General features: G+C 36.6%; 37 protein-coding genes, 5 tRNA genes and 1 other RNA gene (1 of these 43 running past the window's edge). 22 read left to right on the plus strand and 21 right to left on the minus strand.

Annotated features, from left to right (window positions below; genetic code table 11):
• The 3 genes from recJ to xerD all read right to left on the minus strand — a co-directional run.
• Nucleotides 1–1,535: the 5' portion of a single-stranded-DNA-specific exonuclease RecJ gene (gene recJ, locus A9G08_RS01660; protein ID WP_065562025.1), read on the minus strand. The gene continues 196 nt to the left of window position 1, outside the view; 1,535 of the gene's 1,731 nt are visible here — the first part of the coding sequence; it begins with the start codon at nt 1,533–1,535; its stop codon lies beyond the left edge, outside the window.
• Nucleotides 1,536–1,608: 73 nt separating this feature from the next.
• On the minus strand, nt 1,609–2,313 hold the full coding sequence (gene dsbC, locus A9G08_RS01665; RefSeq protein ID WP_065562026.1) for a bifunctional protein-disulfide isomerase/oxidoreductase DsbC: 705 nt from the start codon (nt 2,311–2,313) through the stop codon (nt 1,609–1,611).
• 26 nt (nt 2,314–2,339) lie between these two features.
• Nucleotides 2,340–3,254, minus strand: coding sequence for a site-specific tyrosine recombinase XerD (gene xerD / locus A9G08_RS01670; RefSeq protein WP_065562027.1), 915 nt, complete (start codon nt 3,252–3,254; stop codon nt 2,340–2,342).
• Nucleotides 3,255–3,400: 146 nt separating this feature from the next.
• Here xerD and A9G08_RS01675 point away from each other — a divergent pair, with 146 nt between their 5' ends.
• Together A9G08_RS01675 and grxB are read left to right on the plus strand one after the other, a co-directional pair.
• Nucleotides 3,401–4,027 carry a Pr6Pr family membrane protein gene (locus A9G08_RS01675; protein WP_065562028.1) on the plus strand — a complete coding sequence of 209 codons (627 nt, stop codon included), beginning with the start codon at nt 3,401–3,403 and terminating at the stop codon, nt 4,025–4,027.
• The gene (gene grxB, locus A9G08_RS01680) at nt 4,024–4,674 is read left to right on the plus strand and encodes a glutaredoxin 2 (RefSeq protein WP_065562029.1); all 651 of its coding nucleotides are present in this window, start codon (nt 4,024–4,026) and stop codon (nt 4,672–4,674) included. Before A9G08_RS01675 ends, grxB begins: the two co-directional genes overlap by 4 nt.
• 131 nt (nt 4,675–4,805) lie before the next feature.
• On the opposite strand, the gene A9G08_RS01685 is transcribed toward grxB, so the two are convergent.
• Nucleotides 4,806–5,846: a tagatose 1,6-diphosphate aldolase gene (locus tag A9G08_RS01685; RefSeq protein WP_065562030.1), complete on the minus strand. Its 1,041-nt coding sequence runs from the start codon at nt 5,844–5,846 to the stop codon at nt 4,806–4,808.
• 183 nt (nt 5,847–6,029) lie between these two features.
• Here A9G08_RS01685 and A9G08_RS01690 point away from each other — a divergent pair, with 183 nt between their 5' ends.
• On the plus strand, nt 6,030–7,349 hold the full coding sequence (locus A9G08_RS01690; RefSeq protein WP_218058374.1) for an MFS transporter: 1,320 nt from the start codon (nt 6,030–6,032) through the stop codon (nt 7,347–7,349).
• 62 nt (nt 7,350–7,411) lie between these two features.
• Here A9G08_RS01690 and A9G08_RS01695 read toward each other — a convergent pair whose 3' ends face one another.
• The 6 genes from A9G08_RS01695 to A9G08_RS01720 are packed head-to-tail and all read right to left on the minus strand — an operon-like array spanning nt 7,412 to nt 14,152.
• Nucleotides 7,412–8,215: a pyrroline-5-carboxylate reductase family protein gene (locus A9G08_RS01695; protein WP_065562032.1), complete on the minus strand. Its 804-nt coding sequence runs from the start codon at nt 8,213–8,215 to the stop codon at nt 7,412–7,414.
• 15 nt (nt 8,216–8,230) lie between these two features.
• Nucleotides 8,231–9,082: a VOC family protein gene (locus A9G08_RS01700; RefSeq protein WP_065562033.1), complete on the minus strand. Its 852-nt coding sequence runs from the start codon at nt 9,080–9,082 to the stop codon at nt 8,231–8,233.
• Nucleotides 9,083–9,094: 12 nt separating this feature from the next.
• The gene (locus A9G08_RS01705; RefSeq protein ID WP_065562034.1) at nt 9,095–10,735 is read right to left on the minus strand and encodes an ABC transporter ATP-binding protein; all 1,641 of its coding nucleotides are present in this window, start codon (nt 10,733–10,735) and stop codon (nt 9,095–9,097) included.
• Entirely contained in the window at nt 10,732–11,562 is an 831-nt protein-coding gene (locus tag A9G08_RS01710; RefSeq protein ID WP_065562035.1) for an ABC transporter permease, read from the minus strand. The genes A9G08_RS01705 and A9G08_RS01710 overlap by 4 nt, the downstream gene beginning before the upstream one ends.
• 2 nt (nt 11,563–11,564) lie before the next feature.
• The gene (locus tag A9G08_RS01715) at nt 11,565–12,542 is read right to left on the minus strand and encodes an ABC transporter permease (protein WP_065562036.1); all 978 of its coding nucleotides are present in this window, start codon (nt 12,540–12,542) and stop codon (nt 11,565–11,567) included.
• A gap of 14 nt (nt 12,543–12,556) precedes the next feature.
• Nucleotides 12,557–14,152, minus strand: a complete 1,596-nt coding sequence (locus A9G08_RS01720; protein WP_065562037.1) for an ABC transporter substrate-binding protein — start codon at nt 14,150–14,152, stop codon at nt 12,557–12,559.
• A gap of 330 nt (nt 14,153–14,482) precedes the next feature.
• On the opposite strand from A9G08_RS01720, the gene adhP reads away from it, so the two are divergent.
• Both adhP and A9G08_RS01730 read left to right on the plus strand, forming a co-directional pair.
• The gene (gene adhP, locus A9G08_RS01725) at nt 14,483–15,514 is read left to right on the plus strand and encodes an alcohol dehydrogenase AdhP (RefSeq protein WP_065562038.1); all 1,032 of its coding nucleotides are present in this window, start codon (nt 14,483–14,485) and stop codon (nt 15,512–15,514) included.
• Between the two features lie 182 nt (nt 15,515–15,696).
• Complete coding sequence (locus tag A9G08_RS01730; protein WP_065562039.1) at nt 15,697–17,142, plus strand: APC family permease; 1,446 nt, start codon at nt 15,697–15,699, stop codon at nt 17,140–17,142.
• Nucleotides 17,143–17,202: 60 nt separating this feature from the next.
• Here the strand turns inward: A9G08_RS01730 and rimL are convergent, their stop codons facing one another.
• The 4 genes from rimL to A9G08_RS01750 form a co-directional block, all read right to left on the minus strand.
• The gene (gene rimL, locus A9G08_RS01735) at nt 17,203–17,754 is read right to left on the minus strand and encodes a 50S ribosomal protein L7/L12-serine acetyltransferase (RefSeq protein ID WP_065562040.1); all 552 of its coding nucleotides are present in this window, start codon (nt 17,752–17,754) and stop codon (nt 17,203–17,205) included.
• A 105-nt stretch (nt 17,755–17,859) separates the two neighbouring features.
• The gene (locus tag A9G08_RS01740) at nt 17,860–19,224 is read right to left on the minus strand and encodes a PTS ascorbate transporter subunit IIC (protein WP_065562041.1); all 1,365 of its coding nucleotides are present in this window, start codon (nt 19,222–19,224) and stop codon (nt 17,860–17,862) included.
• Between the two features lie 20 nt (nt 19,225–19,244).
• Nucleotides 19,245–19,517 carry a PTS sugar transporter subunit IIB gene (locus A9G08_RS01745; protein ID WP_065562042.1) on the minus strand — a complete coding sequence of 91 codons (273 nt, stop codon included), beginning with the start codon at nt 19,515–19,517 and terminating at the stop codon, nt 19,245–19,247.
• A 31-nt stretch (nt 19,518–19,548) separates the two neighbouring features.
• A complete protein-coding gene (locus A9G08_RS01750; RefSeq protein ID WP_065562043.1) occupies nt 19,549–19,992 on the minus strand; it encodes a PTS sugar transporter subunit IIA in 444 nt (147 codons plus the stop codon).
• 333 nt (nt 19,993–20,325) lie between these two features.
• On the opposite strand from A9G08_RS01750, the gene A9G08_RS01755 reads away from it, so the two are divergent.
• Nucleotides 20,326–21,354 (plus strand): LacI family DNA-binding transcriptional regulator, encoded by a 1,029-nt coding sequence (locus tag A9G08_RS01755; protein ID WP_065562044.1) that lies wholly within the window; start codon nt 20,326–20,328, stop codon nt 21,352–21,354.
• A gap of 63 nt (nt 21,355–21,417) precedes the next feature.
• Here the strand turns inward: A9G08_RS01755 and A9G08_RS01760 are convergent.
• From A9G08_RS01760 to tgt, 3 genes are all read right to left on the minus strand, one after another.
• A non-coding RNA gene (locus A9G08_RS01760) (RtT sRNA) lies at nt 21,418–21,542 on the minus strand.
• 39 nt (nt 21,543–21,581) lie between these two features.
• Nucleotides 21,582–21,658, minus strand: a tRNA-Pro gene (locus tag A9G08_RS01765).
• A gap of 71 nt (nt 21,659–21,729) precedes the next feature.
• On the minus strand, nt 21,730–22,866 hold the full coding sequence (gene tgt, locus A9G08_RS01770; protein WP_065562045.1) for a tRNA guanosine(34) transglycosylase Tgt: 1,137 nt from the start codon (nt 22,864–22,866) through the stop codon (nt 21,730–21,732).
• 139 nt (nt 22,867–23,005) lie between these two features.
• Here tgt and A9G08_RS01775 point away from each other — a divergent pair, with 139 nt between their 5' ends.
• Nucleotides 23,006–23,668 carry a M48 family metalloprotease gene (locus A9G08_RS01775; RefSeq protein WP_065562046.1) on the plus strand — a complete coding sequence of 221 codons (663 nt, stop codon included), beginning with the start codon at nt 23,006–23,008 and terminating at the stop codon, nt 23,666–23,668.
• A gap of 51 nt (nt 23,669–23,719) precedes the next feature.
• Here the strand turns inward: A9G08_RS01775 and queA are convergent, their stop codons facing one another.
• Nucleotides 23,720–24,745, minus strand: coding sequence for a tRNA preQ1(34) S-adenosylmethionine ribosyltransferase-isomerase QueA (queA, locus tag A9G08_RS01780; RefSeq protein ID WP_065562047.1), 1,026 nt, complete (start codon nt 24,743–24,745; stop codon nt 23,720–23,722).
• Between the two features lie 155 nt (nt 24,746–24,900).
• On the opposite strand from queA, the gene A9G08_RS01785 reads away from it, so the two are divergent.
• The gene (locus A9G08_RS01785; protein WP_065562048.1) at nt 24,901–25,659 is read left to right on the plus strand and encodes a M48 family metalloprotease; all 759 of its coding nucleotides are present in this window, start codon (nt 24,901–24,903) and stop codon (nt 25,657–25,659) included.
• Nucleotides 25,660–25,722: 63 nt separating this feature from the next.
• On the opposite strand, the gene A9G08_RS01790 is transcribed toward A9G08_RS01785, so the two are convergent.
• The gene (locus A9G08_RS01790; protein ID WP_065562049.1) at nt 25,723–26,937 is read right to left on the minus strand and encodes a pyridoxal phosphate-dependent aminotransferase; all 1,215 of its coding nucleotides are present in this window, start codon (nt 26,935–26,937) and stop codon (nt 25,723–25,725) included.
• Between the two features lie 146 nt (nt 26,938–27,083).
• Between A9G08_RS01790 and A9G08_RS01795 the strand changes: the two genes are divergently transcribed.
• The 7 genes from A9G08_RS01795 (at nt 27,084) to A9G08_RS01825 (ending at nt 34,045) form a co-directional block, all read left to right on the plus strand.
• The gene (locus A9G08_RS01795; protein ID WP_065562050.1) at nt 27,084–27,353 is read left to right on the plus strand and encodes an ACT domain-containing protein; all 270 of its coding nucleotides are present in this window, start codon (nt 27,084–27,086) and stop codon (nt 27,351–27,353) included.
• 42 nt (nt 27,354–27,395) lie between these two features.
• Entirely contained in the window at nt 27,396–28,751 is a 1,356-nt protein-coding gene (locus A9G08_RS01800) for a PFL family protein (protein WP_065562051.1), read from the plus strand.
• A 289-nt stretch (nt 28,752–29,040) separates the two neighbouring features.
• Complete coding sequence (locus A9G08_RS01805; protein ID WP_065562052.1) at nt 29,041–29,517, plus strand: PTS sugar transporter subunit IIA; 477 nt, start codon at nt 29,041–29,043, stop codon at nt 29,515–29,517.
• 9 nt (nt 29,518–29,526) lie between these two features.
• A complete protein-coding gene (locus A9G08_RS01810) occupies nt 29,527–29,805 on the plus strand; it encodes a PTS sugar transporter subunit IIB (protein WP_065562053.1) in 279 nt (92 codons plus the stop codon).
• A gap of 10 nt (nt 29,806–29,815) precedes the next feature.
• Nucleotides 29,816–31,204, plus strand: a complete 1,389-nt coding sequence (locus tag A9G08_RS01815; RefSeq protein ID WP_065562054.1) for a PTS galactitol transporter subunit IIC — start codon at nt 29,816–29,818, stop codon at nt 31,202–31,204.
• A gap of 87 nt (nt 31,205–31,291) precedes the next feature.
• Nucleotides 31,292–33,355 carry a BglG family transcription antiterminator gene (locus tag A9G08_RS01820; protein WP_065562055.1) on the plus strand — a complete coding sequence of 688 codons (2,064 nt, stop codon included), beginning with the start codon at nt 31,292–31,294 and terminating at the stop codon, nt 33,353–33,355.
• Nucleotides 33,356–33,382: 27 nt separating this feature from the next.
• Nucleotides 33,383–34,045, plus strand: a complete 663-nt coding sequence (locus tag A9G08_RS01825; protein WP_065562056.1) for a class II aldolase/adducin family protein — start codon at nt 33,383–33,385, stop codon at nt 34,043–34,045.
• A 95-nt stretch (nt 34,046–34,140) separates the two neighbouring features.
• Here A9G08_RS01825 and dhaL read toward each other — a convergent pair whose 3' ends face one another.
• Both dhaL and A9G08_RS01835 read right to left on the minus strand, forming a co-directional pair.
• A complete protein-coding gene (gene dhaL / locus A9G08_RS01830) occupies nt 34,141–34,770 on the minus strand; it encodes a dihydroxyacetone kinase subunit DhaL (protein WP_065562057.1) in 630 nt (209 codons plus the stop codon).
• Nucleotide 34,771: 1 nt separating this feature from the next.
• The gene (locus A9G08_RS01835) at nt 34,772–35,776 is read right to left on the minus strand and encodes a dihydroxyacetone kinase subunit DhaK (protein WP_065562058.1); all 1,005 of its coding nucleotides are present in this window, start codon (nt 35,774–35,776) and stop codon (nt 34,772–34,774) included.
• A gap of 285 nt (nt 35,777–36,061) precedes the next feature.
• Between A9G08_RS01835 and tcdA the strand changes: the two genes are divergently transcribed.
• The 7 genes from tcdA to A9G08_RS01870 all read left to right on the plus strand — a co-directional run.
• A complete protein-coding gene (gene tcdA / locus A9G08_RS01840; RefSeq protein WP_065562059.1) occupies nt 36,062–36,856 on the plus strand; it encodes a tRNA cyclic N6-threonylcarbamoyladenosine(37) synthase TcdA in 795 nt (264 codons plus the stop codon).
• Between the two features lie 263 nt (nt 36,857–37,119).
• The gene (gene adhE, locus A9G08_RS01845) at nt 37,120–39,831 is read left to right on the plus strand and encodes a bifunctional acetaldehyde-CoA/alcohol dehydrogenase (protein WP_065562060.1); all 2,712 of its coding nucleotides are present in this window, start codon (nt 37,120–37,122) and stop codon (nt 39,829–39,831) included.
• Between the two features lie 153 nt (nt 39,832–39,984).
• Nucleotides 39,985–40,060 (plus strand) — tRNA-Thr (locus A9G08_RS01850).
• A gap of 32 nt (nt 40,061–40,092) precedes the next feature.
• Nucleotides 40,093–40,177, plus strand: a tRNA-Tyr gene (locus A9G08_RS01855).
• A 55-nt stretch (nt 40,178–40,232) separates the two neighbouring features.
• Nucleotides 40,233–40,307, plus strand: a tRNA-Gly gene (locus A9G08_RS01860).
• 3 nt (nt 40,308–40,310) lie between these two features.
• A tRNA-Thr gene (locus A9G08_RS01865) sits at nt 40,311–40,386 on the plus strand.
• 182 nt (nt 40,387–40,568) lie between these two features.
• The coding region (locus A9G08_RS01870; protein ID WP_141673901.1) for a GTP-binding protein at nt 40,569–41,164 on the plus strand (596 nt) is incomplete at its 3' end.

Below are 41,164 nucleotides of genomic sequence, written 5' to 3' on the forward strand. Positions count from 1 at the left end.
TCAGCAAATATGCGTTGCTGATGAATAATAAATTCGCCATCAAATGTAGGTTCGATAAATCCTTCACCCCATGGACCAGAGTCTTTTAGTAGTTTTGCAATTGAATAATTAAAATCTTCGTTATTTATCTCGCCATCGGTTTCAATCGTTTGTTCAAGTACCTTCAAATCAAGTTGCTCAGTTATCACTGTTTCTAAAAGATCCCTAAATTTATCTAAATCTTTTTCTTGAATACTTAATCCAGCAGCCATGGCATGACCACCAAAGCTAACCAAAATATTTGGATCTCTTTGATTCAATTCATAGAGTACATTTTGTAAGTGAATACCATCTATTGATCTTCCAGAACCTTTCAATAATCCATCTTCTGTAGAAGCGAAACATATCACAGGGCGATAATATTTGTCTTTCAATCGTGCTGAGACTATACCAATAACACCTTGATGCCACTCAGGATGATGTACCACTATTGAATTAGGGAAAGAAGTTTTATGTATCTGTTCAACTTGGGATAAAGCTTCTTGATACATCGTTTGCTCAATTAATTTTCGATCACTATTAAGCGTATCAAGATCGGCTGCTTGATTGACAGCACTATCATAGTCTTCACATAGCAATAATTCTACGCTCAGAGACATATTATCCATTCGTCCAGCAGCATTTAGTCTTGGGGCTATATAATAAGCAAGATCTGTTGAGGTGAACGTAAGGGGATCTCGTCTGGAAATATTTAATAATGCTTTAATTCCTTCACAACAATAGCCTGCTCGGATACGACTAACACCTTGATGGACTAGTATTCGGTTATTTAGGTCGAGTTTTACCACATCGGCAATAGTGCCAAGGGCAACTAAGTCTAATAAGCTAGCAATATTAAATTCTTCTAAATTATGTGTGGTGAACCAGTTTTCCTTGCGTAATTTTGACCGTAATGCCAACATAAAATAAAAAGCTACACCAACACCTGCTAAATGTTTTGAAGGAAAAGTGCAATTTGGTAAATTAGGATTGATAATTGCATCCGCAGAAGGTAGTTTTTCTGGACATAAGTGGTGATCGGTAATAATGACGGTTAAATTCGACTGTTTTGCAAATTCGACCGCCTCAACAGCAGAAACACCGTTATCAACAGTAATAATAAGATCCGCTTTTTGTAAAATTGCTTTCTTTACGACGTTAATACTTAAGCCATATCCATCATCAAAACGATTTGGAATAATATAATCGACAAATTGACACCCCATTTTTTTTAACGCTTTTACCGTTAATGCGGTACTGGTTGCGCCATCGGTATCAAAGTCTCCAACAATCATTATTCGCTCATTGTTTTTCATTGCAGAATAAAGAATGTCAACAGCTTTATTGGTCCCATCTAGATTGTCGTAGTTACATAGATTACGAGTGGTATAGTCTAGTTCTTGCATAGACGTTATTCCGCGCAATGCATATACTCGCTGCAACAATAACGGAATGTCATTTGATAATTCTGGTAGCGTTTCGGGTAACTTACGATGTATTAATTTATCTGCTTTCATATGATGAATGTTAGCGCGTATGCGCTAACAATTTTTTGTATTCTATAATTTAAAGATTATAAATTATACAGTACTAGTTTTTAGATTTCTTTTTTAAAATTTCGATTAATTTATCAGCCGGAACGTAACCAGAGACAAGTTGTCCATCAGGTAATACTATTGCTGGTGTTCCACTAATACCGAGTTTTTTACCAACGTTAAATTGCTGTGTTACATAAGGGATCATGCTATTAGCAGGTGAAATTTTATTACCTTTATATGCATTTTCAAAAGCGGCTTTGCGATCAACTACACTCCAAATGGATTGCATATTTTTACCTACTTCACTATCTGCTCCTGCTCGTGGAAAAGCAAAATAGTGAACTGAGATGCCTGCATTTAAATATTGCTCAATATTTTCGTGTAATAATTTACAGTAGTGGCATGTGTAATCGGTAAAAACTGAGATAACATATTGTTCATTTGGAGCTTGATAAACAATGGCATCTTTTTCAATTGATTTCATTAATTTTAAGTTATTGCTGTTGGCAATATTTACTGGTTCACTGCCTTCAAGATTATAGATTGGCCCTTGAGTTAAGAATTTACCATCATCAGTGACATAAAAGATACCATCTGGTGTGGTAACACTTTTTAGCCCTTGTATTGGATTATTTTCGATTGTAATTTCTTTGCTAGAAAAACCTAACTTTTCCATTGTTTTTGTAATATCGGCGTTAGAGGCTAATACTGAAGTTGAGATCAATGCTAAACCTAAACTGATTACTAATTTTTTCATTCAATTATCCTTAGTTTATTGAACCGCTATGCGCGAGGATGATGTTTGCTGTGCAACTGTTTTAATCTTTCTGTTGCAACATGTGTATAAATCTGTGTAGTTGATAAACTACTATGCCCAAGTAACATTTGTACAACACGCAAATCGGCACCATGATTAAGTAAATGCGTTGCAAAAGCGTGTCTAAGTACATGAGGCGAAAGGGCTTCTATATTAATGCCCGTTAGTATGGCATAATATTTTATCCTATGCCAGAAAGTCTGTCGTGTCATTTTTTTACCCAATCGACTTGGAAAAAGAACATCAACAGGGCCATTTTTTAAAAGATCGTTGCGCGCATATTTGAAATAGTATTCAAGCCAATAAATAGCCTCTTCTCCCAAAGGAACTAAACGCTCTTTATTTCCTTTACCAACGACTCTAACTACTCCTTGTCTAAGGCTTACATCGCTAATCTCTAGATTCACTAACTCCGAAACGCGTAGCCCTGTTGCATAAAGCACTTCTAACATCGCTTTATCTCGCAATTCTATTGGATCATCAATACTTGGTGATTCAAGAAGAGCATCAACCTGTAATTCTGTTAGATCTTTGGGTAACTTTTTGGGTAATTTGGGCGATGATAATATAGCTGATGGATCATCCGTACGATAATTTTCTTGATATAAATATTGAAAAAAACGTTTAGTCGCACTAAGTAAACGAGCTGAACTACTTGCTTTATAACCATCTTTAACTCGTTGCAATAAAAATTCCTGCAAATTAATTGATTGCGCAGTGATGAAATTAACTTGCTGTGATTGCAGTGATTGGCTTAAAGCAAACAGGTCGAGTTTATAAGATTCGATAGTATTTTCAGAAAGATTTCGTTCCAACCAAATTGAGTCTAAAAATTGTTCAATTAATATTTTATTTTGTGATGATATCTCTTTATCAGACATTAAAAGCCAACTCTTTTTTCGACGATTTTTCCTATTATATACTAACTGCTAATAACTATTCACTTTAGTTTATGTTGGAAGAATCTTTTGTATCTTTTCTTTAGCCTACGATATACTGCACTATCAGTTATTTTTTATAATAAGTTATGCTGAAACGAAATATTAATCTTTTTATTGTGCTATATGCTTTTTTGGTAATAGGTCTTGAAACTTATATTTATTGGCATACACGACTTCGGCCTTGGCAACCAGGAACACCTATCGGGAGAATGGTTTTTTATTACAGTTTTTTTACCGTGTTGTCTAATCTCATGTTGGCATTTAGCTGTTTGTGGTTAGCCTTTAATCCAAACTGTAATCGATATTTATTTAAAGTGATTCGATTAAATGGTTTAATCGGAGTAATTATAACGGCTGTTGTCTATAATCTAATATTAAGAAGTATTCATAAACCACCGAGTACATTATTACAATTTACTAATGAGAGTTTACATGTCGTTTTACCTATTGCTGGCGTATTAAGTTGGTTAATATGGGGTCCATTTCGACGCATTCATTTCAAGGTTATCGTTGGCTCGTTTTTGTCAATGCTAATTTATGGTATTTATATCTTCACAAGAGGTTATTTTACTAATCAATATCCCTATCCTTTTATTAATGTAGTGAAGGTTGGTTACGCTAAAGCGCTTTATTCCTCTGGATTGGTTTTTGTGCTGTTTTTAGTCTTGGCTTTTTTATTATGGGGCATTGATTGTTTTAGGAGACGAATATGAAATTATTTATTTATGAACACTGTCCTTTTTGTGTACGTGCAAGAATGATTTTTGGCTTGAAAAATATTCCGGTTGAACAGCATGTTTTTCTAAGTAATGATGCTAAATCACCAGAAAGCATGATTGGCGAAAAAATGGTACCCATCTTACAAAAAGAAGATGGTAGTTATATGCCAGAAAGTTTGGATATTGTTGCTTATATCGATAGCAATTATGGTGGTAGCCCTATTTTAACAGGACCTAAAAATCCAAAAATTGAAGCATTGATAAAACAACTTCAACAATATGATTATAAGTTAGAGTGTCCGCGTTATATCAAGCTTGGTTTAGCTGAATTTGCTACTCAAGATGCTATTGATAATTTTGTCACAAATAAGAGTAAAAAGATGGGATCGTTTGATGAATGTCTTGCTCAGACTGATTCGTTAATCGCTAAGGTAGCTGATTTATTTACTCAACTTGAATCTTTAATTACTTCACCTAATGCATGTAATGGCTTATTATCTTGGGATGATATTTGTTTGTTCCCAATATTACGCAATTTGACATGTGTTAAAGGACTTAAATTTCCAACTAAAATCAGAGAATATTTAGAATCCATGTCTGAAAAAAGTAAAGTAAATTTATTTTTTGATAAAGCTATCTAATTGGAGATATTTGCAGGAGTATTAAAAAGTAATTAGCTAATTTATTGTTAATTATAAGAGTACAAGTTGGAAGAAAACTTGTACTCTTTTTTGTATTAAATCTTCGTTATAAATTTTAAAAAAATAATCAATTAATTGCTTAATACAGGATCAATAATTTCAATCTTATCTTTGCCACCATACACATCATACCAAGGTGTTGCGTATTGTTTTAAGATTTTGTTAAGGTGTTCAACATTTTCACGACCAGTTGTATCTAGCCAACGTTTTAATCCATCTTTACCGCCGTTAGCATATGCTGCTACGCCTTCAAACCAAGTTGCACGACCGCCTAAAATACCACTGTATTTAGCGCCATGTTCGCCAGCAAAAATAAGCTCTTCATGGAAAGTCTTGGTTGGTACACCCGCACTTAAGTAGATAAATGGGCGTGTAGCAGCGTCACTTGCTTGTTTAAAATATTCAGCCGCTTGTTTTTGGGAATATACCACAGGATTATTGTCGTTAAACCCTTCAACATTTTTAAATAGAACTGGCACTTCTACTTTTAAGATATCGATGTAATAGTGATCTTTAGTAAATTCCTTAATAGTTTTGATCACTTTTTGAGGTTTGATTTTGGCAAATTCAGGGCTTTTATCATCAGTCACCACATTATCATAGACAATTGGTTCGACAAATACCGGAATATCAGCGGCTCTCGCTTCATTGCCTAAACGTTCTAAAAAGGCATGTTTTTTATCTAAGATATCTTGAGGGTCATCCGGATTATAATAAACAAGGACTTTTGCTGCATCCGCACCTTTTTTCAATAAACGTTGCAGTGAATCTTCAGGCAAAATATCAGGTAAACGACCAGGAGTATTGGCATCATAACCAGTTTTTTCATAAGACATGATTAAGCCTGCATTTTTATTTTTAGCAGCCATACCTTTGAAACCAAGTTCTTCATCAAGCAAAATGGCACTAACATATTTGGTTAATTCCTGAGAAACAAGCTCTTTAAATTCATAAACCATGTCAATGTGATAACGCTCTTGACCAACGGCATTTTGCATCATTTTTACCATTGAACCACGCTGATCGATTGCTAATGCTGCAATTACGCCATCTTGGTTAGATAATTGTTGCATACGGTTGAATTTTCCACGAGAAATGCGTTTTGTTGCCATTTTAGAACTCTCCATTTGTTAAGATTTTGTTATTGTAGGTATTTGTATGACTAACTATTAATCATTTAGTGCTAGTTTTGATTTTTGTTCACTTTTAGATATTTTCTTTTAAATAACAGTTAGTTCTTGTATAGTAGTACAATTTACTAGACTGGTTGTAAACAAATATTTACAAGGATGATTATGTCAAATTCTGCAATTTCCCAAAATGTGAGAACATTAAATAATCAGGATTATAAAACCTTAGCGCTTTCAGCGTTAGGTGGCGCATTAGAGTTTTATGATTTTATTATTTTTGTTTTTTTCTCAATAACGATTAGCCATTTATTTTTTCCGATTAATATGCCTACATGGTTAAGTCAAGTTCAGACTTTTGGCATTTTTGCTGCCGGCTATTTGATTCGCCCTTTTGGTGGTATTGTGATGGCTCATTTTGGTGATATATTTGGCCGCAAAAGAATGTTTACACTTAGCATCCTATTAATGGCTTTACCAACATTATTTATTGGCTGTCTACCAACTTATGCCAATATCGGTATTTTTGCGCCATTATTACTGTTAATGATGCGATTATGCCAAGGACTTGCCGTTGGTGGTGAAGTTCCTGGAGCATGGACATTTGTTGCCGAACATGTTCCTAAAAATAAAATAGGTCTAGCGTGTGGTATTTTAACTAGTGGATTAAGTTTAGGTATCCTGCTTGGTTCACTGGTATCGACAATAATGAGTAAAAGTATCTCGGTAGAACAAATGAATGAGTGGGGATGGCGAATTCCATTTATTATCGGCGGTATTTTCGGTTTAATCGCTATGTATCTACGTCGTTGGCTAAAAGAAACGCCGATTTTTCTTGAAATTCAAAAGCGTAAAAATCAAGAATTATCAAGAAAGTTGCCAGTAATTACTGTGATTACCCAATATTTACCCCAAACAATTTTATCGATGCTACTTACTTGGGTGTTGTCAGCGGGTATTATGGTGATAATGTTAATGACGCCAATTTTGTTACAAAAGCAATTTGGTTATTCAGCAATTGAAGCTTTGCAAGGGAATATATTGGCTATCATCGGACTGATTATCAGTTGTACGTTTTACGGTATGATGATGGATAAGTTTTCGATGGGCAAAGTGCTTGTTGTTGGTTGTATCGTGGCTGCTATCATGATTGCTATATTTTATCTATCACTAGATAATCCGAATCTTCTATTTATCACTTATTCATTAGCAGGTTTTAGTGTTGGAATTGTCGGTTCTTTTGCTTATTTTATGGTTAAAGTGTTTCCAACTCAGGTGCGTTATAGCGGTGTGTCGTTCTCATTTAATATGGCTTATGCCATAGCTGGTGGCTTAACGCCATTACTAATCTCATTTTTTAGTGATTTTGTGAGTAAAATGGCGCCCGCTATTTATGTTGTTGGATTATTTGTGTTAGGTGCATTGATTGGGCTATTTTTATTAATCAATAATAATAGCCAAAAATATATAGCAAAAGATATCTCTTAACATTTAATAGATAATAAAAAAAAGTTGAGGAGCGGGGTTTTTAAGTTCCTCAACAGTTATATTTAGCTTATTTTACTGCTTTTTCCCAGCTCAATAGTTCGAATGACTCCAGCTTTCACGCTTCGTTGTAACCCTGCTGCAAAATCACTATTATTTAGTTCATACAAACTATGTATTCCAACTCCGGCTGGCGAGTTATTAATATCAAGCAATTGTCTTGGATGTTTTTGACTTAATTGAAGCATTGAGGCTGCGCCGTGTAAATTTTCGATCGCAATACGTTTGGCCATATCTCGGGGCAATCCAACTAAAACTCCAGCATCAACTAACGATTCATAAAAATAATAAATATAATTCGGTCCTGCAACAGCATAGCCAGTAAAAATATCAAGCAGTGATTCGTCAATATATTCAAGTTTACCAAAACTTTTGAAGAATTGGGTGACGGACTTTTGTTTTGCAACAGCCTGATCATTCTCGTCGGTAGCAATACCTGAATAACCAAAACCTGTATCGGTAAGTGTATTTGGAATCGTTCTAATAACAGGAAGATCAACTTTTAAGGATTGTTTTATTTGGGCAATTGTTACTCCAGCAATGATTGAAATGATAACAGTCTCTTTAACATCCAATTGTTGAACTATCTTACTCCATGCATCTTGAGGTCTAACACCCAATACAATAATATCTGCATTGACGATTTTGTCAGTTGGGGTAACGCCATAAGTTGAATGTAAATAGTCTAAGCGAGATTTAACAATATCGTTCACTAATATATTTTGGGGTTCATATGTTTTATTTTTTATCAAAGCGCTAATAATCGCTTCAGACATATGGCCACTACCTATAAATAAAATTTTACTCATACTCATAGTTCCTATTTATAATTGGCTAAAAATCATAACTACACCATATGTTTCACTGGCAGGTACGATAATCGTATCATTTTGTAAATTGTATTTAATTTTTCCTTTTTCTAGTGCTTGTTGGGTTTGCGCTAATGATTTTGTTGTGAAGCCTAAAGCAACTTTACGATCTTGGTCGTTATTCGCTTTACTTACTGACGAGCCAAAAAGATGCTGTATTGCACTTGGTGTAAGGTAATCAATAAATTTATCTTCAGCTTTTAGACGTACGCCTCCGTCAATTTCGATAATTTTTGCTGAAGGGAAAGTTTTTTCAAGCAATTTAATTGAGGAGCGGGGTTTTTGAGCTTCAATAATGACTTGATTAATATTTATTACACCATTTGGGTGCGTTTGCCACTCTTTACGCCAAACGAGTTCCGGGGTCAGTTGGTCGCAAAAAAAGATCTGTCCATTTGGTGTATAGGAAGGGTCTAATCTGACGGTTTTAAAACGCGCCTCAGGTTTAGTGCCATCATTTAATTCGACAGGTCTAAAAAAGGATTTAGGACCGTCACCCTCAACTTTTATACCTTGGCTAACTAGTTGTTGATAAAGTTTGTTGGCATCTTTGGTTTTGAAAACCAACCCAGTTAGCCCGTCAGCAAAACACCAACTTTTATCTACTTTACCCGCATTTTGAGGTTCAAAACCTAAAAGCTCAAGATATGTGGTCGTAAATATCGCTAAATTGTTACTTGTTCCTAGTGAATGGTGGCCCCTTGGGGTTGTTGTGAATCCCAGTTTTTGATATTGAGAATTTGCTTGATCGAGCTGATCTGATACGGTGATTACAACATGATCAATTTGTGGACTAAGTGTTGTCATTATATTCACTCCTTAAATATGAATAGCGGGAGACATATCAATTAATCGATGTGGATTCCATCCTTTACCAGAAACCGCATCAAGTAGATCTTTGGTATAAGATGCTGTCGGATTTAGAAAGACTTGTGATGCGATACCTTGCTCGACGATGTTTCCTGATTTCATTACAATAATATGATCACAAATTTGTGCAGCAACTCGCAGGTCATGGGTGATAAATAGAACCGTTAAATCCAGCTTTTTTTGTAATTGCGTTAATAGTTCAAGAACTTGTGCCTGAACTGAAACATCAAGCGCCGATACCGGTTCATCAGCAATCAATATTTTCGGCTCTAATGCTAATGCTCGAGCAAGGCCTATTCGTTGCCTTTGTCCTCCTGAAAATTCATGAGGATAACGGTTTAATGCCTCGCTTTCCAATCCCACCATGTTGAATAACGCTTTTGCTCTTTTGATGGCTTCGTGTTTGTTTGTTCCGTGAAGTATTGGTCCAATCGTAACTTGATCGCCGACTTTTCGACGTGGATTTAATGACGCATAGGGATCTTGAAAGACCATCTGAATATGGCGTGAATATTGTTTAAGTTTTTTCCCTTTTAAATTGGCAATATCTACATCTTCAAAGTTGATTTGACCGCTGTCTATTTCTAATAATTTAATAATGCATCTGGCTAACGTTGATTTACCTGAGCCGCTTTCTCCCACAACGCCTAAAGTACTACCTTTATGTAACTTAAAGCTAACATTATTAACCGCATAGGTTATACGTCGGTTTTGCTTAAAAAAGCTATGATTGTGATACGTTTTTGATAGGTTGTTCACTTCAAGAATAATCTCTTTATTAATACGTCGAACATCCCCAGGAGTAAGGGGAGGGACAGCGGCTATTAACGCTTGTGTATAAGGATGTGTTGGTGAATTTAATACGTCACTCGCTAAGCCTTGCTCAACGAGTTGTCCTTTCTGCATAACCGCAATACGAGTTGCAATATCAGCAACTACACCAAAATCATGAGTAATGAATAATACTGCGGTACCTTTGCGTGATTGTAGTTCGCGAATCAATTCTAATATGCATGCTTGAGTTGTGACATCTAAAGCTGTTGTTGGTTCATCAGCAATCAAAATAGCGGGTTCTAATGCTAATGCCATAGCAATCATGGCACGTTGACGCTGGCCACCAGAAAGTTGATGTGGATAAGCTTTAGCAACAGACTGCGGATTGGGCATTTGCACATCCGTTAATAATTGGATAACTTTTTGGTTTATCTCTTGTTTAGTTAACTTAGTGTGGATAGTGAACATTTCACTAATTTGATTAGCGATGGTTTTTAATGGATTTAGCGCAGTCATCGGGTCTTGGAAAACCATACCAATATGCGCACCACGAATTTTACGCATTTGTTCATCATGGTAAGTGAGTAAGTTGTTTCCGTCGAAATCAATCTCACCTTGAGAAGCAATAATACCGTCAGGTAATAATCCCATGATTGCATTGGATAATAAAGATTTACCCGAACCACTTTCACCAACAATACATAGGATTTCGTTAGCATAAAGATCGAGTGACACATCATTAACCGCATATTTTCGATCTGAACCATGAGGCAAATCTAGGGTTAAATTTTTAATTGATAGTCTTTTTTGATTCATCGTTTTTTTAACCTTGGATTGAGTGCATCATTTATTCCTTGTCCAACTAATGATGCAGATAAAACGGTTAGCAATATTGCAATGCCAGGAATAGCTGAAACATACCATTGTTGACGTAATACTAGTCGTCCATTACCGACTAGATTTCCCCATGATGAGATATTGGGATCGGAAAGGCTTAAAAAGGCTAGCGCACTTTCCATTAATATCGCGGTTGATAAAATAACACTGGCATACATAATTACTGGCGGTAATGCGTTTGGTAAAATCTCTTTAAACATGAGTCTAGTTGAGCTCATGCCTATGGTTTTTCCCGCCTGCACAAATTCACGATTGCGTAATGATAAAAATTCTGCTCGAGTTAACCTTGCAACGGGTGGCCAAGAAACAACACCAATTGCAATCACCACAATATTGATTGTTGAACCAAATACCGCAACAGCAACGAGTAATAGTAAAAAGTTAGGTAAAATCTGGAATGCTTCTGTAAGGCGCATCAGTATGTCGTCAACCCATCTTCCGTAGAATCCTGAGATGGCACCAATAACCACACCAATCATAATTGCTATGAATGTTGAGATAAGTCCGATAATCAGTGATACTTTTGCACCATGAAAAAGCTGGGCAGCGATATTTCTTCCTGCCTGATCTGTTCCAAGAATAAATTTAGGATTTGTAAAAGGCCATTGTAAGGGGCGGCCAGCTAAGCGAAGCGGATTGCCAGGAAAAAACCAATCTGCGCTTAATGCAATTATGATAATTAATAACAGTAAAATTGTACCAATTCTAGCAATTGGGCTACGGAAATAGTCTTTTAATATCGCCATCATTAATGTCCTGTAATGCGTGGATCGAGCTTTGCGTAAAGCATATCGACAATAAAATTAATAATGATAACGAGTATTGCTGAAACAAATACTACGCCAAGTAAAGTGTTTAGATCTCTTTGTACTACAGAATCATAGGCAAGTCGTCCTAATCCAGGAATGGCAAAAATGGTTTCAATAACCACCGAACCGCCTAACATGGTGCCAGCTTGTAGACCGATTAGCGTTATCATTGGTAACATGGCGTTACGTAGTATGTGATTAACCAGTATTTGGCGGCGACTTAATCCTTTCGCTTTAGCTGTTTTAACAAAGTCTAAGGTCGATACTTCAAGTAATGAAGCGCGCATAATGCGTAAATAGATTGCCAGATAAACTAAAGCTAGGGTGGTAGTTGGTAAAATTAAATACCATGCAATATCGAGAATTGCATAAATGCCTGTTAGTGATTCTCCGATACTGCCAAATCCGCTAGGTGGTAGCCAATTTAAGTAGATTGAGAAAAAGACAATACCCATCAGCGCTAACCAAAAAGATGGTGTGGAATAAAATATTAATCCCAATATTGAAATTAATGTATCTTGCCAGCGGTTCACTTTTTGAGCAGATAAAATGCCAAGGATTGTTCCGAAGGTAAACGCTAAGAACATTGCACAAACCATCAATAGTAATGTAGCCGGTAAACGTTCTAAGATCATATGGCTAACTGGCTTATTATATATTGCAGATTGTCCCAAATCTAAATGAACTAATCGCCATAAATAGTTGATTAATCTTGAACTTGTTGATTGGTCAAGTTCATATTGATGACGCATTTCATCAATCACACTTGACTCGGCACCACCAATTTGAGCAAGTAAAGCATCCACTGTATCGCCAGGCGCCAATTGTAATAATAAAAATAGCGCAATTAGTATGATAACCAGTGCTGGAATCGTGGTTAATAATCGTCTAAGTGCTAAAGTAAGTATATGCGTCATCATTTCACCTTAACTTAGTGTTCTATCCATACATCAAACCAACTACTTGATGGCCAACGTGCTGTATTATGATGATTGTGTACTTTGTTATTAATCACTGAGATGAATTCACGTTCTGTTGCGAACCAGAGTGGTAGTTCAGTATTCACGACATCAACTAGTTGACCATAAAGTGCTTTACGTTTGACTGGATCTATTTCAGTTGCGGCACTATCGATTAATTGGTCGACAGCATCTGATTTCCAGCCATATTGATTTGTCCAAGGTGCTCCTTCAGGACTGCCAGAACGTAACCAAACAGTTGTCGAAACTGCTGGATCGCCTCTATATTGGTGCCACCCTGTTGCAATATCAAAATCGTGGAGTTTATAAACGGCATTTAAAGCGCCAGCAGTGTCGAGATTAACGATAACCACATTAATGCCGACTTCAGCTAAAGATTGTTGGATAAATGTTGCAAAAAGTGGAACATCTTCACCATTATTAATATGGACTAATTTTAAGGTAAAACGAGTGCCGTCAGCTTTTCGTGGATAACCTGCTTCATCTAATAATTGTTCAGCTTTTTCTCTATCAAAAGGGTAAACAATTTTACTGTCTTTAGGGTAAAAAACGTTTGATGATGGAATAATACCTGTTGCAGGCTTACCAAATCCGTATAAAAAGTCATCGATGAAGAAAGGAATATCGAGTGATTGAACAATTGCTTTGCGAACATTTAGGTTAGCAATGATCGGATTGCGGAAGTTAAATTCTAAAGTATTATTGAAAATATTTGCTTGAGAACCTTTTGTTAAAACCTCGAATTTTGAGTTTTGTTTGAATCGATTAATATCAGCAAGGCTTAATTTTGAGTATGCACTTAAATCAATTTGTCCACTTTCAAGTGCAGCTGATGCTGAAGAGTTATCGTTAATAATGCGCCAGATTATTTTATCTAAATAAGGATATCCTTTTCGCCAATAATCAGCATTGCGTTCAACAATAATATGTTGTCCTCGTTGATATTCAACGAACTTGAATGGTCCAGTCCCTACGGGTGCTGTGTTATAAGGATTATTTAATACATCGGTGCCTTCGTACAAATGTTTGGGAACAACATAGCCAAGATCAACTAAAGCTCTTAATAGTAAATCTAATGGCATTGGACGAGAATAATTGAATACTACTGTATGGTCATCAGGTGTATCAACAGAAGTTAAATTAAGTTGTAATGCAGTTGAGAAATTTAATCTTTTTTTCCAAAATTCTAATGCGTTATATTTTACATCTTGTGATGTAAAGGGTTTACCATCGTGCCATTTGACACCTTCGCGTAATTTGAATGTTATTGTTTTTCCATCCGGTGAGGAAGTCCACGATGTAGCAAGAACAGGAACAATTTGGCCATCTGCATCGAGATCGACTAATGATTCAACTACTTTTCCTGATACTTCATATACCCCCGTTGAAGCGCGTAAAGCAGGGTTGAGAACTCTTTGTTCTCCAGAATAATGGACAACTAGTGTTCCACCTCGTTGTGGTGTTTTTTCATCCGCCATCGAATAACATGGCAACAAAATTGAGAGTAGTCCTATAATAAATGTTTGTTTGATATTAAATAATTTCATGCATGCTCCTTGTTGTCACCATATTTTCGGTATTTATAACTATGAAAATTTTTAGGATTTAACTATAAAAATTTTTAGTAAAGATGAGAAATGCCGATATCGCATATTTATATTACTTTTAGTTATATATTTACTCGCGAGGGTAACCTGTAGAATTTTTATTATCATCATTATTTTTAGATGTTTAGTGTAAATATCGCTAATCGATATAACATTAAAAATAATTCTCATTTTTATTGATATTTGTGAAATAGCGCATATTTTTTTTTAATAAATAGTCTAAAATACAACCAATTTGGTTTTGAATTTTTAAATATTTAGGAGAAAGAAATGAAAGCAGCTGTAATTAGACAAGAGTGCGATGGTCAAGTTGAGATTAAAGATATCCCTGTACGCCCTTTAGAAGCGGGGGAAGCTTTAGTTGAGGTTGAATATTGTGGACTTTGTCATACCGATCTTCATGTTGCAGCTGGAGATTTCGGTAAAAAACCTGGTCGTGTAATTGGTCATGAAGGTGTCGGTATCGTGACTAAAATTGCGCCTGATGTAAAAAGCTTGAAAGTTGGTGATCGTGTCAGTATTGCATGGTTCCATGCAGGTTGTGGTACTTGTGAATATTGTATTTCCGGTAACGAAACATTTTGCCGTAGTGCATTAAATTCTGGTTATACTGTTGATGGCGGTATGGCTGAGCAATGTATTGTTAAAGCTGATTATGCGGTAAAAGTCCCTGATGGATTAGATCCAGCTCAAGCAACAAGTGTAACTTGTGCGGGGGTTACCACTTATAAAGGAATTAAGGTAGCTGATACTAAACCAGGTCAATGGCTCGCAGTATTTGGAATTGGTGGTCTTGGAACGTTGGCTATTGAATATGGTAAGAATGTTTTTAATAACAAAGTTGTTGCTATTAGTAACAGTGATAGCCAGTTAGAATTGTGCAAAAAACTTGGTGCTGATTTAGTTATTAATCCTAAAAAGGTGGAAGATGTTGGTGCCTATATTAAAGAGCATACAGGTGGTGGTGTTCATGGTGCAGTTGTGACTTCAGTTACTAAAACTGCATTTAATCAGGCTATAGGTTCTGTTCGTCCATTAGGTCGTGTTGTTGCATTAGGTCTCCCTTCTGAAACAATGGATTTAAGTATTCCTAAGACAGTTTTAGATGGCATTCAAGTTTTAGGTTCACTAGTTGGTACCCGTGAAGATTTAGCCGAAGCATTTCGTTTTAGTGCTGAAGGTAAAGTTGTGCCAATAGTTGAAAAACGCCCATTTGAAGATATCAATAATATGATTGATGAAATGAAAGCGGGTAAAATTCGTGGTCGCATGGTTATCGATATGAAAATGAAGAAAAAATAATCATTATCATTGAATTGTTAAAAGTCAGCTTTATGCTGACTTTTTTATTCAACAGAATGTTAACTATTTTATAACTTGTATGACTTTTTTTAGATTAAGAATAATCTTTCTTGTGTTTTATAAATAAAACCCTATCATAAGCCAATTTTGCTTGCTTAATTGATAGATTTAAGGGGTTGTTTATGTCTGAGCACAATTTAGAGAATAATTTGCGGAAAGATTTGGGTTTACTTTCTGCACTATCACTAGTTGTTGGAATGGTTTTAGGGGCTGGTGCCTTTATGAAACCGCCAGCGGTACTAGAAGTAGCTGGGGATTATAATTTTGCATTGTTAGCTTGGATAATCGGTGGTGCTTTTTCTATTTGTGGTGGTTTAACACTCTGTGAATTGGGCGTTATGTTCCCGAAAACAGGTGGCATGTTGGTTTATTTAGAAAAGATTTATGGTGCGAAAGTTTCACATCTATATGGTTGGATGATAACCGTTTTATTCGCGCCATCATTAGTAGGCGCATTAGTAGGATATTTTAGCTCAGTTTGTTGTTTATTATTTGATATCAATGATTCTTATCGATTGGCAGTTAGTGCCGGGGTTTTGGGGTTCATTGCATGTATCAATTCAATAGGGGTTAAACAAGCAGGATATCTGCAAACAATCGCTACTTTTTGTAAACTTATTCCAATTTTGTTGTTAGCAATATTTGGATTATGGAAAGGTAATGGTCAAGTTGCATTATTTAGTTCAAGCGGTCAAGGGATTGAAACTACTGCGCCATTTGCAGTAGCAATATTGGCAACCTTGTTTGCTTATGATGGGTGGGCGCAAGTAGCGTCCGTTGCTGGTGAAATTCGTAATCCATCAAGAGTGTTACCCAAAGCCATTATTCTCGGCATTATATTTTTAGTAATAGTTTATGCATGTATTAATATTGCATTATTCAAAATATTTCCTGTAAAAGAAATGGTTACGCTTGGACATGATGCATCTGCGGTGGCTTCACAACGAATGTTTGGACATTTAGGTGGTAATTTAGTTGCAGTTGGCATTATGGTTTCAATTTTAGGCGGTATCAATGGTTATATCATGACGTTATCGCGAACTATGTTTAGTATGGCGGAACGAGGTACGATTATTGGAGCACGTTTTTTAAGTACTATTGATGAAGATAGCCGTTCTCCGGTTAATGCCATTATTGTTTTGGTCATTTTTTCATTTTTGTATTCAATATTACTAGATGCTGATCGGTTATCTGAGATTTCAATGTTTGCGATTTGGGTATTTTATCTACTTACTTTTGTTGGCGTGATTATTGCCAGAAAAAAATATGCTGACGTCGCTAGGCCTTATAAAGTTATCGGTTATCCTATTATTCCCATTGTGGCTATAAGCGGAGCAGCTTATGTTATTTATGGTATGTTGATTTATCAAACTGTAAACGGTATTGCTTCAATCTGTTTGACATTGATAGGCTTACCTTTGTACTACTATTATCACAGAAAAAATCATAATAAAGAGCTTTCACTTGGTGAAATGAAAAGATATCGTGTCAAAACACAATACGTTATTGCTTGTGGAACTTTAATCGTTATAACTGCATTAATTGTGTATGGTTATATCATCAATTGAAATATATTCCTTAATAAATACATTCAATAAACCGACTATTGTCGGTTTATTTTTTTAAACTTAGATATAACTTGAAATCAAGCTATAAATATTTTGATCATAATAGGTGCCATTAAGATATTCTGCTTGTTTAAGTGTTCCTTCATAATCAAAACCACAACGCTGAGCAACTTGGTTGCTTTTTAAATTAGCTACTGAGCATTTTATTACAAAGCGTTTAATAAATTTTTTTTCAGCATAATAATGTGTTAGTGCTTGGACGGCTTGCGTAATAAAGCCTTTTCCTTGTGCTTTGCTATCTAGCCAATAGCCTATATAAGCTGTTTTATTGCTTTTATCAATATGGTTAAAGGAAAGTAATCCAACTGGTATGTTATTATTTAAAATAACATAGGTTTTAGTTTCATCTCGTTGATGTTTATTAAAACAATCTGCTAAAAAGTTAGCCGTATCTGACTCGCATTTGACATAGTTTGGCCATGCCATAAATTGACTGAACAAAACACGATTTGAATCAATAATCTTATATAATGCATTGGCATAATGAGCCGTTGCCGTTTTTAGATAAATATCTTCAGTGACATAAATTCCATTTTGTTGGTTATCATCCATTTTTTATTCCTTTAAAAAACAACTATACAATGACTATTTTTATAAAATTGCCAGACTGATTAGTCTGGCAAAATAGATGGATTTTGATCAATACAATATTATCTATTAATCATTATGGATATCGCTTTTCGGTTTAGCTACATAGTTATACACAACTAATAAAGCGAAGATACCAACAATAATCATCATGATAACATCTTTATTAAACCATTTTGCCATATTACCAAGTAAAATGCCTACACCACAAAAATCGACATCAGAAAACGTTGTATTGGCAAAACCAAGTGATCCTAACACAGGTAATAATACCACAGGTAAGAATGTCACTAATAAACCATTAGCAAATGCGCCAAGCATTGCGCCTCGACGTCCCCCCATTGCATTACCAAATACACCAGCAGTTGCACCACAGAAGAAATGTGGAACCACGCCCGGTAAAATCAGTACGGCGTTAAGTTGACCTAGGACAAATAATCCGACTAATCCACCTAAAAAGCTGAATAAAAAGCCAATTAATACGGCATTAGGGGCATAAGGAAATACGACAGGACAATCTAAAGCTGGTTTGGCATTCGGGACTAATTTTTCTGAAAATCCTGTAAATGCAGGGACAATCTCGGCAAGAATTAAACGTACGCCTTGCAATATGATAAAGACACCCGCTGCAAAAGTAATCGCTTCAATGATGGCATAAACTAAATAATTATCACCATTGCTAAGATTGCTTTCAACATAATTTGAACCGGCAAATACAGCTAAAATAAGGTAGATAATCATCATGGTTAACGAGATTGAAATTGAACTGTCACGTAAGAAGCTTAAGTTTTTTGGCAAATTCATCTCTTCGGTTGAACGAGATCCTTTACCAACTGCCATTCCAAGCCAACCAGCTAAGACATAACCTAGCGTACCAAAGTGACCAAATGCGACATCGTCATTACCAGTAATTTTGCGCATTTGTGGTTGAGCTAAAGCGGGAAAAAACGCCATAATAAGCCCTAAAACTAATGCACCTGTAAAGACCAATTGCCAATCTTTAAACCCTGAGACAGTTAAAATAATACTAATCATACAAGCCATATAAAAAGTATGATGGCCAGTTAGAAAGATGTATTTTAAACGAGTAAATCGGGCAACGATAATATTTGCAATCATGCCAAACGCCATAATTAAAGCAGTTGCTGTGCCATACTCATTTAATGCCATTGAAACAATAGCTTCATTGTTGGGAACAATTCCTTGTAGTTTAAATGCTTGTTCAAACATTAAGCCTAAAGGGGTAATGGCACTGATAAGCACTGTTGCACCACCGCCTAATACCAAAAAGCCTAAAATAGTTTTAATGGTTCCTTTAACCGTATCGGCAAACGATTTACGTTGAGCCAATAATCCTACCATTGCGATTAAACCAACAAGTACCGCTGGAACTTTTAGGATATCAACAATAAATTTTACTATTTCCTGAATCATAGTAACACCTCAAAGTTTGCTTAGTTTTTGGCAAAATGTTCAACGAGTTTCTTTTCCAAATCGTTGATATCAATAATATTATTTAATACTACTAATTTTTCAGTTGGAATTCCTGAGCTGGTAGCGAGATCTTTTGTCATCACGAACAAATCAGCTTGATCAGGTGTTGCTGAAGCTAGATCAGCGTGAGTGACTTCTGCATCAATGTTTAATTTTTTGAGTACTTTTTTGATATTCATTTCAACCATAAAACTACTACCAAGGCCTGAGCCACAAACTGCCATAATTTTCATATTGTTTATCCTTTTACTTATACGTTGGAAATTAATATTGTTTGATAACCGCCAAAATTTCATCACAATTTTGCGCATTGAAAATTTTCTGGATATCGTCAGATTCGCCAAACAGTGCCGCCAATTGAGTTAACATTTCGATATGGCTGGTACTATCGTTAGCGGCTAATAGAGTGATTAAATAGACTGGATCGTTTTCTTCGGAATTAAATTTAACGCCTTGTTTAACCAGTAACATCGATAGGCCTAATTGGTTTACGCCTTGTTCTGGCCTTGCATGAGGCATTGCAATTCCGGGTGCCAAAACATAATAAGGACCTATTGATTTGTGTAGTTCAAAAATAGCCTTAATATAATCTGATGTAATTGTTTTATTCTTTAATAATGGCTCAGCACAAAGTGTTATCGCTTCTTGCCAATCTTCGACTGAATCAACAACATTGACTGTTTCATTAGTTAACCATGTACCTAACATTTTACCTCCATTAAGACCGTTAATCATTTTGATAATCTGTTAGAAAATTATCATATTAAGTAATAATAGAAATCAAAAATTGTCAGAAATGTGATAGCGCTATCAAAGTTAGAAAATTTTTTTTCGATTGTGTGACATAGATAACATTTTTAATGTATTAATTCTAAACTATTCCGCTTTGACATACTAGAATTAGAAAAAAGTCACAATTTAGCTATAAACTGCTTGATGCATTGTAGATGATTATTGAGTAATCTTCTGTTTTTTACTATCTTTACAGCAAAAATTGTATGCGTAAATGAATATATAAATCAAATTCAATCGGGATGAAAGATGCAGGATACTAAAAAACGTCGAAATACAGGGCAGATTACTTTATTTGATGTTGCTAAATATGCTGGCGTGGGAACAATGACGGTCTCTCGGGCTTTACGCACGCCGGAAAGGGTATCAGATAAGCTTCGACATAAAATTCAATTAGCTGTTGAGACATTGGGCTACAAGCCGAATGTCGCCGCCAGTTTATTAGCATCAGCCAGCGCCAATCGAGTGATTGCCGTTATTACCACTCGAATTTATGATTATTCGGTAAGAATATTGCTTGATTCGCTACAGACACAGTTAGCTAAAGAGGGGTATACCACACTTATCATTGAATCTTATCATTACCATAAACAAGAGTCCCAACTGTTAGAGACACTTTATAGCCATAATCTTGAAGCTGTCTTGCTGTTTTATGTTGAAAATGATGAGCTGATAAAAAAAATTGTTCAAAATAAAACAATCACCGTCATGAATATCGGTAAAAAATATGATGAATCAATCGATGTCGATGTTGGCTATGATGATAGTTTAGCGATGTATAAATTAACAGAGCATGTGATTAATAAAGGGTATCGAAATATTGCCTTACTTTGTGCAAATCAGCAATATCATCTATTTCAAAAGCGTTTACATGGTTGGCATAAAGCGATGCTCAATTATCACTTGCCGACTAATCGTATTATTCATGCCGCCAAACCGGCGAACTTTAGTACCGGCGCACAGTTGCTTGCCGATATTTTGCTAAACTGGTCTGAGGTTGATGCGTTAATTTGTACTACCGATGAATTAGCTTGTGGTGTGCTATATGAGTGTCAACGGCGACATATTCGCGTTCCTTATCAATTGGCCGTCAGCGGTTTTGGTGATAATGAGTTTAGTGAAGTTTGCTTTCCGCCGTTAACCACTGTTGCAATACCGTCTAAACAAATTGGCGAATACACAGCGACGTTATTGCTAAATAAATTAAAAAATGGGAAGCCAATTAAATTGGAAAGCACGGAGCTTTTACCGATCATAAAATCACGAGCCAGTTTGTAATAAAAAATAATAAAAGAGATAATAAAAAAGCCTACTCAATGAGCAGGCTTTTTTATTTAAAATTGGTCGGCGAGAGAGGATTACTCGCATTTCATGCTCGCCCTTCGGGCCGTTGCTAAAGCAACGTTGTCTCGCTGCGCTCGGCTCGAACCTCCGTCGGTTCTCATCCTCTCAAAACGCAGAATGAAAAAAAGCCCACTTATACAAGCAGGCTTTTTATATAAAATTGGTCGGCGAGAGAGGATTCGAACCTCCGACCCACTGGTCCCAAACCAGTTGCGCTACCAAGCTGCGCTACTCGCCGTTAGGATGCGCATAATACTGCGCTAACCTCGATGTGTCAATAGTTACCCCTAAAAATTATAATGATAATTTTTATTTTGTGAAAGGAGTGGGGGTTTTGCCAATTCTTTGGTAAAACTCGACGACAAATGCTTCGTAACGTTGATTGGCAACCGCATCACGAATTTCAGCCATTAAGCGTTGATAATAACGTAAATTATGAATGGTATTGAGCCTTGCCCCTAATATTTCGCCACATTTATCTAAATGATGAAGATACGATTTCGTGTAATTTTTACAGGTATAACAATCACACTCAGGATCAAGCGGTGTGGTGTCATCTTTATATTTGGCATTACGTATTTTAATGACCCCATTAGTAACAAATAGATGCCCGTTACGTGCGTTACGAGTTGGCATCACGCAATCAAACATATCAATACCACGACGAACGCCTTCAACTAAATCTTCTGGCTTGCCTACACCCATTAAATAACGTGGTTTATCAGCAGGTAACTGTGGACAGGTGCCCTCTAAGATTCGATGCATATCGGCTTTAGGTTCGCCAACAGCTAATCCACCGACTGCATAGCCGTCAAAACCAATTTCGGTTAATCCTTTAATTGAGATATCACGTAACTCTTGATGTATACCACCTTGTACTATACCAAATAGGGCATTTTTATTGCCCAATTCGTCAAAACGTTGGCGACTACGTTTTGCCCATCGTAAAGACATTTCCATCGATTTTTTGACATAGTCCCACTCGGCAGGAAATGGCGCACATTCATCAAAAATCATCACGATATCAGAACCAAGATCATATTGAATTTCCATTGAAATTTCAGGTGATAAAAAGATTGAATCACCATTGATAGGATTACGGAAATAGACGCCTTCTTCTTTAATTTTTCGAATATCACCAAGACTAAAAACTTGGAATCCTCCAGAGTCGGTTAAAATCGGGCCTGGCCACTGCATAAAATCATGCAAATCACCGTGTTTACGCATAATTTCTTGTCCAGGTCTTAACCATAAATGGAAAGTATTACCCAATAAAATTTGTGCACCTGTTGCAGCGACTTCTTCTGGGGTCATACCTTTGACGGTACCATAAGTGCCAACTGGCATAAATGCGGGTGTTTCAACTGTATATTCAACACCACGACGATCGAACTTCATTCGTCCACGACGAGCTAAGCCGTCAGTATTATCTAGTTCAAATTTCATTTTTTTGTGTTAACCTCTTGCGACCAAATAAACAGTTTGGCGCTAATTATTGATATAATACGTTATCGTATTATTTTTGCGGTGCGTAGTTTATCGTGCTGAACCTAAATAGACAATATCTATAAGGATCTTTGAGCTTTTGAAATATAATATTTTCTTATTTGTCGTAATGTTAGTTGGATGTCAAAATCAAATACAGCCAACTATCATTTCATCTGAACGAATTAAAACATTATCTGACTTTGATATATTAGCTATTAGTCAACAAGCTTGCATTGAAAATGATAAGAAGGCAATTGTTGCACCCGATTATCATTTTCTTAGTAAGAGATTATCTAATCTTACCAATAAGTTACCTAGAAAAATAAATAATATTGAATTAAGTTACAAAGTTTATCTTGATAGTCAACCTAATGCTTGGTCTACAGCTAATGGCTGTATTCGAATAAATAGTGGATTGATGAAATTACTTGAAGATGATGAGTTACAAGCTGTTATTGCTCATGAACAGGCTCACATTGCACTAAAACATGGAATAAGTTTATTTAGACAAGCGCCTTATATTGAGATTACTGATAAATCTAATGAAATAGTGATTATGGTAAAAGAAGAAATTTCCCATCAATATGAGGTTGAAGCAGATAATTATGCTTTTGATTTATTAGTTAAGGAAAAAATAGATCCCAAAGGATTGGTTAATATGCTAACAAAAATGCCAATTCATGCTAAAAATCAACCAACATCGCATCCAACTAATATAAATCGTATTAATAACATCACTAACAAGTTAAAGCATTATTAGCATTTTTATATTTTGCCAATTAAATTTAGGTAAAATTTAATTGGCTATAACTTATTTAGTAATTAGCATGGCATCACCATAACTAAAAAAGTGATATTTTTCGTTTACTGCATGTTGATAAGCTCGCATAGTATTTTCATAGCCAGCAAATGCAGAAACTAACATTATTAAAGTGGATTCAGGTAAATGAAAATTAGTAATAAGTGCATCAATTACTTTAAAATCAAAACCTGGATAAATAAATATCTGAGTATCATCAAAAAAAGGTGCAATTTTGCCAGATTGTTTTGCTGCACTTTCCAACGCTCTGACTGATGTTGTACCGACAGCAATGACCTTATTTCCTCGGGCTTTGCATTCTAAAACTGCTTTCACAACTGATTCTGGTACTTCTGCATATTCAGCATGCATGATATGCGTTTCTATATTTTCAACTCTTACTGGTTGAAATGTGCCTGCACCGACATGCAGCGTTACAAATTCCATTTCGACACCTTTGTTTTTAAGCTTTTCTAATAAAGGTTCATCGAAATGAAGACCTGCTGTTGGCGCAGCAACTGCACCAGGTACTTTACTATAAACAGTTTGGTATACCTCACGATCTTGATCCTCATCAGGTCGATCTATGTAAGGTGGTAAAGGGATGTGTCCAATTTCATTTAAAATTTTAAGTACATCATCCGGAAACTGTAATTCGAATAAAGTATCATGGCGAGCAAGCATGGTAACGCTAATATTATTTTCCTCACCTAAAATGAGTTCAGCACCTGCTTTAGGTGATTTAGATGCTTTTATATGTGCAAGAGCTCGATTATCTTCTAATAAACGCTCAATCAATATTTCAATTTTTCCACCAGATGCTTTTTTTCCATATATTCGAGCCGGAATCACTTTTGTGTTATTAAAAATAAGTAAATCTCCTTGATTGATGTAATCAGTGATATCAGTAAATACTTTATCTTCAATATGACCTGTACGGCTGTTAAGTGATAATAATCGGCATGAACTTCTTGTTTCTGATGGGTATTTTGCAATCAGTTCTTTTGGTAGTGTAAAATCAAAATCTGACAGTTGCATATTTGTGTTCCTCAAAAAATGAGGCACTAGTCTAAAGTGCTAATAATGACTAAGCAAGTAATTATTTGTTGATTATTATTAAATTTGCGTTAAAATTCAAAAAATCTAGCTTTAAGTTAGAAAAAAGTAAAATTTGTTAATATAAGGAAAAGAATATGAAAAAACATCAAAAAACTTTGCTTGTTGCACTACCTTTAGTTGCAGCTATGTCGTTAGCTGGTTGTAAAAACATGAGTACTAACGATTTAACTAGTCTTGGCATGAAAGGTTTGAAAGCGGCAACACTCAGTGATAATGATGTGAAAGCATTAAGCCAAAAATCATGTGCACAAATGGATGCTCAATCAAAAATTGCTCCAGCTAAAAGTGCTTACGCTAAACGTTTAAATAAAATTGCCAAAGCTCTTGGTAATAATATAAACGGTACACCAGTTAACTATAAAGTATATATTACTAAAGATGTTAACGCATGGGCAATGGCTAACGGCTGTGTACGTGTTTACAGCGGTCTAATGGATATGATGAATGACAACGAAATCGAAGGTGTTTTAGGTCATGAATTAGGCCACGTAGCTTTAGGTCACAGTAAAAAAGCAATTCAAGTTGCTTATGCTACAGAAATTGCTCGTGATGCAGCAGCAGCATCAGGTAATGCAGCAGTTGCTAAATTATCTAAATCAAGTATTGGTAAATTAGCAGAAAAAGTGATCAATGCTCAATTCTCACAAGCTCAAGAACAAGATGCGGATAACTTCTCATTTGATTATTTAATCAAAAGAAAAATTAATCCAGCTGGTCTTGCAACAGCATTTGATAAATTAGGTGGCGGTGAATCATCAATTTTAAGTAGCCATCCATCTTCATCTAAACGTGCACAAAATATCCGTAATAAATTAGCTGAATTAAAAAGATAATTAATTCACATTACTGGTTAAATAAAAAGCGCCAATTTTGGCGCTTTTTTTATTTGTATCTAATTATTGCTTATAACTAGATAGAAAGTTACCAAAGCGGTTAATGGCATCTTCAAGATCACCGGTATGTGGCAGTGCAACAATTCTTACATGATCGGGTTTGTGCCAATTAAAGCCGCTGCCTTGCACTAACAATACTTTTTCTTGTAATAAAAAGTCTAATACTAACTTTTGGTCATTGTGAATATTAAACTTTTGTTGATCCAGCTTTGGAAACAGGTATAAAGCGCCTTGTGGTCTGGTGCATGAAACGCCCGGAATCTCATTTAACAACCGCCAAGCTAACATACATTGATCATATAAACGGCCACCGGGCACAATAAATTCATTTATGCTTTGATATCCGCCTAATGCACCTTGAATAGCATGTTGTAATGGCACATTAGCGCATAAACGCATCGAGGCGAGCATATTTAACCCTTCAATATAGCCTTTTACATGCTGTTTAGGCCCACAAAGCGCCATCCAACCTTGTCTAAAGCCAGCGACACGATAAGTTTTTGATAAGCCGCTCATGGTAACAACAAATAGGTCAGGAGCAAGGGCGGCAATCGAATGATGAACGGCATCATCGTATAAAATCTTATCGTAAATCTCGTCGGCAAAAATAAGCAAATTATGTTGGCGAGCAATTTCGGCAATCTCAAGTAACACTTCTTTGCTATACACGGCGCCAGTTGGGTTATTAGGATTAATGATCACAATCCCTTTGGTTTTTGGCGTGATTTTTCGTTTTATATCCTCTAAATCCGGTGACCAGTTGGCCTCTTCGTCACATACATAGTGAACGGCATTGCCACCGGATAAACTAATTGCCGCTGTCCATAATGGGTAATCAGGCATAGGCACTAAAACTTCATCTCCGCTATTAAGCAGTGCTTGCATCGATTGCACAATCAGTTCAGAAACACCATTGCCGATATAGATATCTTCAATATCTAAATTGGTAATTCCTCTGGCTTGATAGTGTTGCATAATGGCTTTACGAGCTGAGTAAAGCCCCTTTGAATCGCAATAGCCTTGCGAAGAAGGTAGATTACGAATGACATCAACCAATAGTTCATCAGGGGCGGCAAAACCAAAAGGGGCGGGGTTTCCAATATTGAGTTTAAGGATAGTTTGACCTTCTTCTTCAAGTCGTTTTGCATGATCTAAGATAGGTCCACGGATGTCGTAACAGACATGATCCAATTTATTGGATTTTTGGAAATTTATCATAACTTCGCCCTTTCAATTTATGCTAATAATATTTTTATTTTTGTTGAAAAAAACAATCTACTCCTATTTCGATAATTTTTGAAGATGTTATTATAATCAACTCAATAAATATCTTTTAATTGTGTGAATTTTGTGCGGAGTATGTGATGAAAACGATCTTAACTGTCATTGGAAAAGACCAAACAGGAATAATTGCGGGAATTAGTCAAAAGCTGTTTGAATTAGATATCAATATCTTAGATGTGAGCCAAACGATTATGGATGAATATTTTACCATGATTATGTTGCTTGATTTATCCAAAATAAAAGTCTCGTTTGATGAAGTTAAAACTTCGTTAACGCAAACAGGCGACAGACTCAAGGTAAAAGTAAATATTCAGCGAGAAGAGATTTTCGATGCTATGCATCGTTTGTAATTTCAATTCTAATTCTACATTTCTTACTTAAGGATAGGACTAATGGAAACAAAACAGATCCTCGAAACAATTAAAATGATTGAGGAAGAAAAACTTGATATCCGCACAATAACCATGGGTATTTCTCTCCTTGATTGTATCGATAGTAATGGTGAGAAAGCGCGTCAAAAAATTTATGACAAAATAACCACATTGGCTAAAGATCTTGTCAAAGTTGGGGATCAAATTACTTCCGAATTTGGTATTCCTATTATCAATAAACGTATCTCAGTGACGCCGATGTCATTAATTGCCGGTGCCAGCGATGACAAAGATTATGTTACCTTTGCTAAAACCCTTGATAGCGCAGCTAAAGCGGTTGGCGTTAATTTTATTGGTGGATTTTCTGCCTTGGTACAAAAAGGCTACCATAAAGGTGATGAGATTTTAATTAAATCCATTCCGCAAGCACTGGCGCAAACTGAGCGTGTGTGTGCATCGGTCAATGTTGGCTCAACCCAAACCGGTATCAATATGGATGCGGTTAAGCAAATGGGGCAAATTATCAAACAAGCGGCAGAGTTAACTGCTGATAATAGCAGTATGGCATGTGCAAAATTAGTGGTATTTGCCAATGCAGTTGAAGACAATCCTTTTATGGCCGGTGCGTTTCATGGTGTTGGCGAAGCCGATTGTGTGATTAATGTTGGCGTTAGTGGCCCAGGCGTTGTTAAACGTGCGCTTGAGAAAGTAAAAGGTCAACCTTTTGATGTGGTTGCCGAAACGATTAAAAAAACTGCATTTAAAATTACCCGTATGGGGCAATTAGTTGGAAAAGAAGCATCAGAGCGCTTAGGTGTGAAATTTGGTATCGTAGATTTATCGCTCGCACCGACGCCGGCAATTGGTGATTCGGTTGCGCATATTTTAGAAGAAATGGGACTGGAAGTTGTCGGCACACATGGCACAACGGCAGCTTTGGCAATGTTAAATGATGCCGTTAAAAAAGGTGGCGTAATGGCGTGTGGTCATGTTGGTGGTTTAAGTGGCGCCTTTATACCCGTCTCCGAAGATGCTGGCATGATTGATGCGGTTAATTGCGGGGCACTTAATTTGGAAAAACTCGAAGCCATGACCTGTGTGTGTTCAGTTGGTCTTGATATGATAGCCATACCGGGTGATACCTCCGCTGAAACGATTTCTGCTATTATTGCCGATGAAGCGGCAATCGGTGTCATTAACCATAAAACCACTGCGGTGCGGATTATTCCGGCTGCGGGATTAAAAGTGGGTGATAATATTGAGTTTGGTGGATTACTCGGTCATGCTCCTGTGATGCCGGTGAGTAAATTCAGTTCATTTGATTTCATTCATCGTGGCGGACGAATTCCGGCACCAATTCACTCTTTCAAAAATTAAATAACCTTCAATACTTATTGTGATTCTGTCTATTAAATTGCTAATAGCAGAATCACAATTGCCTAACTATCTAACTTGGTATAACTATTCTCAGATATTTTCCGCATTTTTTAGCGATAACTTTTATCCCTATGATGTGCAATTTTATGGATATTTTTTGGTATCAAATCCAATAGTCTGCGCTGTTTTAATTTCCTAAAATCAATGACATCAAATAATTACTGTATGAGTTAGTCATCAAAATCAGCCCGATTTAAAAATGACTAACGACATAATGATGGAGGATGAAATGGAAAATGAATCTAATAACCAGCTGTTTTGTAATGATCTGATTGTGCTAGATAGAGACTTCCAAAATTCAAATCAATTTTTTGATTTTACTTTTTCAATTCTACAACGTGGTGGTTATGTTAATCCAACATTCTTAGAAGCAATTAAACACCGAGAGTCTTTATTTCCGACAGCTTTACCGACCAAACCTTATGTGGTGGCAATGCCACATACCGATATCGAACATGTTATTAGACCATTCATTTTCTTTACTCGAGTGAAAGGAACAATCCCTTGGTGTGAAATGGCAAATAATGATCATGTTTTAGATGCTAATTTTATCTTTCTATTGGGATTTAACCAAAAAGATGGACATATTGATTTATTACAAAAATTGATGTCCTGCTTGGTAAATTCATGTTTTTTAGAGGCGCTATATCAGGCAAAAACAGAACATGAAGTTTTTAACTTATTGACGTCAAATATCCAATTATAAGGAGGCATTATGAAAAAGGTTATTGTTGCATGTGGCAGTGGAGTGGCTACATCACAAACAGTTGCAAGTAAGGTGACACGCTTATTAAAAGAGAAAAATCTGAATGATATTAAAGTAGAAGTTGTCGATCTTAAGTCGGTTGATTCTCACATTAAAAACAGTGCGGCATATATCGCCATTACCAAAATTGAGAAAACATATCCTATCCCGGTTATTAATGGCATTGCTTTTTTAACCGGAATGAATATGGATGCAGAACTGCAAAAAATTATCGATGCCTGCAAATAGGAGTGTAATTATGGACTTTCTTGGAACAGTTATAAATTATATTTTGAATTTAGGTGCGCCGGTATTTGTGCCAATTATTATGCTCATTGCGGGCTTAATTGTCCGGATGAAATTTCGAGACGGGGCATCGGCCGCTATTACGCTAGGTGTTGCCTTTGTCGGAATGAGTATGCTAATTGGTTTTATGGTTGGCGCAATAGGCGCTGCTGCGCAAACCATGATGGAGCGAACCGGTATTGAGCTTAGTATTGTTGACGGTGGTTGGACAACAATGGCAAATGTTTCGTGGGCTTGGCCCTATGCTTTTTTAATGTTTCCACTGCAAGTAGGCGTCAATATCTTAATGCTGGTATTGAAAAAGACCGATACGTTTAATGCTGATTTATGGAATGTATGGGGTAAAATTTTTACTGCCTTTATTGTTGTTGCCGTAGCAACGCCACTTGTGGGCGGAGTAATTGCGCTGATATTGGCTTTTGCTGTTGCAACGTTGCAAATTATTTTAGAGCTCAATTCCGGTGATATTAATCAGCATCGAATCGAAAAGTTAACCGGTATTCCCGGCGTAACTTGTACTCACCGAATGCTATTTTTTAGTGCCATTTATTATCCTTTTGATCTTCTATTACGCAAGATCCCCGCTTTGAATAAGCCAATGGATGCAGCGACCTTGCGTTCTAAACTAGGGGTATTTGCTGAAAATCACGTAATCGGATTTCTATTAGGTGTCATTTTCGGGATTATTGCTGGTTATGATGTGGCGGCCATTTTAATGCTAGGAGTACAAGCGGCGACTGCTTTGATGCTGTTTCCGATGATCTCAAAATTATTTATGCAGGCGCTTTCCCCGATTTCCGAAGCGATCAGCGATTATATGAATAAACGCTTTGCAGGTCGTAAACTGTTTGTGGGTCTTGATTGGCCATTTATGGGGGGAGCAAGTGAAATCTGGTTTACGTTAATTGTCGCCATTCCTATCACCTTAATTTGGGCAGTAATTTTACCTGGTAATAAAATCTTACCATTTGCCGGCATTATTAATATCGCACTGGTTGTACCAGCTTATATTTTAACCAAAGGCAATACATTAAGAATGGTGATTTTAGCTATCATCGGAGTGCCATTTTTTCTGTTTGTCGGAACGCAATTTGCGCCAATTATTACCGATTTAGGCTTAGCCACTAAGGCGATTGATATTCCAAACAACCAACTTATATCTAACAGCTCTATTGATGCACCTGTCTTTACTTATGCATTTTCATTTATTTGGCAATGTTTACAAGGCTATTTTGTTCCATTGATATTGGCTATTTATTGGTGCACTGGCTATTTCTTTTATGCACGTGAACTGAAAAAAGAGGCACAACAAGATAGTGTTGATCTGAAAATAGATGAGTAAAACTGGACTATTTGTAAACAGGTAATTAGTACAAACTGATGGTAATGCTCGTTATCATCAGATAACGAGCAAGAGGCTAATAATTATATGGTTGTTGATAAAAGAATTCATGCTGTTTTAAATGCATTAATTCAAAATCCAAGTGTCAGTGGCGTAGAGCTGCAAAATAAATTTGGGTTAACCCGTAAACAGCTTAGTTATACCTTAAAAAAGATTAATGATTTTCTTGAATCATCAAATCTTGAATTAATTAAACGATTTAAAACCGGAAAATTTAGCATTCCTAAAGTCGTGATTGAAACCTTTAGAGACGAACCCGTCTCGCTTTCTATTGGTCGATATATCTATTCAGAAGATGAAAGAGTGCATCTACTGCTATTTTTTTTATTAACCAGAACTGAGCGCTTGTCATTAATTCATCTCTCCTCAGCGCTGACCGTTAGCCAAAATACGGTGATTAATGACATTAAAAAAGTGCAAACCCTGCTCGATCAATACCATATGCAGGTAACTTATGATCGTGAAAATGGTTATCGCATTGTTGGCACAGAAATTAATAAGCGCTATTTATTATTAAAGTTAATTCATCGCATCATTAATATGCCAATAGCCGATAAAATTTTTCGGCACAATAAGATTATTACTCAAGGCCGATTAGAACAAGTCGGACAAGTGTTTAGTGAAATTGAACGAAAATTAAAAATTGTTTTTACCGATGAACAACTGCAAGAATTAACCTATTTTATTGGTTTTATGCTACACCGAATTGAAACCAACAAAAAAATAGAGTTATTGCCGGAAAACTATACCGATGTAGCAAACAGTCGTGATTTTCAATTAATGAAAAAATTAATTGAACGCTTTGGCATTACCGATCTGAATGAGCAGATTTTTTTGACGGTATTGGTACAAAGTTCCAATATCCAAACATTATCAGACAAATATTTTCATCTCGATGCCGTGTTATTAGAGAGTGCAGTTGAAGTTATCGATAATTTTGAACAGATCAGCTGTATTACCTTTCAGGACAAAAGTGAATTAATTGAACGTATTTATCAACACTGGAAACCGGCCTATTATCGCATCCGTTACCATATCACCAACATCAACAGTGTTTACGATATTGTTTTGCAAGAGTTCGGTCATTTACATGAAATGGTACGTAAAGCCATAGCGCCGTTTGAAAAGATACTGCATTGTAATATGCCGGATGAGGAAGTGGCGTTTATTACCGTTTTATTAGGCGGCTGGTTAACACGAGAAGGGCTAATTAACCAAATTAAAACAAAGAAAATTGCCATAGTTGTTTGTGAAAATAGCGCCACAGTCTCTACTTACTTATATTTGACTTTACAGGTATTGCTTCCGGAACTTCACTTTTCTGATGCCATGTCTAAACGAGAGTTTGAAAAGTATAAACACTATTATGACATTGTTTTTTCAACCTCACATTTATCCACCGATAAACTGCTCTTTATTGTTAACCCTTCGTTGAATAATTTGCATAAAAACGCATTGCGTAACCAAGTTATTGGCACATTACAAGGGATTGACCCAAGCATTATCCAAGTTGAAGAACTGATGTTAATTGTTGAAAAGTTCACCCATATAAAAGACAGAAAGGCGCTACAAAAAGAGCTTACCGCCTACCTGTATAATGATGAACTCAATGACAATCCGCTACGAATCAACCAACAAGAGATCCCTTCGCTGGCGGATTTAATGCAAAAAGAGCATATCTACCTTGCCCAAACAGCCGATATTTCATGGCAACAGGCACTGGAATTAGCGGCTAAACCACTATTAAACGGACAATTTATTGAACGTTATTATCTGGAACGAATGATCAATAAAATCCAATTTGAACAGCCCTACATTATGCTGGTTGAAGGGTTAATTATTGCGCATGCCGGTATTGATGATGGTGTCAATCAAGTTGCCATGTCGCTACTTAGGTTACCCGACAAAATCGATATTGGTGGCTATATGCAAGCCGATTTAATTGTAGTGCTAGCGACCAACAATCCACAAAAACATCTTAAAGCATTGGCGCAATTAAATGAGTTATTAGAACTTCATGACGGTTCAACCCATTTACGCCAAGCCAAAAATAATCAAGAAATTTGGGAATTATTTGCCCGCTATCAATGAATATTTTGCCTAAAAAGGAGTGTTAAAATGTTAGAGATTCAAAAACAATATGTTGTCGATATGGCTAAGAAATCCAGTGAATGGGGACTTTGTAAACATAAAGCAGGTAATTCAAGTGTTCGGGACAAACAGACCGGCTATGTGCTAGTTACCCCAACAACCATTGATAAACAGCTATTAACCGCACGTGATATTGTGGTTATGGATCTAGATGCTAATGTGATTGAAGCGCAATCCGGATTAAGACCGACTAGTGAATGTTTGATGCATTTGGAAATTTATAAGGCTCGTCCGGATGTGTTTGCCGTTTCACACACCCACTCAATTTTTGCAACGGCATTTGCGGTATTAGCAAAGCCCATTCCGGCAGTTGTTTATGAGTGTGCTATTTTGAATTTAAAAGACGGCGTGATTCCGGTTGCGCCATATGGTCGCCCTGGTACGCCGGAACTGTCAACTAGTGTCATTGAGCCAATTAAGCGAGCCGATGCCATTTTAATGGAAAAACATGGCGCCATTGCGGTGGATAAAGATCCTTATGAAGCGGTATTAAAAGCGGCCTACATTGAAGAAATGGCAGAGATTTATTATCACGCATTGTTGATTAATGGTGGTAAAGATCCGGGTGGATTCCCACCGCAGGAGTTACAAAGTTGGGCATATCCTTCCCAGATAAAATTTAAACAATAGGGTAGCTGGATAATGAAAGTCAGGAAAAGTCACGACTAAATGTCAGAAACAAATAAGTTAATAAATCCGCCAACACTGTTAGCGGATTTATTTTTTTAAGACATCTGAATATATTCATTCATATATTTTAAAATATAAGCCATTGAAACAGCGCCCGGATCCATATGACCAATAGCACGTTCAGCTAAGTTTTTAGCTCGACCAAATACCGCTATCATCTGTTTGGTTTGCTCTGCGCCTTCCATTGCTGATTGGGCAATTTTAGGTAACGCCTCTTTCAAGGGTAATTGGCATAATTCATTTGCGCTGGTTGCCGCAGCTGCTAAAGCATCAACCATGGTCTTATCACCCGGTTTAGCATTGCCTCGCTGATAGACGGCTTGCCAACCTTGATTAAGTAGTGTTGCTAATGTGCTGGTGTTAAATTCTTCCTCACCAATAATACTTTTACCGCCAGCTCTAAATAAAGTGCCAAATATTGCGCCGGAAGCGCCGCCCATACTGGTCATTAATTTTGTACCAACTTGATTGAAAAAATCACCAATATCATTTGGCTTAAACTGATCATCTTGTAACAGTATTATTAATGTCGCAAATCCTCGCTTCATACCAATACCATGATCGCCGTCGCCAACAATTTGATCTAAAGCGGTTAATGTTGGCTCACTTTCTACCATTTTTTCGGCGACAAATAACATCATTTTACGTAGTTGTAACAAGTTCATTCTATTTTCTCCATCCTAAGGTTTGGCAGGGTAGGTCATAAAGGTGTTGTAACTGCTGATCTAATTTCATTAAGGTGATCGAAAAGCCGGACATTTCCAGTGAGGTACAAAAATGACCAATAGCAATATCATGGCTAATCATGCCTCGAGAATCGAGTTCAATACCGACTTTTCTGGCAATAATTAAAAGTTCGGTGTTACTCATTGCGCCTAGATTATTAATCAGTACGCACACCCGATCGGTACGCACAAAAGGCAGATCGTCACACAACCTATCTATCATCTCTTTAACCACATCGTCGGTGGATGTCATTGTTTGACGGCGTAATCCGGCTTCACCATGAATACCGATTCCAATTTCAATTTCGTTATCTGCCAGTTCAAAGTTAAAGTTATTCGACTGAGGCAAAGCGCAACCATCAAGCGCTACACCAATAGTGCGTATGTTGTTATTGGCTTTTGCTACCACTTGATAAAGCTGGTCAAGATCATATTTTTCCAATTGCGCCGCCGCGCCAGCTATTTTATAAAGAAACATAATACCGGCAACGCCCCGACGATCTGAGATTTTAGAAAGCGGAGCCGAAGCAATATCATCGGTTGCGCGAATAGTTTTGGTGGTAATATTTTCTTCGGCTAAAATTTCGGCAGCAATATCAAAATTCATCCCGTCTCCGGAATAGTTACCATATAAAAATAGTGCGCCATGACCTTGATGTGTGGCTTTGGTCACTTCAATTATTTGATCAGGTGAGGGCGAGGTAAACACTTCGCCCAGTGCACAGCCGTCAATGCTACCTTCACCGATAAAGCCGGCAAAAGTTGGCTCGTGACCACTTCCGCCGCCGGAAATAACCACAACTTGATCATCTGTGATGTGATTGCCATAAACTGCAAAGTAGTTTGGAATTGCAGTGAGTTTGCCATTATATCCATATACTAAGCCTTGCATCACTTCTTGCCTGACATTGTTAGGATCGTTGAGTAATTTTTTAGGTTTGCGCATTTGCTTTTCCTCTTTATTAAGCATAATTAACCAGCTATATTTTAGGAAAAACAAATAATTGAAACGAATACAATTAATGACAAATAATATCCCACTGGTTGCGCATCATCGGGATATACATTTAAAGTGCCTTGCAAAGCATATATTGCAACTTGAGTCCTTGAAAACGAATTTATCGACATTATTTATATATAAATTAGTTAGCAAAGCAAATTATCTTTATTATTGGTAAACAAGTTTTTGGAGTGTTGGGTGTTTAACGATAAGCACCTTCGATAATCAATTATGAAATCAGAATCCTACTTTCAACGTTTTAGCGGTATTGCAAGGCTCTATGGTGAAGCAGCATTAACGCAATTTTCACAAGCTCATATTTGTGTCATTGGTATTGGTGGTGTTGGGTCATGGGTGGCCGAATCCCTTGCGCGTAGTGGTATTGGGCAAATTACCTTAATTGATATGGATGATGTGTGTATCACCAATACTAATCGACAAATTCATGCGTTAAATATCAATATTGGTAAAGCTAAAACTGCTGTTATGGCTGAACGAATTTTACAGATCAATCCTCAATGCATCGTCAATGTCATCGATGATTTTATCAGTCCGGATAATGTTGCAAACTATTTAGGGTCGAAACAAAACCCTCGCTTCAACTTTATTATTGATGCCATTGACAGCGTGCGTGATAAAGCTGCGCTTTTAGCGCACTGCAAGCGAAATAAATTAAAAGTTATCACCATTGGTGGCGCAGGCGGCCAAAAAGATCCGACCAAAATTAAAATTGCTGATTTAGCCAAAACCGTTCAAGACCCGTTAGCGGCTAAATTGCGTGAGCGCTTAAAAAATGATTATAAACTCAATAAAGATAGCAAAGGTAAGTATGCCATTGCGTGCGTCTTTTCGACTGAGCAGTTAACTTATCCAGCACAAAATGGTCAGGTTTGTTCCACTAAAAGCCAAGCAGAAGGTAGTAAGAAAATGGATTGTCAGTCCGGATTTGGCGCTATTACTACCGTGACAGCGACTTTTGGTTTTGTGGCTGTGAGTTATGTATTAGATAAGTTAATTAATGTTTGATTTTTAATTTAATTTAGCTAAAGAAACAATTTTGCTTTCTTTAGCTAATTAATTATATTTTTTTAAAATCTTCAAATTTAATTCGCTTAAAGTAATAATAAATTTTATTCTTTTAAAGAACATTCATTTTTTGTTAAATATCTTATTGTATTAAGTAAAAAACTGATTTACGATATTCCACAATTTCGTTTTGCTATTATAAATATGTTCAAGGAAGACGCCAAACGATCCAAGTTTATTTTTTAATTTTCAAGGAGAAATCTATGGCAGTAACCAATATGAATGAGTTAAATGAGTTAATGACTCGAGTGAAAAAAGCTCAAGAAACTTATTCTACTTATACTCAAGAGCAAGTTGATAAAATCTTCGTAGCAGCAGCAACAGCTGCAGCCGCAGCTCGAATCCCTCTTGCTCAGCAAGCTGTTGCTGAATCAGGAATGGGAATTGTTGAAGATAAAGTTATCAAAAACCTATTTGCTGCTGAGTATATTCTTAATAAATATCGCAATGATAAGACTTGTGGTGTTGTTGCTGAAAATGAGCCATATGGCACTATCACTGTAGCTGAACCATTAGGGATTATTTGTGGTATCGTTCCAACTACAAACCCAACATCAACAGCGATTTTTAAATCACTAATTAGTTTAAAAACTCGTAATGCTATCGTATTTTCACCTCATCCTCGCGCTAAAAAATCTACCATTGAAGCAGCTCGAATTGTGCTAAATGCTGCAATTAAAGCTGGTGCTCCAAAAGATATTATTGGTTGGATTGATGAACCATCTATCGAATTATCTAATGCATTGATGCATCATGATAATGTGTCTGCTATCTTAGCTACTGGTGGTCCAGGTATGGTTAAAGCAGCTTACAGTTCTGGTAAACCAGCATTAGGTGTTGGAGCAGGTAATACTCCTGTAATAATTGATGAAACAGCTGACTTAAAACGTGCCGTTGCATCAGTGTTGATGTCTAAAACATTTGATAACGGTATGATTTGTGCTTCAGAACAAGCTATTGTTGTTGTTGATTCTGTCTATGACGAAGTTCGTAATTTATTAAAACAATATGGCGCTTATATTTTAAATGCTAAGGAAACCAAAGCAGTACAAGGTATTATCTTAAATGATAAAGGAGCCTTAAATGCTAATATCGTTGGTCAACCAGCAACTAAAATTGCTGAATTAGCTGGATTTAAAGCGCCTGCAGGTGCAAAAGTGCTTGTTGGTGAAGTGAGTAAAGTTGACTTATCGGAACCATTTGCTCATGAAAAACTTTCTCCAACTTTAGCTATGTTTAAAGCAAAAGATTTCAATGAAGCAGTAGATAAAGCTGAAAAATTAGTTGAAATGGGCGGTATGGGTCATACCTCTGTGCTTTATACTGACCAAGATAGCAATCGTGATCGTATTGCTTACTTTGGTAGTAAAATGAAAACATGTCGTATTTTAATTAATCAACCAGCTGCTCATGGTGGTATTGGTGATTTATATAACTTTGATTTAGCGCCATCTTTAACACTAGGATGTGGTTCTTGGGGTGGTAACTCGGTCTCAGAAAATGTCGGTCCGAAACACTTAATCAACAAGAAAACAATCGCTAAGAGAGCAGAAAACATGTTATGGCACAAATTACCAAGTTCTATCTATTTTAAACGTGGCTCACTTCCAGTTGCTTTAAATGAAGTAATTGAACAAGGTGCCAAACGCGTATTTTTAGTAACCGATAAATTCTTATTTAACAATGGTTACTCAAAACAAATTACCGATCAACTTGAAGAACGTGGTGTAATTTGTGAAACTTTCTTTGATGTTGAAGCAGACCCAACATTAAGTGTTGTTCGTAAAGGTACTGACTCAATGATAGCATTCCAACCGGATACTGTTATTGCTTTAGGTGGTGGTTCTCCAATGGATGCCGCAAAAATTATGTGGGTACTTTATGAACATCCAGAAACAAAATTTGATGAATTAGCATTGCGCTTTATGGATATCCGTAAACGTACTTGTCATTTCCCTAATATGGGTAAAAAAGCCAAATTAATTTGTGTGACAACTACTTCTGGTACTGGTTCTGAAGTTACACCGTTTGCGGTAGTAACAGATGATGCAACTGGCCAAAAATATCCATTAGCTGATTATGCAATTACACCAAATATGGCAATTGTTGATGCTAACTTAGTAATGAATATGCCTAAATCACTTTGTGCTGCAGGTGGTTATGATGCGGTAACTCATGCCTTAGAAGCTTATGTGTCAATTATGGCAAGCGAGTTCTCTGATGGACAAGCATTACAAGCATTGAGCATATTGAAAGCATATCTACCTACAAGCTATAAAGAAGGGGCTAAAAACCCAGTTGCTCGTGAAAAAGTGCATAGTGCTGCAACGTTAGCTGGTGTTGCATTTGCTCAAGCATTTTTAGGTGTTTGTCACTCAATGGCGCATAAAATTGGTGCTGCATTCCATATCCCTCATGGTGTGGCAAATGCAATGCTGATTAGTAATGTTGTTCGCTTCAATGCAACAGATAAACCAACTAAACAAGGTACGTTTAGCCAATATGGTTATCCTCAAGCCGTTAGACGTTATGCTGAAATTGCTGACCACTTAGGCTTAACTGCTGCATCAGACAAAGACGAGAAGAAAGTTGAGAAATTAATTGGTTGGTTAGATCAATTAAGAAAAGATCTTGAAATTCCATTCTCTATTAAAGAGTTTGGTATTGATGAAAAAGCTTTCTTAGCTCAAGTTGACCAACTTGCAGTTGATGCATTTGATGATCAATGTACAGGTGCTAACCCTCGTTATCCTTTAATTGCAGAATTGAAACAAATTCTACTTGATACTTATTACGGTCGTGCATATCAAGATAAAGGTGATATCAGCGAAGATGTAGCAGTACATACAGCAGCTAAAGGTGTTGCTTCAACTAAGAAAAAAGCAACGACTAAAAAAGCGACAAAAAAGAAATAATTTAACACATTATTTTTGATTAAATAAAAACCTGAAATAGTCTATATTTCAGGTTTTTTTTATATTTTTGATTTTTTTTTAAGCAAACAATAAAAAAAATGTTTTTTTTGCTTGCAAGGTTAAATGTTCTAGTCCATAATGCGCAGCACTTAGGCCGGCTTAGCTCAGTAGGTAGAGCAACTGACTTGTAATCAGTAGGTCGCCAGTTCGATTCCGGCAGCCGGCACCATTTTCCTAAGTAAACAGTTTATAATGATTCGGGGTGGGGTTCCCGAGCGGCCAAAGGGAGCAGACTGTAAATCTGCCGTGTCACACTTCGAAGGTTCGAATCCTTCCCCCACCACCATTATCTAACATTAGCAATTGCTAATTGAAGCATTTAGGTAGCCGAGTTTGAACATGCGGGCATCGTATAATGGCTATTACCTCAGCCTTCCAAGCTGATGATGCGGGTTCGATTCCCGCTGCCCGCTCCAATTGCTGATATAGCTCAGTTGGTAGAGCGCACCCTTGGTAAGGGTGAGGTCGGCAGTTCAAATCTGCCTATCAGCACCATTCTTGTTACTTTCCTAAACTTCTAAAAAAATTATATTTGATAGCTTTAAAGCTTGTCACTAGATGGCTTTATCTGTTATTATGCAAAGCTAATTTTAAATTAGTATTATGTTAAAACTAAATATGATACTTGGTTAATGTGGTGATTCACCACCGATTTGTATTACATTGAGGGACTATAAATGTCTAAAGAAAAATTTGAACGTACAAAACCCCACGTTAACGTTGGTACAATCGGCCACGTTGACCATGGTAAAACAACTTTAACAGCAGCTATTACTTCTGTACTTTCTAAAAAATACGGCGGTCAAGCTCGCGCATTCGATCAAATCGATAATGCACCAGAAGAAAAAGCACGTGGTATCACCATCAACACTTCACACGTTGAATACGATACACCAACTCGTCACTACGCACACGTAGACTGTCCGGGCCATGCTGACTATGTTAAAAACATGATCACTGGTGCGGCACAAATGGACGGTGCTATTTTAGTCGTAGCAGCAACTGATGGTCCTATGCCACAAACTCGTGAGCACATTCTATTAGGTCGTCAAGTAGGTGTTCCTTACATCATCGTATTCTTAAATAAATGCGATATGGTTGATGATGAAGAATTATTAGAATTAGTTGAAATGGAAGTACGTGAACTTCTATCTCAATACGATTTCCCAGGTGATGACACTCCAGTAATTCGTGGTTCAGCGTTAAAAGCGTTAGAAGGCGATGCAGCATGGGAAGAAAAAATTGTTGAATTAGCTGAAGCTTTAGACAGCTA

This window comes from Gilliamella sp. wkB195 (assembly GCF_001690445.1).
In the GTDB taxonomy this organism is placed as follows: domain Bacteria; phylum Pseudomonadota; class Gammaproteobacteria; order Enterobacterales; family Orbaceae; genus Gilliamella; species Gilliamella apicola_E.

Coding starts and splice junctions, on each gene's coding strand:
- dsbC (WP_065562026.1), bottom strand. CDS start 2,313: ATGAAAAAATTAGTAATCAGTTTAGGTTTAGCATTGATCTCAACTTCA.
- xerD (WP_065562027.1), bottom strand. CDS start 3,254: ATGTCTGATAAAGAGATATCATCACAAAATAAAATATTAATTGAACAA.
- A9G08_RS01675 (WP_065562028.1), top strand. CDS start 3,401: ATGCTGAAACGAAATATTAATCTTTTTATTGTGCTATATGCTTTTTTG.
- grxB (WP_065562029.1), top strand. CDS start 4,024: ATGAAATTATTTATTTATGAACACTGTCCTTTTTGTGTACGTGCAAGA.
- A9G08_RS01685 (WP_065562030.1), bottom strand. CDS start 5,846: ATGGCAACAAAACGCATTTCTCGTGGAAAATTCAACCGTATGCAACAA.
- A9G08_RS01690 (WP_218058374.1), top strand. CDS start 6,030: ATGTCAAATTCTGCAATTTCCCAAAATGTGAGAACATTAAATAATCAG.
- A9G08_RS01695 (WP_065562032.1), bottom strand. CDS start 8,215: ATGAGTAAAATTTTATTTATAGGTAGTGGCCATATGTCTGAAGCGATT.
- A9G08_RS01700 (WP_065562033.1), bottom strand. CDS start 9,082: ATGACAACACTTAGTCCACAAATTGATCATGTTGTAATCACCGTATCA.
- A9G08_RS01705 (WP_065562034.1), bottom strand. CDS start 10,735: ATGAATCAAAAAAGACTATCAATTAAAAATTTAACCCTAGATTTGCCT.
- A9G08_RS01710 (WP_065562035.1), bottom strand. CDS start 11,562: ATGGCGATATTAAAAGACTATTTCCGTAGCCCAATTGCTAGAATTGGT.
- A9G08_RS01715 (WP_065562036.1), bottom strand. CDS start 12,542: ATGACGCATATACTTACTTTAGCACTTAGACGATTATTAACCACGATT.
- A9G08_RS01720 (WP_065562037.1), bottom strand. CDS start 14,152: ATGAAATTATTTAATATCAAACAAACATTTATTATAGGACTACTCTCA.
- adhP (WP_065562038.1), top strand. CDS start 14,483: ATGAAAGCAGCTGTAATTAGACAAGAGTGCGATGGTCAAGTTGAGATT.
- A9G08_RS01730 (WP_065562039.1), top strand. CDS start 15,697: ATGTCTGAGCACAATTTAGAGAATAATTTGCGGAAAGATTTGGGTTTA.
- rimL (WP_065562040.1), bottom strand. CDS start 17,754: ATGGATGATAACCAACAAAATGGAATTTATGTCACTGAAGATATTTAT.
- A9G08_RS01740 (WP_065562041.1), bottom strand. CDS start 19,224: ATGATTCAGGAAATAGTAAAATTTATTGTTGATATCCTAAAAGTTCCA.
- A9G08_RS01745 (WP_065562042.1), bottom strand. CDS start 19,517: ATGAAAATTATGGCAGTTTGTGGCTCAGGCCTTGGTAGTAGTTTTATG.
- A9G08_RS01750 (WP_065562043.1), bottom strand. CDS start 19,992: ATGTTAGGTACATGGTTAACTAATGAAACAGTCAATGTTGTTGATTCA.
- A9G08_RS01755 (WP_065562044.1), top strand. CDS start 20,326: ATGCAGGATACTAAAAAACGTCGAAATACAGGGCAGATTACTTTATTT.
- tgt (WP_065562045.1), bottom strand. CDS start 22,866: ATGAAATTTGAACTAGATAATACTGACGGCTTAGCTCGTCGTGGACGA.
- queA (WP_065562047.1), bottom strand. CDS start 24,745: ATGCAACTGTCAGATTTTGATTTTACACTACCAAAAGAACTGATTGCA.
- A9G08_RS01785 (WP_065562048.1), top strand. CDS start 24,901: ATGAAAAAACATCAAAAAACTTTGCTTGTTGCACTACCTTTAGTTGCA.
- A9G08_RS01790 (WP_065562049.1), bottom strand. CDS start 26,937: ATGATAAATTTCCAAAAATCCAATAAATTGGATCATGTCTGTTACGAC.
- A9G08_RS01795 (WP_065562050.1), top strand. CDS start 27,084: ATGAAAACGATCTTAACTGTCATTGGAAAAGACCAAACAGGAATAATT.
- A9G08_RS01800 (WP_065562051.1), top strand. CDS start 27,396: ATGGAAACAAAACAGATCCTCGAAACAATTAAAATGATTGAGGAAGAA.
- A9G08_RS01805 (WP_065562052.1), top strand. CDS start 29,041: ATGGAAAATGAATCTAATAACCAGCTGTTTTGTAATGATCTGATTGTG.
- A9G08_RS01810 (WP_065562053.1), top strand. CDS start 29,527: ATGAAAAAGGTTATTGTTGCATGTGGCAGTGGAGTGGCTACATCACAA.
- A9G08_RS01815 (WP_065562054.1), top strand. CDS start 29,816: ATGGACTTTCTTGGAACAGTTATAAATTATATTTTGAATTTAGGTGCG.
- A9G08_RS01820 (WP_065562055.1), top strand. CDS start 31,292: ATGGTTGTTGATAAAAGAATTCATGCTGTTTTAAATGCATTAATTCAA.
- A9G08_RS01825 (WP_065562056.1), top strand. CDS start 33,383: ATGTTAGAGATTCAAAAACAATATGTTGTCGATATGGCTAAGAAATCC.
- dhaL (WP_065562057.1), bottom strand. CDS start 34,770: ATGAACTTGTTACAACTACGTAAAATGATGTTATTTGTCGCCGAAAAA.
- A9G08_RS01835 (WP_065562058.1), bottom strand. CDS start 35,776: ATGCGCAAACCTAAAAAATTACTCAACGATCCTAACAATGTCAGGCAA.
- tcdA (WP_065562059.1), top strand. CDS start 36,062: ATGAAATCAGAATCCTACTTTCAACGTTTTAGCGGTATTGCAAGGCTC.
- adhE (WP_065562060.1), top strand. CDS start 37,120: ATGGCAGTAACCAATATGAATGAGTTAAATGAGTTAATGACTCGAGTG.